Source organism: Nonomuraea sp. NPDC003214 (genome assembly GCF_053590035.1).
In genome coordinates, this window is sequence record NZ_JBSFSX010000005.1 from 656,711 (window position 1) to 707,629 (window position 50,919).

50 protein-coding genes are annotated in these 50,919 nt (G+C 71.6%); 25 read left to right on the forward strand and 25 right to left on the reverse strand.

All coding sequences use genetic code 11. The features are described from left to right. Positions 1 to 91 precede the first annotated feature (91 nt). Positions 92 to 703, reverse strand: a complete 612-nt coding sequence (locus tag ACWDXC_RS18765) for a PadR family transcriptional regulator (protein WP_449983314.1) — start codon at positions 701 to 703, stop codon at positions 92 to 94. Positions 704 to 787: 84 nt separating this feature from the next. Here ACWDXC_RS18765 and ACWDXC_RS18770 point away from each other — a divergent pair, with 84 nt between their 5' ends. Beyond that, the gene (locus ACWDXC_RS18770; RefSeq protein ID WP_449983317.1) at positions 788 to 1,399 is read left to right on the forward strand and encodes an NAD(P)-dependent oxidoreductase; all 612 of its coding nucleotides are present in this window, start codon (positions 788 to 790) and stop codon (positions 1,397 to 1,399) included. On the opposite strand, the gene ilvA is transcribed toward ACWDXC_RS18770, so the two are convergent. Together ilvA and ACWDXC_RS18780 are read right to left on the reverse strand one after the other, a co-directional pair. Continuing rightward, entirely contained in the window at positions 1,383 to 2,633 is a 1,251-nt protein-coding gene (gene ilvA / locus ACWDXC_RS18775) for a threonine ammonia-lyase IlvA (RefSeq protein WP_364182678.1), read from the reverse strand. The genes ACWDXC_RS18770 and ilvA overlap by 17 nt on opposite strands. A gap of 78 nt (positions 2,634 to 2,711) precedes the next feature. After that, positions 2,712 to 3,731 carry a hypothetical protein gene (locus ACWDXC_RS18780; RefSeq protein WP_449983320.1) on the reverse strand — a complete coding sequence of 340 codons (1,020 nt, stop codon included), beginning with the start codon at positions 3,729 to 3,731 and terminating at the stop codon, positions 2,712 to 2,714. Positions 3,732 to 3,865: 134 nt separating this feature from the next. Between ACWDXC_RS18780 and ACWDXC_RS18785 the strand changes: the two genes are divergently transcribed. Beyond that, the gene (locus ACWDXC_RS18785; RefSeq protein WP_449983323.1) at positions 3,866 to 5,554 is read left to right on the forward strand and encodes a protein kinase domain-containing protein; all 1,689 of its coding nucleotides are present in this window, start codon (positions 3,866 to 3,868) and stop codon (positions 5,552 to 5,554) included. Here ACWDXC_RS18785 and ACWDXC_RS18790 read toward each other — a convergent pair. Then, a complete protein-coding gene (locus ACWDXC_RS18790) occupies positions 5,511 to 6,443 on the reverse strand; it encodes an AraC family transcriptional regulator (RefSeq protein ID WP_449983326.1) in 933 nt (310 codons plus the stop codon). The two genes, ACWDXC_RS18785 and ACWDXC_RS18790, sit on opposite strands and share 44 nt — an antisense overlap. Positions 6,444 to 6,517: 74 nt before the next feature. Here ACWDXC_RS18790 and ACWDXC_RS18795 point away from each other — a divergent pair, with 74 nt between their 5' ends. Next, a complete protein-coding gene (locus ACWDXC_RS18795; RefSeq protein WP_449983329.1) occupies positions 6,518 to 7,348 on the forward strand; it encodes an NmrA family NAD(P)-binding protein in 831 nt (276 codons plus the stop codon). Positions 7,349 to 7,403: 55 nt separating this feature from the next. Here the strand turns inward: ACWDXC_RS18795 and ACWDXC_RS18800 are convergent, their stop codons facing one another. From ACWDXC_RS18800 to ACWDXC_RS18810, 3 genes are all read right to left on the reverse strand, one after another. Continuing rightward, complete coding sequence (locus tag ACWDXC_RS18800) at positions 7,404 to 9,653, reverse strand: bifunctional SulP family inorganic anion transporter/carbonic anhydrase (RefSeq protein ID WP_449983332.1); 2,250 nt, start codon at positions 9,651 to 9,653, stop codon at positions 7,404 to 7,406. Positions 9,654 to 9,709: 56 nt separating this feature from the next. Beyond that, positions 9,710 to 9,847 carry a hypothetical protein gene (locus ACWDXC_RS18805; protein ID WP_219510134.1) on the reverse strand — a complete coding sequence of 46 codons (138 nt, stop codon included), beginning with the start codon at positions 9,845 to 9,847 and terminating at the stop codon, positions 9,710 to 9,712. Positions 9,848 to 9,916: 69 nt separating this feature from the next. After that, a complete protein-coding gene (locus tag ACWDXC_RS18810; protein WP_357591103.1) occupies positions 9,917 to 10,288 on the reverse strand; it encodes a winged helix-turn-helix transcriptional regulator in 372 nt (123 codons plus the stop codon). Positions 10,289 to 10,388: 100 nt separating this feature from the next. Between ACWDXC_RS18810 and ACWDXC_RS18815 the strand changes: the two genes are divergently transcribed. Further along, positions 10,389 to 11,015, forward strand: a complete 627-nt coding sequence (locus ACWDXC_RS18815) for an NAD(P)-dependent oxidoreductase (protein WP_449983336.1) — start codon at positions 10,389 to 10,391, stop codon at positions 11,013 to 11,015. Between the two features lie 78 nt (positions 11,016 to 11,093). Here ACWDXC_RS18815 and ACWDXC_RS18820 read toward each other — a convergent pair whose 3' ends face one another. The 4 genes from ACWDXC_RS18820 to ACWDXC_RS18835 all read right to left on the reverse strand — a co-directional run bounded on the left by ACWDXC_RS18820 (position 11,094) and on the right by ACWDXC_RS18835 (position 19,104). After that, the gene (locus ACWDXC_RS18820; protein ID WP_449983455.1) at positions 11,094 to 12,506 is read right to left on the reverse strand and encodes a non-reducing end alpha-L-arabinofuranosidase family hydrolase; all 1,413 of its coding nucleotides are present in this window, start codon (positions 12,504 to 12,506) and stop codon (positions 11,094 to 11,096) included. Positions 12,507 to 12,562: 56 nt separating this feature from the next. Further along, positions 12,563 to 14,572 (reverse strand): RICIN domain-containing protein, encoded by a 2,010-nt coding sequence (locus tag ACWDXC_RS18825; RefSeq protein WP_449983339.1) that lies wholly within the window; start codon positions 14,570 to 14,572, stop codon positions 12,563 to 12,565. Beyond that, entirely contained in the window at positions 14,569 to 17,298 is a 2,730-nt protein-coding gene (locus tag ACWDXC_RS18830; RefSeq protein WP_449983341.1) for a beta-L-arabinofuranosidase domain-containing protein, read from the reverse strand. The genes ACWDXC_RS18825 and ACWDXC_RS18830 overlap by 4 nt, the downstream gene beginning before the upstream one ends. Positions 17,299 to 17,637: 339 nt before the next feature. Then, on the reverse strand, positions 17,638 to 19,104 hold the full coding sequence (locus ACWDXC_RS18835) for an endo-1,4-beta-xylanase (RefSeq protein ID WP_449983344.1): 1,467 nt from the start codon (positions 19,102 to 19,104) through the stop codon (positions 17,638 to 17,640). A gap of 410 nt (positions 19,105 to 19,514) precedes the next feature. Between ACWDXC_RS18835 and ACWDXC_RS18840 the strand changes: the two genes are divergently transcribed. Next, positions 19,515 to 20,744 carry an extracellular catalytic domain type 1 short-chain-length polyhydroxyalkanoate depolymerase gene (locus tag ACWDXC_RS18840; protein ID WP_449983347.1) on the forward strand — a complete coding sequence of 410 codons (1,230 nt, stop codon included), beginning with the start codon at positions 19,515 to 19,517 and terminating at the stop codon, positions 20,742 to 20,744. Between the two features lie 31 nt (positions 20,745 to 20,775). On the opposite strand, the gene ACWDXC_RS18845 is transcribed toward ACWDXC_RS18840, so the two are convergent. Next, positions 20,776 to 21,315, reverse strand: coding sequence for a hypothetical protein (locus tag ACWDXC_RS18845; protein WP_449983350.1), 540 nt, complete (start codon positions 21,313 to 21,315; stop codon positions 20,776 to 20,778). 191 nt (positions 21,316 to 21,506) lie between these two features. Here ACWDXC_RS18845 and ACWDXC_RS18850 point away from each other — a divergent pair, with 191 nt between their 5' ends. Beyond that, on the forward strand, positions 21,507 to 22,061 hold the full coding sequence (locus ACWDXC_RS18850; protein WP_449983353.1) for a hypothetical protein: 555 nt from the start codon (positions 21,507 to 21,509) through the stop codon (positions 22,059 to 22,061). A gap of 9 nt (positions 22,062 to 22,070) precedes the next feature. On the opposite strand, the gene ACWDXC_RS18855 is transcribed toward ACWDXC_RS18850, so the two are convergent. Beyond that, positions 22,071 to 22,907: an SDR family NAD(P)-dependent oxidoreductase gene (locus tag ACWDXC_RS18855; RefSeq protein WP_449983356.1), complete on the reverse strand. Its 837-nt coding sequence runs from the start codon at positions 22,905 to 22,907 to the stop codon at positions 22,071 to 22,073. A 48-nt stretch (positions 22,908 to 22,955) separates the two neighbouring features. Then, positions 22,956 to 23,138, reverse strand: a complete 183-nt coding sequence (locus ACWDXC_RS18860; protein ID WP_449983359.1) for a hypothetical protein — start codon at positions 23,136 to 23,138, stop codon at positions 22,956 to 22,958. Positions 23,139 to 23,320: 182 nt separating this feature from the next. Between ACWDXC_RS18860 and ACWDXC_RS18865 the strand changes: the two genes are divergently transcribed. Beyond that, a complete protein-coding gene (locus tag ACWDXC_RS18865; protein ID WP_449983362.1) occupies positions 23,321 to 24,220 on the forward strand; it encodes a LysR family transcriptional regulator in 900 nt (299 codons plus the stop codon). Here the strand turns inward: ACWDXC_RS18865 and ACWDXC_RS18870 are convergent. After that, positions 24,215 to 24,718, reverse strand: a complete 504-nt coding sequence (locus tag ACWDXC_RS18870; RefSeq protein WP_449983364.1) for an Lrp/AsnC family transcriptional regulator — start codon at positions 24,716 to 24,718, stop codon at positions 24,215 to 24,217. The genes ACWDXC_RS18865 and ACWDXC_RS18870 overlap by 6 nt on opposite strands. Positions 24,719 to 24,820: 102 nt before the next feature. Here ACWDXC_RS18870 and ACWDXC_RS18875 point away from each other — a divergent pair, with 102 nt between their 5' ends. Further along, positions 24,821 to 25,804, forward strand: coding sequence for a threonine ammonia-lyase (locus ACWDXC_RS18875; RefSeq protein ID WP_449983367.1), 984 nt, complete (start codon positions 24,821 to 24,823; stop codon positions 25,802 to 25,804). 10 nt (positions 25,805 to 25,814) lie between these two features. Here the strand turns inward: ACWDXC_RS18875 and ACWDXC_RS18880 are convergent, their stop codons facing one another. Continuing rightward, on the reverse strand, positions 25,815 to 26,687 hold the full coding sequence (locus tag ACWDXC_RS18880) for an aldo/keto reductase family oxidoreductase (RefSeq protein ID WP_449983370.1): 873 nt from the start codon (positions 26,685 to 26,687) through the stop codon (positions 25,815 to 25,817). Positions 26,688 to 26,829: 142 nt separating this feature from the next. On the opposite strand from ACWDXC_RS18880, the gene ACWDXC_RS18885 reads away from it, so the two are divergent. Next, the gene (locus ACWDXC_RS18885) at positions 26,830 to 27,258 is read left to right on the forward strand and encodes a winged helix-turn-helix transcriptional regulator (RefSeq protein WP_449983458.1); all 429 of its coding nucleotides are present in this window, start codon (positions 26,830 to 26,832) and stop codon (positions 27,256 to 27,258) included. On the opposite strand, the gene ACWDXC_RS18890 is transcribed toward ACWDXC_RS18885, so the two are convergent. The 5 genes from ACWDXC_RS18890 to ACWDXC_RS18910 all read right to left on the reverse strand — a co-directional run bounded on the left by ACWDXC_RS18890 (position 27,234) and on the right by ACWDXC_RS18910 (position 31,513). Then, entirely contained in the window at positions 27,234 to 28,745 is a 1,512-nt protein-coding gene (locus ACWDXC_RS18890; protein WP_449983373.1) for a serine hydrolase domain-containing protein, read from the reverse strand. The two genes, ACWDXC_RS18885 and ACWDXC_RS18890, sit on opposite strands and share 25 nt — an antisense overlap. 178 nt (positions 28,746 to 28,923) lie before the next feature. Next, entirely contained in the window at positions 28,924 to 29,568 is a 645-nt protein-coding gene (locus ACWDXC_RS18895) for a response regulator transcription factor (protein ID WP_449983376.1), read from the reverse strand. After that, positions 29,559 to 30,674 (reverse strand): sensor histidine kinase, encoded by a 1,116-nt coding sequence (locus ACWDXC_RS18900; RefSeq protein ID WP_449983379.1) that lies wholly within the window; start codon positions 30,672 to 30,674, stop codon positions 29,559 to 29,561. Before ACWDXC_RS18900 ends, ACWDXC_RS18895 begins: the two co-directional genes overlap by 10 nt. 75 nt (positions 30,675 to 30,749) lie before the next feature. Then, positions 30,750 to 31,178 (reverse strand): SRPBCC family protein, encoded by a 429-nt coding sequence (locus ACWDXC_RS18905; protein WP_449983381.1) that lies wholly within the window; start codon positions 31,176 to 31,178, stop codon positions 30,750 to 30,752. Continuing rightward, a complete protein-coding gene (locus ACWDXC_RS18910; RefSeq protein ID WP_449983384.1) occupies positions 31,175 to 31,513 on the reverse strand; it encodes an ArsR/SmtB family transcription factor in 339 nt (112 codons plus the stop codon). Before ACWDXC_RS18910 ends, ACWDXC_RS18905 begins: the two co-directional genes overlap by 4 nt. 78 nt (positions 31,514 to 31,591) lie before the next feature. Between ACWDXC_RS18910 and ACWDXC_RS18915 the strand changes: the two genes are divergently transcribed. Further along, on the forward strand, positions 31,592 to 32,062 hold the full coding sequence (locus tag ACWDXC_RS18915; RefSeq protein WP_449983387.1) for a DUF1579 family protein: 471 nt from the start codon (positions 31,592 to 31,594) through the stop codon (positions 32,060 to 32,062). A gap of 13 nt (positions 32,063 to 32,075) precedes the next feature. Here the strand turns inward: ACWDXC_RS18915 and ACWDXC_RS18920 are convergent, their stop codons facing one another. Together ACWDXC_RS18920 and ACWDXC_RS18925 are read right to left on the reverse strand one after the other, a co-directional pair. Beyond that, positions 32,076 to 33,467 (reverse strand): hypothetical protein, encoded by a 1,392-nt coding sequence (locus tag ACWDXC_RS18920; RefSeq protein WP_449983389.1) that lies wholly within the window; start codon positions 33,465 to 33,467, stop codon positions 32,076 to 32,078. 5 nt (positions 33,468 to 33,472) lie between these two features. Beyond that, positions 33,473 to 33,988 carry a peptidase inhibitor family I36 protein gene (locus ACWDXC_RS18925; RefSeq protein ID WP_449983392.1) on the reverse strand — a complete coding sequence of 172 codons (516 nt, stop codon included), beginning with the start codon at positions 33,986 to 33,988 and terminating at the stop codon, positions 33,473 to 33,475. Between the two features lie 308 nt (positions 33,989 to 34,296). On the opposite strand from ACWDXC_RS18925, the gene ACWDXC_RS18930 reads away from it, so the two are divergent. Next, a complete protein-coding gene (locus tag ACWDXC_RS18930) occupies positions 34,297 to 35,343 on the forward strand; it encodes a beta family protein (protein WP_449983395.1) in 1,047 nt (348 codons plus the stop codon). Positions 35,344 to 35,473: 130 nt separating this feature from the next. Here ACWDXC_RS18930 and ACWDXC_RS18935 read toward each other — a convergent pair whose 3' ends face one another. Next, the gene (locus tag ACWDXC_RS18935) at positions 35,474 to 36,727 is read right to left on the reverse strand and encodes a glycoside hydrolase family 18 protein (RefSeq protein ID WP_449983398.1); all 1,254 of its coding nucleotides are present in this window, start codon (positions 36,725 to 36,727) and stop codon (positions 35,474 to 35,476) included. A 336-nt stretch (positions 36,728 to 37,063) separates the two neighbouring features. On the opposite strand from ACWDXC_RS18935, the gene ACWDXC_RS18940 reads away from it, so the two are divergent. The 14 genes from ACWDXC_RS18940 (at position 37,064) to ACWDXC_RS19005 (ending at position 49,740) form a co-directional block, all read left to right on the forward strand. Beyond that, complete coding sequence (locus ACWDXC_RS18940) at positions 37,064 to 38,506, forward strand: aspartate aminotransferase family protein (RefSeq protein ID WP_449983401.1); 1,443 nt, start codon at positions 37,064 to 37,066, stop codon at positions 38,504 to 38,506. Next, positions 38,488 to 39,528, forward strand: coding sequence for an NAD-dependent epimerase/dehydratase family protein (locus ACWDXC_RS18945; RefSeq protein ID WP_449983404.1), 1,041 nt, complete (start codon positions 38,488 to 38,490; stop codon positions 39,526 to 39,528). Before ACWDXC_RS18940 ends, ACWDXC_RS18945 begins: the two co-directional genes overlap by 19 nt. 20 nt (positions 39,529 to 39,548) lie before the next feature. Next, a complete protein-coding gene (locus tag ACWDXC_RS18950; RefSeq protein ID WP_449983406.1) occupies positions 39,549 to 40,517 on the forward strand; it encodes a UbiA prenyltransferase family protein in 969 nt (322 codons plus the stop codon). Continuing rightward, positions 40,514 to 41,749 (forward strand): glycosyltransferase family 4 protein, encoded by a 1,236-nt coding sequence (locus tag ACWDXC_RS18955; RefSeq protein WP_449983409.1) that lies wholly within the window; start codon positions 40,514 to 40,516, stop codon positions 41,747 to 41,749. Before ACWDXC_RS18950 ends, ACWDXC_RS18955 begins: the two co-directional genes overlap by 4 nt. A gap of 38 nt (positions 41,750 to 41,787) precedes the next feature. Further along, positions 41,788 to 42,696: a lysylphosphatidylglycerol synthase domain-containing protein gene (locus tag ACWDXC_RS18960; RefSeq protein WP_449983413.1), complete on the forward strand. Its 909-nt coding sequence runs from the start codon at positions 41,788 to 41,790 to the stop codon at positions 42,694 to 42,696. Between the two features lie 136 nt (positions 42,697 to 42,832). Next, the gene (locus tag ACWDXC_RS18965) at positions 42,833 to 43,705 is read left to right on the forward strand and encodes an endonuclease/exonuclease/phosphatase family protein (RefSeq protein WP_449983416.1); all 873 of its coding nucleotides are present in this window, start codon (positions 42,833 to 42,835) and stop codon (positions 43,703 to 43,705) included. Positions 43,706 to 44,513: 808 nt separating this feature from the next. Further along, entirely contained in the window at positions 44,514 to 45,671 is a 1,158-nt protein-coding gene (locus ACWDXC_RS18970) for a hypothetical protein (RefSeq protein ID WP_449983419.1), read from the forward strand. 267 nt (positions 45,672 to 45,938) lie between these two features. Beyond that, positions 45,939 to 46,943 (forward strand): DUF932 domain-containing protein, encoded by a 1,005-nt coding sequence (locus tag ACWDXC_RS18975; RefSeq protein WP_219501812.1) that lies wholly within the window; start codon positions 45,939 to 45,941, stop codon positions 46,941 to 46,943. A 239-nt stretch (positions 46,944 to 47,182) separates the two neighbouring features. Beyond that, positions 47,183 to 47,452 (forward strand): 14-3-3 family protein, encoded by a 270-nt coding sequence (locus ACWDXC_RS18980; protein WP_219501810.1) that lies wholly within the window; start codon positions 47,183 to 47,185, stop codon positions 47,450 to 47,452. 11 nt (positions 47,453 to 47,463) lie between these two features. Then, positions 47,464 to 47,655, forward strand: a complete 192-nt coding sequence (locus ACWDXC_RS18985; RefSeq protein WP_219501808.1) for a hypothetical protein — start codon at positions 47,464 to 47,466, stop codon at positions 47,653 to 47,655. Between the two features lie 140 nt (positions 47,656 to 47,795). Beyond that, positions 47,796 to 48,311 carry a hypothetical protein gene (locus ACWDXC_RS18990; RefSeq protein WP_219501806.1) on the forward strand — a complete coding sequence of 172 codons (516 nt, stop codon included), beginning with the start codon at positions 47,796 to 47,798 and terminating at the stop codon, positions 48,309 to 48,311. Positions 48,312 to 48,443: 132 nt separating this feature from the next. Further along, entirely contained in the window at positions 48,444 to 48,992 is a 549-nt protein-coding gene (locus ACWDXC_RS18995) for a hypothetical protein (protein ID WP_219501804.1), read from the forward strand. Then, positions 48,989 to 49,330, forward strand: a complete 342-nt coding sequence (locus tag ACWDXC_RS19000; protein ID WP_219501802.1) for a hypothetical protein — start codon at positions 48,989 to 48,991, stop codon at positions 49,328 to 49,330. The genes ACWDXC_RS18995 and ACWDXC_RS19000 overlap by 4 nt, the downstream gene beginning before the upstream one ends. Beyond that, positions 49,327 to 49,740, forward strand: a complete 414-nt coding sequence (locus ACWDXC_RS19005; protein ID WP_219501800.1) for a tyrosine-type recombinase/integrase — start codon at positions 49,327 to 49,329, stop codon at positions 49,738 to 49,740. The genes ACWDXC_RS19000 and ACWDXC_RS19005 overlap by 4 nt, the downstream gene beginning before the upstream one ends. 546 nt (positions 49,741 to 50,286) lie before the next feature. On the opposite strand, the gene ACWDXC_RS19010 is transcribed toward ACWDXC_RS19005, so the two are convergent. Then, positions 50,287 to 50,736: a hypothetical protein gene (locus tag ACWDXC_RS19010; protein WP_449983425.1), complete on the reverse strand. Its 450-nt coding sequence runs from the start codon at positions 50,734 to 50,736 to the stop codon at positions 50,287 to 50,289. Between the last annotated feature and the right edge of the window lie 183 nt (positions 50,737 to 50,919).

Consider the following 50,919-nt stretch of genomic DNA (forward strand, 5'->3'; position numbering starts at 1 on the left):
CGCCTATCCTGGGGATGCGACTCCAGGCAGGGCAGGCGCCTTGTCGGTGGTCCGGCTGCCGGGGTGTTGGCGCACCCTGGCAGCCATCTGGTCATGGCTGGTCGAGCACCTTGTCGAGCTGGTCGAGCTGGTCGCGCCGGGAGGCGTCGGACCAGCCGAGCTCGCCCGACTCCAGGCGGCCGATGAGCTGCCTGACCCAGGCCAGCTCGGTCTCGGTCAGCGCCCGCTCGTAGTCCAGCTCGAGCGCCAGCACGTCGGGCAGGCCGCTGTCGCGCAGCGCCTTCAGGTGGCCGTTGAGCGCGGTGACGCTCCCTTCGAGCGCCGCCGCCCGGGTGCGCAGCGACTGCAGCGCCTCGGGCACCGGCAGGACGCCGATGAGCGAGACGGCCGCGGTGAAGACGCGGCGCTCGCCGCCCGGGTTCTCCAGCAGCGCCCGGAGCCGGGTCGCCAGCTCCTGGCGGCCCTCGCCGGTGATCTCGTAGATGGTCCGCTCGGGCCGGCGGCCCTCGCGGCTGGTCTCCACGGGAACGATCAGCTCCTCGCCGGCCAGCTTGTCGACCGCGTGGTAGAGGCTGCGCGGCAGCCCCGTCACGTAGTCCTTGTGCGTGTCGAGGATGAACCGGTGCAGCTCGTACGGGTGGGCGGGACGTACCGACAGCATGGCCAGCACGGTCAGGCCGACCAGGTCGGGACGTCGTGCCATGACTCTCCTTTTCTTAGTGCAGTTTGCACTATAGCCCATGAGTATCGCTATAGTGCAAACTGCCATATAGAAGGAGGCATCATCATGAAGATCATGGTCATCGGCGCGACGGGCCGGACCGGCAAGCACGTGCTGACCCAGGGCGTCCGGCGCGGACACGAGATCACCGCCTTCGCCCGCCGCCCCGAACTCCTCACCGGCACCGCCGAGCTGGCCGGCGTGCACCAGGGCGACGCGCACGACCTCGACGCCGTACGCCGGGCCGTACAGGGACAGGACGCCGTCATCGCCGCGGTCGGCGGCAGCCGGATCGCCGCCACCCTCATCACCGCCATGCACGAGCACGGCGTCCGGCGGGTGGTCATGACGAGCAGCCGCTCCATCCCCGCCACCAGGCCCCGCCTCGCGGTCACGCTCGCCTGGCTGATCTTCCGCGAGGCGTACGCCGACCTCGCCCGCGCCGAGGGCATGCTGCAGGTCAGCGGCCTCGACTGGAGCATCGCCCGCGCCACCATGCTCAACGACAAGCCGCCCGCCGGGCGCGTGCACGTCGACTTCGAGGCCAACGCCACGGGCGGCGCGGCGCAGCTCTCCCGCGCCGACTACGCGATGGCGCTGCTCGACACCGCCGAGGATCCCGCCCTGATCGGCAGGGCCCTCGGCATCTGCGGCCCCCGGCTCACAGGAGGAAGGTGAACAACGGCGAGCCCGGCGGGATGCGCTCGACCGTGAGCGGACCGGCCTTCATCCGGGCCAGCAGGCTGTCCAGGTCGCCCGCCCGCTCCAGCTCGATGCCGACGAGAGCCGGGCCGGTCTCGCGGTTGTTCTTCTTGACGTACTCGAAGGCGATGATGTCCTCGCCCTCGCCCAGGACCTCGTCCAGGAAGTGGCGCAGGGCCCCGGGCCGCTGCGGGAACGTCACCAGGAAGTAGTGGCGCAGCCCGATGTGGACGAGCGAGCGCTCCAGCACCTCGTTGTAGCGGCTGACGTCGTTGTTGCCGCCCGACACCACGCACACGACGGGGCCTTCGGGCGCGTACGGCAGCACCTCGCGCGCCGCCGCGCCCGCGAGCGCCCCGGCGGGCTCGGCGATGATGCCGTCGGACTGGTAGAGGTCCAGCATCTCCGTGCACACCGCGCCCTCGTCGACCGCGACGACCTCGTCCACCAGCTCTTTCACCAGCGGGAACGTGGCCTCGCCGACCCTGCCGACGGCGGCGCCGTCCACGAACGTGTCGAGCTCCGGCAGCGCGATCGGCCCGCCGTGCCGCAGCGCGGCCCGCATGCTGGCCGCGCCCGCGGGCTCGGCGCCGACGATGCGGGTGGCGGGCGCGTGCTCGCGCAGCCAGACGGCGATGCCGCTGATCAGGCCGCCGCCGCCGACCGGGACCACCACGGTGCCCGGCGGCTCGCCGCACTGCTCCAGGATCTCCAGGCCGACCGTGCCCTGCCCCGCCATCGTCCGCACGTCGTCGAACGGGTGCACGTAGACGGCCCCGCCACGGCCGCTGTCGGCGTGCGCGGCGTCGCTCGCCTCGTCGTACGTGCCGCCGCCCACCACGACCTCCACCCGGTCGCCGCCGAGCGCCGCGATGCGCTCGCGCTTCTGCCTCGGCGTGGTCGACGGGACGTACACGCGGCCGTGGATGCCCAGCCGCGCGCAGGCGAACGCGACGCCCTGCCCGTGGTTGCCCGCGCTCGCGCAGACGACGCCACGCCGCCGCTCCTCCTCCGTGAGCGAGGCGATCAGGTTGAACGCGCCGCGCACCTTGTAGGAGCGGCAGACCTGCGCGTCCTCGCGCTTGAGCAGCACCCGGCCGCCCACCAGGCCGGACAGCCGCTCGTTGGGCTCCAGCGCCGTGCGGCTGGTCACGGGGCGCAACCGCTCGGCCGCCCGGCTGATCATCGAGGCGGTGAGACGGTCGCTCATGCACACTCCAGGGACGACGGCGGACCCAGGTACGTTAGCACCCGCTACGGCCACGACCAGCACGTTCCAGCGCGACGGCTACCCGAACGGGGGCTCGAAGGGGGCGTCCCTCACCCGGTCGTGGATCCGGCGCAGCCACGGCTCCCGGGTCGCCCCCAGCCGCTCCAGCGTCCCGGCGAACACCCTCCCGTCCGGCCGGAAGGGCAGGTGCGGGAGCGGCGGGGGCGGGTCGTCACGCCGGACGCCGTCGGGCATCCGGGGCGAGGCGAGCAGGAGCCGCCGGTCGTCGGCGAACGCCAGGCGCGCCCACACCCCGGCCGCCAGCGGCACCGCCGCCGCCGTCGCGCCCGGCCACACCGCGCCGGTCTGCGGATGCCGGGGCACCAGGGCCAGGTCCGCGACCGGTTCGGGCACGCCGGGCCCGGCCAGGGCGAGACGCCGTTCCGGCAGGCCCCGGGGGAGCAGGCCGTCGATCGCCGGCCGGAACGCCCAGGCGACCGGCCCGTCGGGCACGGTCACCCGCCGCCCTTCCGAAGCCACCACGAGGTGGGCCAGTGACGCCGCGATCGCCGCCTCCCACACCGGGCTCCAGCACCCGGCCGGCTCGACGGGCGGCGGGCCCGGTAGCTCCGTCCAGTCCATCACCCGCTGGACGGGCCCCTCGACGGCGACCGGACGCACGGCGTCCGGCTCCAGCCACACCACCTGCCAGTGGCCGCAGTCGTCGACCCGGGTCGCCACCGCGCCGCCGCAGCCCGCGCACGCCAGGTTCGGGCCGTACCGGCCGTCCCAGCCGCAGCAGCAGCCGCCCAGCCGGTCGGTCAGCACGACCGTGCCGCGGACGTCGCCCGGCGCGAGCCCGATCCTGCCCGGCGGGCCGTCGAGGTGGAGGGTCAGCAGCCGGACGCCGCCTTCCTCTTCGGGCGTCTCCGGCCGCCACGGCCGCCCGTTCCCGGGATCGACCGTGTACGTGCCCGGCTCCAGGAGGGCGGGCACCAGGTCGTGGCCGTACTTCTGCCCGGCGTGGTCGGGAAGCTCCACCCGCGACACCTTCGCGGTCAGCACGGCCCCGCACCCGGCGCAGGCGAAAGCGAGCAAGCGGCCTCCTTCACGGCGACGTGATCATCTTGCCGCACATCCCTCTTGCGCCGATCCGGTTTCGCCTGCCCGGAGTCCGGCGTTTTGGCATCATGACACCGACCCGGCGACGATCTCTACGCGGAAGCGGTGTCATGCCTCATCCCCTGCACGACGGCGACCCGATCCAGATCGGCCCCTACCGGCTGCGCGCGCGGCTCGGCGGGGGCGGGATGGGCCAGGTGTTCCTGGGCCGCTCTCCCGGCGGGCGGCTGGTGGCGGTCAAGGCGGTGCGCCCGGAGCTGGCTGACAACGCGCACTTCCGGCGCCGTTTCGCCGCCGAGGTGGAGGCCGCCCGCAAGGTCGGCGGCTTCTACACCGCCCAGGTCGTCGACGCGGGCGCCGACGCCGACCCGCCGTGGCTGGCCACCGCCTACATCCCCGGCCCCTCGTTGCACCAGGCGGTCGACGAGCACGGGCCGCTCCCGCTGGAGTCGGTCGCGGTGCTGGGGGCCGGGCTGGCCGAAGGGCTCGCCGCCGTGCACGCCTGCGAGGTCGTGCACCGCGACCTCAAACCGGCCAACGTCATCCTCGCCGAGGACGGGCCCCGACTGATCGACTTCGGGATCGCCCGCGCGCTGGACGCCACCAGCCAGACGCAGACGGCCGCCGTGCTGGGCACCGCCGCGTTCATGTCGCCCGAGCAGGCCACGGCCCAGCCGGTCGGGCCGGCCTCGGACGTGTTCTCGCTCGGCTGCGTGCTGGCCTACGCCGCCACCGGCCGGGGCCCGTTCGGCGACGGCCCCGTCCACGCGATCGTCTACCGGGTGGTGCACGGCGACCCCGACCTGACCGGGGTGCCCGCCCCGCTGGCCGGGCTGGTCGCGGCCTGCCTGGCCAAGGACCCCGCCGCCCGGCCGGGCCTGGAGCAGGTGCTGGCGCAGCTGTCCGGCCTCGCCTCCGCCGGTGACGGCCCCGGCCCGGTGCGCTGGCTGCCCGAGACGCTCACCCAGGTCATCGCCGATCGCCGGACCCTGGCGCTGACCGCGCTCGAACAGCCGGCGCCCCCGCCGCCGCCCGGCCCGGCGGCCGGGCCGCCGTTGCTCGTCAACGAACGGCGGCACCTGCGCGGCGGTCGCCCGCTGTATCCGGCCACCGGGTACGAGATCGCCGTGTACGTCCTGCTGGCCCTGTTCGCGCTGGGCTCGGGGGTCGCGGCGATCCACCAGCTCACGGTTGCCGAGCACGCCGAGCAGATCGGCCTGCTGGAGGCGTACGAGGAGATCCGCGACCCCGTCGAGGAGGTCGCCATCCCGCTGATGGTCGTCCAGGCCCTCCTCGGCCCGCTGCTCGTGGTGTGCTGGCTGCTCTGGTTCGCGCGGGTGCGGGCGGTCGCCGAACGGCTGGCGCCCGGCCGGCTGCGTTACCGCCCGGCCATGGCCGTGTACGGCTGGTTCGTCCCGCTGGCCGGCCTGGTGCTGCCCAAGCAGATCGCCGACGACGTCTGGCACGCCTCCAGCCCGCCCCGGCACGACCGGGCGATGGCCCCCGCCGGGCTCCTGCACGCCTGGTGGGCCGTGTGGCTGGCCACCTTCCTGACCTGGCCCGTCTTCTGGCTGCCGTGGACGGAGTTCTTCCGCCAGGGGGACGTGGAGTACGAGCTGGACGACGAGTCGTACCACCTGTACGACCTGGAGCCGATCGGCTGGGCCATCCTCGTCACGCACCTGCTGGCGGTGCCGGCGGCGGTCGTCACCGCGCTGTACGTGCGGCGGCTGAGCGCCATGCAGGCGGCCAGGCTCAGCGGGTCAGCGCACTCGGGGGCACGCCGCGTACCCGCTTGAAGGCGGTGCTGAACGCGAACCCGTCGGCGTAACCGACCCGCCTGGCCACGGCGGTCACGGTGGCGCCGGGCACGCGCAGCAGGTCGGCGGCGGCGGTCATGCGCCACTCCCGCAGGTAGACCAGCGGCGGCTGCCCGACCAGCTCGGCGAAGCGCCGGGCGAACACCGCCCGCGACATCCCCACCTCCGCGCCCAGGGCCGCCACCGTCCACGGGCGGGCGGGCTGCTCGTGCATCAGCCGCAGCGCCCGCCCGATCCGGGGGTCGGACAGGGCCCGGTAGCCGGGCGGGGCGTCGACGCCGGGCTGGGCGAACCACGCCCGCAGCGCCCGCACCAGCATCAGGTCGAGCAGCCGGTCCAGGATGACCTGCTGGCCGGGCTCCTGGCCGCCGATCTCGCCGGCCAGCAGGTCGAGCAGCGGCGCGAACTGCGGCTCCGCCGGGATCACGGCCACCTCGGGCAGCGCCTTGAGCAGGCGCTCGGACACGTCGCCGCGCAGGGGATACTCGGCGGTGACGAACAGGTCGGACCCGTCGGCGCTGAGCCCGTACGTGCGCGGCCCGAGCAGCAGCTCGGCCCCGGCCGCCTGCGGGCCGCCGGCCGTGGTCCAGCACCGGTCGGCGCCGTCGATCACCACCTGGGGCTCGGTGTCCGGCCGGTCGGCCACGGTGAACGGCCGCAGGCCGCGCACCAGCACCACGCCGCGCTCGCGGACCCGGACGGGCGGCAGGCCGGCGCGCACGATCCAGGACTCGCCGCGCAGCATCGCGCCCAGCGCCAGCGGCGCCGGATCGGTGAACCGCACCGCCCACGGCGGCTCGGCGACCGACTGGCAGAAGACCGCGCCCTGCGCCCGGACGCCCGCGAGATAGTCCTCCAGCAGATCCATGCTGAGACGATCTCACATATGACGGAGACAGATGGCCATGGATCGTCTCCCTGAGCCTCTGATGTGCTGGCCGCATGTCCGTTTCACCCATTCTCGTGATCGGCGCCCGGGGCAAGACCGGCCGCCGTGTCGCCGCCCGGCTCGACCGGCTCGGCCTTCCCGTCCGCGCGGCCTCCCGCTCCGGCAGTCCCGCCTTCGACCTCGCCGACCGTGACACCTGGCGGCCCGCGCTGGCCGGGGCGGGCGCGGTCTATCTCGTCCCGATGCACGAGTCCGTCCCGGTCGCCACCGTGGCGGAGTTCGCCGGCGCGGCGGCGGAGAGCGGCGTCCGCCGGGTCGTGCTGCTGTCGGCGCGCGGCCCGGCCGGCGCGGCCGAGTCGTACCAGGAGCCGGTCGAGCGCGCCGTGCGCGCGACGGGCCTGGAGTGGACGATCCTGCGCCCGGCCTGGTTCGCGCAGAACTTCAGCGAGGACCTGTTCCTGGAGCCGATCCTGGCCGGGGAGCTGGCGCTGCCGACCGGCGAGGGGCGCGAGGCGTTCGTCGACGCCGGCGACATCGCCGACGTCGCGGCCGCCGCGCTCACCGGCGACGGCCACGCGGGCGAGGTCTACGAGCTGTCCGGGCCGGAGGCGCTGTCGTTCCGCACCGCCGTCGAGCTGATCGCCGAGGCCACCGGGCGGGAGATCCGCTACACGCCCCTGGAGCCGGCCGGGTTCACCGCCGCGCTGACCGGCCAGGGGCTGCCGGCCGAGGCCGCCGACCTGGTGACCGAACTCCTCGTCCGGATCCGCGACGGCGCCGGTGAGCACGTCAGCGACGGCGTGCGGCGCGCGCTCGGCCGCGAACCGCGCTCCTTCGCCGCGTACGTCAAGGAGGCCGCCCAAGCGGGAGCCTGGAGCGCCTGACCCCGCCGCGACCGGAAGGTCACCGCGCCGGGCGCGGCACGGTGACCTCCTGCGGTCAGCCCTGGCTGGGCTCGGGCACCGAGGGCGCCGAGGGCGCCGGGGGCGCCGGGGGCGGCGCGGGAGCCGAGGGGTCGCACGGCGCGGGCGGCACCACGTGCACCCGCGCCGAGGCGATGTCGAAGTAGAGCCCCACCAGCTCCAGCTGCCCCGCCTCGACCCGCTCGGCGATGCCGCGGTAGGTCCGCAGGTTCTCCAGCTGCTGCTGGATGTTCAGCCGGCAGAGCCTGTCGAGCGTGTCGCCGGGCGGCGACTCGCCGTCGCCCGGCGGGCCGAGTCTGGCCAGGCTCGGATCGCCGTGCCGCAGCCAGCGGTCCAGCTCCGGCAGGTCGGGCCGGTCGCGCTGGCCGGTGAGCAGCGCCACCATCGCCGCGCAGCCGGAGTGCCCGCACACCGTGATCGTCCGCACGTCCAGGACGCGGGTGGCGTACTCGATGGCCGCCGCCACCGAGTTGTCGCCCAGGTCCGAGCCCGCGCGCGGCACCAGGTTGCCCAGGTTGCGCACCGTGAACAGGTCGCCGGGGCCGCTGGAGGTGATCAGGCTGGGCACCACCCGCGAGTCGGCGCAGGTGATGAACAGGTGCGTAGGCTGCTGGGCGCGGGCCAGCTCGGTGAAGATGGACCGCATCAGCGGCGCCCGGTGCTGGTGGAACTCGTCGGCCCCCTGCGTGAGCCGGCACTGCCCGGCCGCCGCGACGGCCGGGAGGCGGCGGTGGTGCGCCCACGGCAGCCACCAGTGGTGGGCCGCCCGGGGCGGGCTCTTGGCCGGGAACATGCGGGCCCCGCTGGCCGCCATCGTGTACCACTCGTCGTGCAGCTCGTCGATGGTGATCGTGCCGCCGAGCCGTTCGTGGTCCAGCCGCCAGGAGTGCAGCGCCTCGAAGGCGGCGTAGTCCATGAAGTCGATGTTCAGGTCCAGCTCCACGGCGGTGCCGGCGGGGATGGCGCGCAGCTCCTGCGTCAGGCGCGGCACGCCGAGGAAGGTGAGCGAGCCGGAGATCGTCGCGTGCAGGCGGCCGTCCGGCGCGGGCCGCTTGTCCACGGTCACGCGGGTGAGCCGCCGCAGCGCCAGCAGCGCCGCCAGGCCGAGCCCGGCGACGACGCCCTCGGCCAGCCCGACGCCGACCACGACGAGCATGGTCACCAGATAGACGGGCACCTCGTTGTGGCCGTGCACCTTCCTGATATGACCCAGGCTGATCGTCCGGATGCCGATGAAGACGAGCAGCGCCGCCAGCGCCTCCATGGGGATGAGCTTGATGGTCCAGCCCAGGCAGAGCGCGAAGAGCAGCACCCAGACGCCGTGCAGGACGGCGGACCAGCGGCTGCGCGCGCCCGCGCGCACGTTCGTCGTGCTGCGCACGATCACCCCGGCCACCGGGAGGCCGCCGAGCAGGCCGCTGACGACGTTCGCCGCGCCCTGGCCGGACAGCTCCCTGTCGAGGTCGGCGCGCGGGCCGGTGTGCGTGGCGTCGGTGGCCACGCAGCACAGCAGCGACTCGGCCCCGGCCAGCAGGGCGACCAGGAGCACCCCGACCGCGACGAGCTGCCACTCGCCCTGCGGGATCTGCGGCGGCTGCCACGAGGTGACGGCGCCGGTGAGGTCGATGCGGGTGACGTCCCAGCCGAACGCCCACGCCGTGCCCGCGGCCACGAGCAGCGCCGCCAGCGGCGCCGGGACCGCCCGGACGTGCTTGGGCGCGCGGCCCCAGACCAGCAGCACGGTGATGGTGAGCACGCCCACCATGACCTTGTGGCCGTGCGCGTCGATGATCTGCCCGGGCAGCTCGACCAGGTTGGCCCAGGTGGAGTGCTGCGGGTCGCCGCCCAGCACGACGCGGAGCTGCGCCACGGCGATGATGATGCCGACGCCGGTCAGCATGCCGTGCACGACGGCGGGGGAGACGGCCAGCGCGGCACGCGCCGCCTTGAACGCCCCCAGGACGAGCTGGAGCAGCCCGGCGAGGATGGTGATGAAGCAGGTGGCGCGCCAGCCGTAGGTCTGCACCAGGCCGGCGATCACCAGCGTGAGGCTCGCCGTCGGCCCGCTCACCTGGACGGCCGATCCGCCGAGCCAGCCGGCGACGATCCCGCCCGCCGCGGCGGCGATCAGGCCGGAGGCGAGCGGCGCCCCGGCCGCCATGGCGACGCCGAGCGAAAGGGGCACGGCGACGAGGAACACCACCAGTGATGCCGGAACATCATGTCTGAGAGTAGTTATCCAACTACTCAGAGTAATGGTTTTCATGCCGCAAACCTTAGGGGAGCGACACCTCCGCACGACAGGGGCGAATCCGGCGACGTTCAGTCGAGCCCGGCGGTCTGGAGCAGGATCGCGATCGCGGCGATGGACAGGACGACGGCGATCAGCAGGACGACGGCCGCGGCGGTCATCGCGCGCCGCCATCCGTCGCCGCCGGGCAAGCCCTTGAACCGAGCCACGGCAGCGACGCTACCAGCCGGTCCGGTCACGCTCGGTGATAATCACGACCGGCGAGCCGCCGGCGGGGGTCACGGGGCCGGGTGCCGCTCCCGGGCGTCGAGCAGCTCGTCCCAGTGCTCGGCCGCCCACGCGCACGCGGCGTACAGCGGCTCCAGCATGCTGCGCCCCAGCGGCGTCAGCGCGTACTCCACCGCCGGCCTCGGCCCCTCGTGCACGGTGCGCGAGACGAACCCGTCCCGCTCCAGCCCGCGCAGCGACTGCGTGAGCACCTTCGGGGTGACGCGGTGCAGCGGCACGCGCAGCTCCGAGAAGCGGCGCGGGCCGTCCTCCAGGCAGCGCATGACCAGGGCCGCCCACTTGTCGCCGAACCGGAACGGCAGCAGCGAGGACGGGCACAGCTCGTCGAACATGTCCCGGGGCAGCGGTCGGCGATGCGTCACGGTCTCTCCCGCCTGTCGGCCGGTCGCGCGGTATCCAGAAGGTAACCGCGGCTGCGGCTACCTTTCCCGGAGCATCCACGCAACGGGAGGTATTCCGGCCATGAGCAAGTATGTGATCTTCGGGGCGGGCGGCAGGGCGGGCAGGCAGGCGGTCGCCGAGGCGCGCGGGCGCGGCCACCAGGTCACCGCGGTCGTCCGCGACCCGTCCCGCTACACCGGCCCGGCGGACGACGGCGTACGCGTCGCCGCCGGGGACGTCACCGACCCGGCGGCCGTCGCCGCCCTCGCGGCCGGTCACGACCACGCGGTCAACACGACCGCGGCGCTCGGCTCCGGCACGTTCTTCACCGACGCCGCGCACGCCCTGGCCGCCGGCCTGCGCGAGGCCGGGCTGGACAGGCTCGTCACGGCCGGGCTCGCCTCGCTGCTGCACGGCGCCGACGGGGTCCGGCTGCTGGACGCGCCCGCGTTCCCGGCCGAGTTCCGGCCCTTCTGCCTGGCCCACGCCGCCGGGCTGGAGGCGCTGCGGGCCGAGGCCGGCCCGCTGGACTGGGTGTACGTCAGCCCGGCCGGCGACTTCGACCACGAGGGGCGGCGCACCGGCAGCTACGAGATCCGTGACCACGGCGACCCGGCGGCGCGGATGTCGTACGCGGACTTCGCCATCGCCCTGCTGGACGAGGCCGAGAGCCCGCGCCACCACCGGGTCCACCTGGCCGTGACCTGACCCCCGATCACGGTCCGGCGGGCGGTCCGGCCAGGAGGCGAGGGCGGGCCCGGACCGTGCCGGGCCCGCCGGATCGGCTCAGCGCTGCAGGGTCAGCAGGCCGGGCCGGTAGGGCAGCAGGCCGTAGTCGCCGCCGGAGTTCGGGCTGCGCCCCTGGTAGAGGAGCTGCAGGTTGCACGGGTCGACGGTCATGGTCTGGTCGGGGCTGGTGCGGATCAGCTCGCCGTGGCTGATGTCGTTGGTCCAGGTGGCGCCGCTGTTGGCCTTGCCGGCGAACGGGTTGGCCTCGGTCGCGGCCTGCGGCGTCCACGAGCCGCCCAGGCTGGTGGCCGTGAACGAGCGGAAGTAGCGCCCCTGCGCGCCGATCGCCTCGACGATCATCAGGTAGCGGTTCTGGCCCTGGAGCTTGTACACCTGGACGGCCTCGAACAGGTTGTTCGTCGTGTCGCTCATGATCACGGTCGAGTTAGTGCCGAAGCTGCCCGGGAAGTTGCCGATGGGCATGCTGGCCCGGTAGATCTTGCCGTTGTCCCCGGCGAAGAACAGGTACATGTTCGTGCCGTCACCGATGAGCGTCTGGTCGATGGGGCCGGTCCCGGAGCCGCTGATGCTGCCGGAGAAGAGCACCTGCTGCGCCGACCAGCCGTTCGGGTTCGCCGGGTCGTTCGACGTCCGGTACGAGAACGCGGTCCCGCCCCACTGGTAGGCGAGCACCCACACGTTCTTCGGGGCGAAGTAGAAGAGAGTGGGCGCGACCGTCGAGGCGGACATCGCGTTCTGGCTGGCCGAGGCCATCTCGGACCAGTTGCCGAAGAGGCCGAAGTTCATCGAGCCCCACCGGGTGCCCGTGTCGTGCGTGGTCGCGTAGACGAGGTGCTTGCCGTTGTAGGGGGCGACGGTGAAGTCCTTGAGCGAGACCCAGCCGGCCTTCGGCGTCGCCAGCGGGCCGGTCGAGCTCCACCGGTACGTCGACGGAAGGTCGCACGGTCCCGGGTTGCCGCCGCCGTCGACGCGGACGAGCTGCCACTGCTGGTTGGCGCCGCCCCAGTCGTCGTACTGGACGATGTTGCCGCCGTCGGCGGTGGAGGCTCCCTGGACTTCGAGGGCTTTGCCGCTGTGGCGGGAGATGAGGCGGATGTGCCCGTCGGGGCTGTCGGCCAGGCGCCATTGCTGGTTGGCGCCGTTGTGGTCGGTCCACTGGACGATGGCCGCGCCGTTGGCGGTGGACCAGTTGTAGATGTCCAGGACCTTGCCGGAGTGGCGGGACTTGAGCCGGTAGTAGCCGCCGCCGGAGTCGACGAACTGCCACTGCTGCTGGTTCTGGTCGTTGCGCGCCCACTGGGTGATGCGGGCGCCGTCGTTGGTGGCCAGGTTGTAGACGTCCAGCGCCTTGCCGCTGTTGCGGTTGACGAGCACGTACCAGGCGTTGGTGTCGACCGTCGCCGCGTGGGCGGCCTGGGTCTGCAGGGCGGCGAACAGGCTCGCCAGCATGACGGCGACCGTCGCCAGGACGGTCAGGGATCTGCGTTTCACGGCTGTGCCTTTCGTCAGGGGGTGGTGAGGTCGAAGCGGCGCACGGTCACCGCGCCGCCGAGGGACTGCGTGGCGTAGTTGAAGATCCCGAAGCGGTAGCCCATGAAGAACTGCCAGGCGTTGTTCAGCGTGAAGGCCGGGCCGAGGCTCGTGAACGTGCTGCCGTCGGTGCTGTAGGAGAAGCGGGCCTGCCTGCCGGAGCCCGGCCGGATGTCGGCGCTGACCCGCAGCCAGATCCGGCCGCCCGCGACGGCCGCGCTGGCCGCCTCGGTGCCCGTGCCGGTGGTCTGCCACGAGCTGTTCATGGTCAGCCCGTCGGTCATCACGACCCGGCTGACGCCGTTGTCGCGTTTGACGCCGATCCACGCCGACCGGTCGCGCAGCATGGCCAGCCCGGCGCGGTCGCCGTTCGCCATCTGCGTGTGGTCGAGCTCGATCGTCGCCGTCGACGACGGGCCCTGGATGCGGTGCGTCAGCGTGTTGCGCGCGTTGTAGAGGTCGTTCGTGACGGTCGCGGTCCGCAGCCGCAGGCCGTCACCGGTGGTGAAGCGGCTGGTGTCGGGGTTGTGGTTCCACTCCCAGCGGTGCCCGAGGGCGGGCGAGGTGAAGGCGTCCGGGCCGATCATGGGGGCCACGGTGCGGCTGGTCTGGATGTTCGGCTTCGGGTACGTGACTCCCCAGCGGCCGTCGACGGTCCGCACGGACGGCCAGTCGCCGCTCCAGGTGATCGGCGCGAGCGCGGGCATGCGCCCGCCCGGGTAGGCGTCGACGAACGCCATGTAGTACCAGTCGCCGTTCTGCGTCTGGACGAGCCCGCCCTGGTGGGGGACGCCGCCGCCGGAGATAGGACCGGGCAGGTCGAGCAGGACCTGGCGCATCTCGTACGGGCCCCACGGCGAGGTGGAGCGGAGCACGTACTGGCCGTTGGCGGGCCGGGTCAACCAGATGTAGTAGTAGCCGTTGCGCTTGTAGAAGCGGGCGCCCTCCAGGGTGCCGACGCTGCTCGGGGTCTGGAACACCTGCTGTGCCCGCACCTGGCCGAGCCCGTCGGGCGTGAGCTGGGCGACGCTGATGGTCCCGTTGCCGTACGCGACGTACATGGTGTCGTCGGTGTCGACCAGCAGGCCGGCGTCGTAGTAGCAGTTGTCGATCCGCGAGCGCTTGGTCCACGTGCCGTCCACGGCGGAGGCGGTGTAGACGTAGGTGCGGCCGAACTCGACGCAGCCGATCCAGTAGAAGGTGCCGGTGCTGGGCCGGTAGTTCAGGGTCGAGGCCCAGATGCCCTTGACGTACGCCCGGCCGCCGTTGAGGTCGTAGGCGCCGGAGTCGAAGTCGAGCCTCGGGACCGAGTGGCCGGCGTACTCCCAGTCGACCAGGTTGTAGGAGCGCAGGATCGGCGCGCCCGGCGAGTAGTGCATCGTCGAGGCCGAGTAGTAGTAGGCGTCGCCGACCCGGATGATGTCGCCGTCGGCGAAGTCCTGCCAGACGACCGGGTTGGTGTAGCCGCCGCCGCCGTCGACGCGGACGAGTTGCCATTGCTGGTTGGCGCCGCCCCAGTCGTCGTACTGGACGATGTTGCCGCCGTCGGCGGTGGAGGCTCCTTGGACTTCGAGGGCTTTGCCGCTGTGGCGGGAGATGAGGCGGATGTGCCCGTCGGGGCTGTCGGCCAGGCGCCATTGCTGGTTGGCGCCGTTGTGGTCGGTCCACTGGACGATGGCCGCGCCGTTGGCGGTGGACCAGTTGTAGACGTCCAGGACCTTGCCGGAGTGGCGGGACTTGAGGCGGTAGTAGCCGCCGCCGGAGTCGACGAACTGCCACTGCTGCTGGTTCTGGTCGTTGCGCGCCCACTGGGTGATCCGGCCGCCGTCGGCCGTCGAGAGGTTGTAGACGTCCAGCGCCTTGCCGCTGTTGCGGTTGACGAGCACGTACCAGGCGTTGGTGTCGACCGTGGCGGCCGACGCCTGGGGGGTCAGGAACACGCCCACGACGAGCAGGGACGACAGGATGGAGAGCACGCGCCTCACAGGAACCTCCAGAGGATGTCGTTCGCGCCGCCGTCGTCGGCGAGCACCACCTGCGCGCCCTGCGACGCGCCGGCCAGGCCGAGGACGCGGCCGCCGTTGGCGCACTGGATCCGGAACGTGACCCCCGGCCCGTGGCGCAGCCGCCAGCGGTGGTCGGCGGTGCCGTTGTCGGCCCACTGCACGACGCGCGAACCGGCGGCGGTGCCCATGTTCTCCACGCCCAGCACCTTCTGGCTGTGGGAGTTGCGCAGCCGCAGGTAGCCGCCGCTGTCGACGACAGCCGTCCACAGGTGGTCGGCGGTGCCGGTGTCGCCCCACTGGACGACGAGCGCGCCGTCGGCCGTGGACATGCCGGTGACGCCCAGCACCATCCCGGTCCCCACGTTCTGGATGCGCCGCGCGCCGTTCGGCACGAACCGCCACAGGTTGTCCGGGCTGCCGTTGTCGGAGTCCTGCACCACCTGCGCGCCGTTGGCCGTCGAGCCGTTCCGTACGCCGAGCAGCTTGCCGCTGTGCACGTTGCGGATCTTGACGGAGCCGTCGCCCGTGTCGCCGACCGTCCAGCGGTGGTCGGCGGTGCCGGTGTCGCCCCACTGGAGCACCCGCGCGTCGTCGGCCGTCGACATGTTCTCGACGCCGAGCACCTTGCCGCTGTGCGCGTTGCGGAAGCGCACCGCGTTGCCGTCGGCGATCGGGACCCAGTCGTGGTCGGCGGTGCCGTTGTCCGTCCACTGGAGGGCCAGGCCGCCGTCGGCGGTGGACATGTTCTGGATGCCGAGGGCCAGCCCGCTGGCCGCGTTGATCAGCCGGAAGCTCGCCGCGCCGCTCCCGCCCGGGCCGCCGGTGTTCCAGTACACGACGTAGTTGTGGCCGTGCGCGTCGTGGAAGGGCCCCAGCCGCACCTGCGCCCCGTCGGCCGTGGCCGTGAAGGCCAGGGAGGAGGCGCTGGTCCGGGTGACCGACGACGGGGTGAGCGTGGGGGCCGACGACAGGGCGGTGTTGCCGTAGTCGCCCGACAGCACGACCGGGCCGTAGGTGACGGCCTGCACGCGGGGGTCGTCGGCGGCGGCCCTCATGATCACGCGCATCGGCAGCCGCACGGTCACGGTGTCGCCCGGGGCCCACGACCGGGTGAGGGCGGCGTAGCTGCCCGGCGTGGTGGCGATGTCCTGCCGGACGCCGTTGACGCTGACCGTCGCGCCCTGCGTCCAGCCCGGGATGCGCACGCGCATCGTCCACGATCCGCTCACGTTGCCGGTGACCTGCAAGGTCGTGGTGTCGCCGACCGGGTAGGAGGTCGTCTGGGTGACCGTGATGCCGCGCCGGGCCCAGTCGAGCGTGGAGGGCACGAACAGGTTCACGAACAGCGTGGTGCCGTCGTGGAAGTAGATCGAGTCCATCAGCTTGGTGTTGGTCTCGATCCCGGTGCCCTGGCAGCACCAGAACGAGTTGTAGTCCGTGCTCCAGGTGCCTCCGCCCCAGGCCGGGCCGACACCCCGCCGCCCGCCGGGGTTCAGCGGGGTGAAGTAGGTGACGTGCCCGTGCGGGTTCGCCGGGTCCTGCTGCCCGATCAGATGGTTGAGCAGGGCGTTCTCGTAGTAGTCGAAGTAGTCGGCCCGCGTCGGCGACAGCAGCCACAGCTCCCGGGTGAGCTTGAGCATGTTGTACGTGTTGCACGCCTCCCCGGTGTCCCTGGTCAGGTGCGCGGCGATCGCGCCGGGGGCGCGGAAGTGCTCGGCCTGGCTGTTGGAGCCGTTCACGTACGTGTGCGCGCCGACGGTGATGGACCAGGCGTTGGCGGCGATGTCGCGGTAGCGGGTCGTGCCCGTCGCCTTGTACTCCCGGGCCGCGCCGATCCACTTGGGCACCTGCGTGTTGGCGTGCAGCCCGTTGAGCCGGTCCTGGCCCGAGGCCAGCGGGTCGAACACCGCCGCGTGGTCGAAGCGCCGGGCCGTGGTCAGCCAGCGGGCGTCGCCGGTCATCTGGTACAGGTCCGTGAGCACGGCGTTCATGCCGCCGAACTCGGTGCCGAGCATCGCCTGCATCTGGCTCTGGCTCAGCCGCGACGTGCGGGCGTCCACCCATCCGGCCAGCGCCAGCAGCACGGTCCTGGCCTGGGTGTTGCCGATCAGCCGCCAGGCGTCCAGCAGCCCGGCCAGCGTCTTGTGGATGCAGTAGTACGGCACGTTGCCGTTGTTCAGCGTGCGGTTCTCCACGGCCGTGATGTCCGACTCGGGGAAGCCGGACAGATAGCCGGCGGTGAACCCGGCGGCGGCGTTGTTCGCCTGGCATCGGGCCAGCTCGGCCACCATGTGGTTGGCCTTGTCCCGGCAGGTGGTGTCGCCGAGCACGGCGTAGGCCTGCGCCCAGGCCGTCAGGAAGTGGCCCTGCATGTGGGAGCGGAACGGGAAGCCGGGCGCGTCCCAGCCGCCGTTGGCCGCCGCGCCGCCGGTGGACAGCCGATGGTTGGCCCGGAAGACGTACAGGAGCCGGTTGACGTCGACGAAGCGCAGGTAGGCCAGGGTGCGGTTCTGGTTGTCCAGCCAGCGGCCGGAGGTCAGCCGGACCTGGCCGAGGTCGAACTCGTAGGCCGAGACGCCGATGTCGGGCCTGGCCCGGGGGAGGGCGGCGGCGAGCGCGGGGGAGGGTCCGGCCGCCTGGCCGGCGACCGTGAACGCGGCGGTCGCGCCCGCGGCCTGGAGGAGCTGACGACGGCTCAAGGACATGCGGTGCTCCTTGGGGGGGTGGGGGAGTGTTAGCGTTAACATTTCGCCGGCCGGATCTGCGTCGTTCTCTTCCTCGGGGTGTTGCCGGGGAGTACATACGACAGTCCGGCCCGCCGTCAACGGCGGGCCTCCCCCGGTGGCGCGGCCGATGCCGCCTGGACGGCTTCCCTGCTGCGCTTTCGCGCTCGAGGGAGATCACGCGGCCCCGCGCGCCGCCGTGAAAGTTTCACGGCGGCGGCCTGGAGCCGGCCCGTCAACGTGCGGGAGATCGCGCGTTGACGGGCCGCCCCGGGTTCCCCTTCCCCTCCACCCCGAGGGAGGGGGAACCCGGAGGGGCGATCAGGGCGAGACGGAGCCCGCGTTGTACGTCCACTTCTGGTTGCTGCCGCCCCAGCAGGTGTAGAGCTGCAGCCCGGTCCCGTTCGCGGTGCCGTTGCCGACGGCGTCGAGGCACAGCCCGGACTGCACGCCCACGATCGAGCCGTCGGAGTTGACGCGCCACTTCTGGTTGTCGCCACCCCAGCAGGAGTAGATCTGGATCCTGGCGCCGTTGCCCGAGCCCCCGGCGTCCAGGCACTTGTTGCCGTAGACCCGCAGCTCCCCGGCCGAGGTCCGCGTCCACTGCTGGTTGGTCTGCCCGTTGCAGTCCCACAGCTGCACCGCGGTGCCGTCGGCGGTCGAGGCGTTGGGCACGTCCACGCAGCGGCCGGAGGCGACGCCCTTGAGCTGGCCCTCGTCCCCGCCCGGCGGCGGCGTCGTCGTGCTGCCGCCGTTCAGCGCGTTGAGCACCGCGGTGTAGGCGGGCTTCTTGTTGCCGTTGCCGTCGAACAGCAGCGGGGTGTCGCCCGAGCGCCAGGAGTCGATGTCGCGCACGCCCCACACCGTGATGCCGACGCAGCGCGGCACGGCCAGGCAGTCCTGGGTCACGGCGGCGTACGTGCCGGCCGAGGCGCCCTGGATGTCCAGCTCGGTGATGGCCACGTCGACGCCGAGCGCGGCGAAGCTCTGCAGCGTGGTGCGGAAGTTGCTGTTGTACGGGCTGCCGCTGTTGAAGTGCGCCTGGAAGCCGACGCAGTCGATGGGCACGCCCCGCGCCTTGAAGTCCCTGACCATGTTGTAGACGCCCTGCGTCTTGGCCCAGGTCCAGTTCTCGATGTTGTAGTCGTTGTAGCAGAGCTTGGCCGCCGGGTCGGCGGTGCGCGCGGTGCGGAAGGCGACCTCGATCCAGTCGTTGCCGGTGCGCTGGAGGTTGGAGTCGCGCCGGCCGCCGGAGTTGCCGTCGGCGTAGGCCTCGTTGACCACGTCCCAGGAGTAGATCTTGCCCTTGTAGTGGGCCATGACGCCGTTGATGTGGTTGATCATCGCCTGGCGCAGCGTGCTGCCGGACAGGTTCTGCATCCACTGCGGCTGCTGCGAGTGCCAGGCCAGGGTGTGCCCGCGGACCCGCTTGCCGTTCTGGACGGCCCAGTTGTAGACGCGGTCGCCCTGGGTGAAGTTGAACTGCCCCCGCTGCGGCTCGGTGGCGTCGATCTTCATCTCGTTCTCGGCCGTCACCATGTCGAACTCGCGCGCCGCGATCGAGGTGTAGGCGGCCTCGCCGAGCTTGCTCGAGGTGATGGCGGTGCCGAAATAGCGGCCGCTCTGGGCGGCGGCGGCGCCCAGCGTGCTCTCCGCGGCGCTCGCGGGCAGCGCCGACGTCAGCGCGGCGACCAGGCCGACGGCGCCGATCGCGCCGGTGATCAGCGCCCGGCGGCGCCCGCTTCGCGGTGGCCGGGCGGTGGGTGGGGAAACGGCGTTGACGCTCATTGCCTGAACCTCCATGAAGCGGATCACGAGCTGGAGATCGTCCTGGGGGCTCAGTGTGGGAAGCGCTCCGAAACTTGTCAAGATATGACTGAAAACTTTCGGCGGGGTGCTGCTGTTCCTGCCCAGGTCGTCCTGCGTTCGCGCGCCTAAAAGTTTCGCCCGGCGATACGGCGGCGGGGCGTCGGCATGAAAGTTTCATCGTGACGCGCGGCCCTGTGGCCCGATATCGCGAGGTCGGCGCGGGGGAGGGGGTCCCGCGCCGATGCGGGCCCGCTTGACAGCGCCCGCGACTCCGTGTCTGTTAGCGCTAACACCCCCCTGAGAGAGGCGGAAGCATGGGACCAGCACCCCCCGCGAGAGCCCGTACCAGGACGTACGCCGCTCTGGCGGCTCTGATCACCCTCCTGTCCGTGTTCCTCACGGCCCCGCCGCAGGCGGCGGCGGCCTCCCTGACCGAGGTGACCGATTTCGGCCCCAACCCGGGCGGCCTGCGGATGTACGTCTACGTCCCCGACCGGCTGGCGCCCAGGCCGGGCGTCCTGGTGGCGATGCACGGCTGCAACGGCTGGGCCCCCGCCTTCCACCAGGGGACCGAGTTCGCCTCGCTCGCGGACCGGCACGGCTTCGTCGTCATCTACCCGCAGGCCAACAAGAGCGCCAACGGCCTGTCGAACTGCTTCGACGTGTGGTCGGACGCCGCCCTGCGCCACGGCGGCGGCAGCGACCCGGTGTCGATCGTCTCCATGACGAACCACGTCCTGCAACGCTACGACGGCGACCCGCAGCGGGTGTTCGCCACCGGCTTCTCCTCCGGGGCGATGGAGACCGTCAACCTGCTCGCCACCTACCCGGACGTCTTCAAGGCGGGCGCGCCGTTCGCGGGCGTCCCGTACGGGTGCCTCGGCCCCGCCGGATGCGCCGACAGGACGCCGCAGCAGTGGAGCGACATGGTGAGGAACGCCTACCCCGGCTACACCGGGCCCCGGCCGCGCTTGATGACCTGGCACGGCACGCAGGACTCCGTCCTGCCCTACACGATGCTGCAGGAGCAGGTCGACCAGTGGACCGGAGTGCACGGGATCAGCACCACCCCCGTCACCACCGACAGCCCGCAGCCCGGCTGGACCCGGCGGGTCTTCGGCTCCGGGCAGGTCGAGGCGTACACCGTCACCGGCGCCGGCCACGACCTGCCGCACGCCGGGATGGCCGCGCACGCCGTCCGCTTCTTCGGCCTGGACGGCGGCGCGCCCGGCGACGGCTCCGGGCAGATCAGGGGGACGGGCTCCGGACGCTGCGTGGACGTGCCCGGCGCCGCCACCGCCGACGGCACCGCCGTGCAGCTGTGGGACTGCAACGGCCGCGCCAACCAGCAGTGGGCCGCCACCGCCGCCGGCGAGATCAAGGTCTACGGCGCCAAGTGCCTCGACGCGGCAGGCACCGGCAACGGCGCCGCCGTCCAGATCTACGCGTGCTGGGGCGGCGACAACCAGAAGTGGCGCGTCAACGCCGACGGCTCGATCGTGGGCGTGCAGTCCGGGCTGTGCCTGGACGCCGTCGGCCGGGGCACCGCCAACGGCACCCGCCTCCAGCTCTACGCCTGCCACGGCGGCGACAACCAGAAGTGGACCTGGACGAGGTGACGGGCTCAGGTGACGGGCTCAGGTGACCGGCTCAGGTGATGGTGAGCGTCGTCACCCCGTTCGCCCCGGTGAGCCCGGTGGTGAGGCACTTCAGCAGGTCCGGCTGGACGAGCGTCACGGTCTGCACGGCTGACCGGCCCTGGAACCGGCCCTGGACGACAGGGCCGGTGAACGTGGTGATCACCTGACCGGCCACGGCGGTGCTGCTCCCGGCGCCGTCGATGGCGCTGCTGTCGCCGGTGTTCCACTCGACGACCCGTACCGCCTCGAAGCCGTCGAGGAGGTCGTTGCACCCGGCGAAGATCGTGAACCGCTCCCCGTACGTCCCGCTCGTGACCTGGCCCGCGCCGTCGAGGCAGGAGCTGAAGTTCCCGCTCACCGTCACCTCGATGTCCCGCGGCGTGAAGGTCACCCCCGGGCTGTACGTGACGGTCTCGGTGCCCTGGCACTGCGCGGGCGCCGCCGCCTGGGCGGGACCCGCGGCCGGGACGGCCACGCTGAAGGCGGCGACGGCCGCGACGGCGATCAGGACGCGCACGCCTCGGCGCGGCCGAGAGGAACGAGGGGTCACCAGGCACTCCCAAGGACGGAATCATCGGACGTACCAAGACATGACAGCTTCATCCTCGGTACGCCGCTATGCCCGCGATGGTGGCAGAATCGTACCTTGTCGACACACTCCGTGACCTCTACTGTCCTGGGTGGGGGTCCGGAGAACCGGCTCCCAGCGCCTGTTCCGCCTCGTCGCGAAAGGGACGCCCCATGCGCACCGGAGCCACCTCAGCCAGGACCGCGGTCTGCGGCGCCGTCCTCGCGCTGCTCTGCCCCCTGGGCCTGGCGTACGCCGCACCGGCGCACGCCATCGGCCAGGACGTCCTCTGCTCGATCGACGGCACCAACACCCTGGCCTTCTCGCCCAAGCTGCGCCTGACCGAGCAGAACGTGACCATGACCGGCACCGGCACCTACCCGACCTGCGTGTCCAGCGACCCGGACATCACCTCGGGCACGTCGACGATCTCCGGGCAGGGCAGCCTCGGCTGCCTGTCCGGCTCCATGCCCGCGACCGAGGTCGTCACCTGGAACACCGGCGAGACCTCGACCATCAGCTACACCGTCACGCTCAACGTGGTCGCGGGCCAGTCGGTCTTCGCCGTCGTCGGCGCCGTCACCGCGGGCAAGTTCGCCGGCGACACCGTGACCTCCGAGGGCGTCACCCTGGAGGACCCCATCACGCCGCTCCTCGACTGCCTGGCTCCCGGCTACGGCGGCAGCACCGGCGCGACCATCCTCACCCTCACCGACCTCCAGCCCTGAGCGCCGGCGTCACGTCCCGCCGTGGGACGCGGCCGAGAGCTCCTGCCACTCGTCCCAGGTCCTGAGCCGGTCGGCGTAGACCTGCTGGACCATCGGGTGGATGCCCACGCCGAAGATCACCCGCAGCGGCGGATTGTCCAGGTCGACGAGAGTGAGCAGCGCCTGGGCCGCGGCGGCCGGGTCACCGGCGGGCAGCCTCCCGGTCATCGCGCCGAGACGCCTGCGGACGTCGTCGTAGGCCGGATCCGTCCGGGCCAGGTGGCCGTTGGCCAGCGGGTCCGGGTTCTTGCCGTCGCGGGTGGCGAACGTGCCGGGCTCGACGACGGTCACCTTGACGCCGAACCCGGCGACCTCGGCGGCCAGGGCCTCGTTGAGCCCTTCGAGCGCCCACTTGGAGGCGTGGTAGGCGCCGCCGAGCGGCATCGTGATGATCCCCGCGGCCGACGAGAGCTGGACGATGTGCCCGGAGCGCTGCTCGCGCAGGTACGGCAGCGCGGCCTGGATCACCCAGACCGCGCCGAACAGGTTCGTCTCCATCTGGTCGCGCAGCTCCCGCTCGGTCAGCTCCTCGACCGCGCCGAACTGGGCGTACCCGGCGTTGTTCACGACGACGTCCAGGCGGCCGAAGTGCTTCGCGGCCCGCTCGACCGTCGCGAACACGGCCGTCCTGTCGGTCACGTCCAGGACCAGCGGGAGCACCGCGTCGCCGTGGCGGGCGACCAGGTCGTCCAGGCCGGCGACGGTCCTGGCGGTGGCGGCCACCCTGTCACCCCTGGCCAGGGCGGCCTCGACGAACCGGCGGCCGAGACCGCGCGACGAACCGGTGACGAACCAGACCTTGCTCATGATGTCTTCCTCCTCTTCGTTCCGGATGGCCGGGCTGCGTGCCCGAGGTCAGGCGGCCGGCCGGCGGGCGGCGCGGGCCGGCGCGAGCCCGCCCGCGACCGCGCCGGCCAGGCTCAGCAGCGCGCCCGCCAGGGACCAGAGCCGGTCGGCGGTCAGAACGCCGGGACCAGCGTGGGCGTGCGTGCGCCCGATGCTCTTGCGGAGCTCTTCGACGGCGATCGCGACGTTCATGGGAGGCTCCAGTGGGGGGAGTGTTGTTACGCTGTGCACCAGGGCCGGTCCGCGCGCTCTATGGGGCCGGACCTCACTGTGCAGAGCCGCTGGACCCCGATCAACGCCGTTCTCGGCGCACCCGCGATAACACCCCGGTTATCACCGCTGGACAGAGCCTGGATCAACCTGAAATCGGGCCAATGGAGATACGTGACATAACGATCTTTCTGGTGCTCGCCGAGGAGTTGCACTTCGGCCGGGCCGCCGCGCGGCTGCACGTCTCCCAGGCCCGGGTCAGCCAGGCCATCGCCGAGCAGGAACGCCGCCTGGGCGGCGCGCTGTTCGACCGCTCCAACCGGCGCAGGATCGAGCTCACCCCGCTCGGCCGGCAGCTCCACGGCGAGCTCGGGCCGGCCTACGCCGCCCTGTGCGAGGCCATCGAACGCGCCCGCCTCGCGGCCCGGGGCATCACCTCCGTGCTCCGCGTCGGCATGCTGCCGATGAACGTCCACGACCTGCGCCCCTACTGGGCCACCTTCCGCGCCCGCCACCCCACCTGGGAGCTGCGCTTCAGCCACCCGCCCTTCACCGACATGTTCGGCAACCTGCGCCGCGGCGAGCTCGACGTCCTGGTCGCCTGGTTACCGGTCGAGGAGCCCGACCTCACCGTCGGCCCGGTGCTCTTCTCCGAGCCGCGGGTGCTCGCGGTGTCCGCCGGGCACGAGCTCGCCCGGCACACGTCCGTCTCCCTGGAGATGGTCAGCGACTACCAGCACCCGGACACCGACATCGGGCCGGCGTACTGGTTCGAGAGCTACCTGCCCGCCCGGACCCGCAAGGGCCGCCGCATCGAGCGCGGCCCCCTGGTCCACAATCCCAACGACGTGCTCACCCTGACCGGCCTGGGCGAGGTCGTGACCGTCTTCCCCGCGCACATGGCCCGCTACGGCGCCCGCCCCGACCTCACCTACCTGGCCGTACGCGACATGGGCGCCCTGCCGTACGCCCTGGTGTGGCGCACCAAGGCGGAGAGCGGCCCCATCCGCGCCCTCGCCAGGACCGTCCGCGACCTCGGCCCGCTGCGGACAGGCGACCTATGACCGCCCGTCCTGGGGCAGGGCGGGCAGGGGGAGGGTCAGGCCGGTCTTGACGGTGTCGAAGACGACCAGCGTCTCGTAGCGCTGGACGTTGTCGTCCGCCTTGAACAGGCGGTCGCCGAGCCGGCCGCAGTCGCGGGTGCTCCGCGCGGCCAGGACGACCACGTAGTCCCACGGCCCCGCGACCCGGTAGCACTGCTGGACCTGCGGGTCGGCGCGCATCCGGCCGGCGAAGGCGCGGTGGTGCTCGAACGACTCCCTGGCCAGGGTCACCAGGACCGTGGCCAGGACGGTGGGGCCGAAGAGGTGCGGGTCGAGGACGGCGACCTGCCGGGTGATGAGGCCGTCCCTGCGGTAGCGGGCGATCCGCCGCTGGACGGCGCTGGGCGAGAGCCCGACCTGCTCGCCGAGCTCGTGCAGGGTGCGCCCGGAGTCCTGCTGGAGCAGGTCCAGCAGGTGGGCGTCGATCTCGTCCAGGCGGGGCGGCGGCGGTTCGGGCATGCAAGATTATTGCGTCGCGGGGCGAAGATCCTCAATCGGTTCGATCAGGGGTTCGGCTAACGTCGGCCGGGTTCCCGAAGCTACCGAGGAAGGGCGGCGCGCGTGGATCTGGACGTGGCGCGGATCGAGAAGGCCGTGCGGGTGATCGATCCGGTGTTCCTGGACACGCCGCAGTATCTCGACGAGCAGCTGTGCCGGGCGCTGGGCGGCCGGGCGGTGACCGTCAAGGTGGAGACGGCCAACCCGGTGCGCAGCTTCAAGGGCCGGGGCGCCGATCTGATGCTGAGCACCCTCGCCCCCGGCACGCCGGTGGTGTGCGCCAGCTCGGGCAACTTCGGGCAGGCCGTCGCCTACGCCGGGCGGGCCCGGGGGATGCCGGTCGAGGTGTTCGTGCCTGAGACGGTCAACCCCGGCAAGCGTGAACGGATGGAAGCGTTCGGCGCCCGCGTCATCGCGGCCGGGCCCGACGGGTCGGCCGCGCGGGAGGCCGCGGCCGCCTACGCCGCGGACCACCCTGACCGCTTCTACGCGCAGGACGGCTCGCAGGCGGCGATCGCCGAGGGCGCCGGGACGATCGGGGTCGAGCTGACCCGGCCCCGGCCGGGTGGCGCGGGGCGCCCGGCGTACGACGCCGTCGTGCTCCCGGTCGGCGACGGCGCGCTGATCAACGGCGTGGGGCGGTGGATGAAGGAGCACGCTCCCGGCACCCGGATCGTCGGCGTCAACGCCGAGGGCGCGCCCTCGATGCTGCAGAGCCTGCGCGCCGGCCGCCCGGTCCGCGTCGAACGCGCCCGCACCTTCGCCGACGGGATCGCGGTGAGCCTCCCGCTGGAAGCCTCGGTGCGGCGGGCCCGCGCCCTGGTGGACGAGATCGTCCTGGTGAGCGACGAGGCCATCGCCGCGGCCGTGGAGCTGGCGGCGCGCACGCTGGGCATCCTCCTGGAACCGGCGGGCGCGGCCGGCCTGGCCGCGATCGCCCAGGGCCTGGTCCCCGGCGACCGGCCGGCGACCGTGCTGACCGGCGCCAACCCCCGCCCCGAGCAGATCCGGGAGCTCGCGGCCCGGCTGGCGCGCTCCTCCTGCTGAAGGGGGCCGGTCAGCGGCTGATGCCGTCCAGCTCGGCCAGGTCCTCCTCCGAGAGGGACAGGCCCGCGCCGGCGACGTTCTCGCGCAGGTGGGCCGTCGACGAGGTGCCGGGGATGAGCAGGATGTTCGGTGACCGCCGCAGCAGCCAGGCCAGCGCGACGGACATCGGCGCTGCCCCCGCACGGGCGGCGACCGCCGAGAGCGCCGACGACTGGAGCGGGGTGAAGCCCCCGAGCGGGAAGAAGGGCACGTACGCGATGCCGTCGGCGGCGAGCCGGTCGATGAGCGCGTCGTCGCCGCGGTGGGCGAGGTTGTACATGTTCTGCACGCACACGATCGGCGCGATGCTCCGCGCCTCCGCGACCTGCTCCGCCGTGGCGTTGCTGACGCCGAGGTGACGGATCAGGCCCTGCCGCTGAAGGTCGGCCAGCGTCCCGAACGCCTCGGCGAGCGAGCCTGGCCGCGGGCCCTCGGCGTCGCCGAGCCGGAGGTTGACCAGGTCGAGAACGTCGAGCCCTAGGGACTCCAGGTTCTCGTGGACCTGGCGGCGCAGGTCCTCCGGCCGCCGGGCCGGAGGCCAGCCGCCCTGCTCGTCGCGGGTCGCGCCCACCTTGGTGGCGATGCGCAGCGACTCGGGGTAGGGGTGCAGCGCCTCGCGGATCAGCTCGTTGGTGACGCGCGGCCCGTACGCGTCGCTGGTGTCGATGTGGGTGATGCCGAGGTCGACCGCCTCGCGCAGCACGGCCAGGGCGCCGTCGCGGTCGGCGGGCGGCCCCATGACCCACGGGCCGGCCAGTTGCATGGCGCCGTACCCGAAGCGGGTGACGGTCAGGTCGCCCAGGGTCCAGGTGCCGCCGGGAAGAGTGCGAGCCGGGGTGCTCATGTCATCGCCTTTCGTCATGCCATCAGGAGGTGGCGTCCGCCGCCTCCTTGCATCAGCATTGGAGAGAAGCTTCCTTTCCGGAAGTAGGCACTCTGAAGTGCGTAACTCGCCCAGCGGTGAGAGGTGCGAAGCGGTGACGACGATGAAGGCGGCCCAGAAGAGGGCCCAGGCCAAGGTGGAGTACAACGCGTTCCTGGCGGAATGCCCCAGCCGGCGGCTGCTCGACCGGATCTCGGACAAGTGGGTCGTCCTGATCCTGTGCGCGCTGGGCGGCGACAGCGGCGCCGACGAGGGCGGTGCGGCTCCGCAGGCGATGCGTTACTCCGAGATCTCCCGTCTGCTGGCCGGGGTCAGCCAGAAGATGCTGACCCAGACGCTGCGGGCGCTGGAGCGCGACGGGCTGCTCGTCCGCACCGTGACGCCGACCGTCCCCGTCACCGTCACCTACGAGCTGACCGACCTCGGCCTCTCGCTCCACCGCATGGCGCGCGGGCTCAGGGGCTGGGCGCAGTCGCACATGGGGGAGGTCCTCGCCAACCGCGAGACCTACGACACCCGCGCCTCCGGCTGAGCACGGCCGGGCGGCGAGCCTCGGTGGCCCGCGCCGCCCTGCCGCAGGAGTGCGCGGATGCGGGCGGCCAGGACCAGGAGCCCGGTCGCGGCGGTCAGACCGGCCGTGGCGAGAAGGGCCGGCCAGAGGTGCGATAGCGGGACGAAGGTGACGTCACGGCCGCCGGTGACCAGCTCCAGGAGGCGCGGCAGGAAGACGAACCCCGGCAACGGCAGCAGATAGGGCACCAGCCGGAGCGCCGTCCGCCAGCGTGCGGCGCCGGCGCGGCGCCGCGCCCAGAGCCGCGCCCGGCGGGCCTTGACCGCCCCGGCCGCCACGATCGACAGCGCCGCGGCGAGGGCGGTCAGGTCGGCGACGAAGGCCAGCGGGAGCGGGGCGCCCGCGCCGGACGATCCCCGGGTCAGGGCGATCAGGTCCTCCATGACGGCCTCGACATCGGCCTCCAGCGGCATCCGGCTGTTGGACATCAGCGCGATGCCGTACCCGGTGTCGGGCAGCAGCACCATGGTCGCCGTCGAGGTGAACGACGATCCGGGGTGCGTGATCTGCCGGGGGCCGCCGTAGGTGTCGGGATTGTCCCAGCCGAGGGCGTAGCGCCCGTCGGGCGCGCTGGGCCGGCGCAGCTCCCGCAGCCCGCGCCGGGACAGGACCGCGCTCGTCGCGTCCCGGGTGTGCAGGGCCAGCCACCGGGCGAGGTCGTCGGCCGTGGTGACGACGCCGGCCGAGCCGGCCACGAACCGGTCGGGCTCGGTGCGCGGCCAGGTGAGGCCGAGGAAACGGTTGTGCCCGTCCACGAGCCCCGGCACCGGGTCCCGCCAGTTGCCGACGGTCACGGTCGAGGTCATCCGCAACGGGGTGAACACCCGCCGGTCGAGCTGGTCGGCGAAGGGCACCCCGCTCACCACCTCCACCAGCCGCGCGGCCACCCAGTAGTTGGCGTTGTGGTAGTCGTGCCGCACGCCCGGCGCGGCGGCCAGCCGGGCGTGGCGCAGGTCCGCCACCGCCTGGCGGAGCGAGTCCGGCTGGGGGAGCGTGGCCTCCGGGTACGTGGTGTCCGACATGCCGGAGCTGTGGTCGAGCAGGTGACGGACGGTGATCCGCCCGGCCCTCGGGTCGGCCGGGGCGAACTCCGGCAGATGGCGCACCACGGGATCGTCGAGGCCGAGGCGACCGGCCTCGACCAGCTGCATCACCGCCAGGGCGGTGAACGACTTCGACAGCGACGCGATCCGCATCGGCGTACGGCTCGTGACCGGCTCGCCTCGCGCGTCGTGCCCGTACCCGCCGGTGTGCAGGACGCGGCCGTCCTTGACGAGCGCCACCGCGACGCCGGGCAGGCGGGCCGGGCCGAGGTTGGCCCGCACCACGCCGGCGATCGCGGCCGGGTCCGGTCGCGGGGGCGCCGCCGAGGCGGGGGAGGCCGCCGGGCCGAGACAGAACACGGCCGCGGCCGCACCGCTCACGAGCCGCCTGGTCAACACGTTCATACGCACTCCATCGGAAAGGGGCAGGCTTCATCGGAAAAAGGGAGGCTCCGCCGGAAGGGAGCAGGCTTCATCGGGGAGGGGCAGGCTCCTTCGGAAAGGGGCAGGCTCCATCGGAAAGGGCAGGACGAGGGGACCGGCCGCGGCTCGCAGGGCCGCCCGGTCGTCGGGTCAGGAGGGGTTACTCGTTCAGGAAGAGCACGATGGCCAGGACCCGCCGGTTGTAGCCGTCGGCGTGCGCGAGGCCGAGCTTGTCGAAGATGGCGTTGGCGTGCTTCTCCACCGCGCTGCGCGAGACGTGCAGGCGGGCGGCGATCGACTCGTTGGTGTGCCCCTGCGCCATCCGGGCCAGCACCTCGTGCTCGCGCGGGGTGAGCCGGGCCAGGGCCACGGTGTCGCGGGCGCGGTTGAGCAGCCGCCGGACGACCTCCGGGTCGAACGCCGTGCCGCCGTCCGCCACCCGCCGCAGCGCCTCCAGGAAGTCGCCGACCTCGGCCACCCGGTCCTTCAGCAGGTAGCCGGCCCCGCGCGCGTCGCCGTCGAGAAGCTGGGCGGCGTAGCGGGTGTCGACGTACTGCGACAGCATCAGCACGCCGATCCCCGGATGCCGCCGCCGGACGGCGAGCGCGGCCCGCAGGCCCTCGCTGGTGTACGTGGGCGGCATGCGGACGTCGGCGATGACCACCTCCGGCCGATGCTCGTCACACGCGGCGACCAGCGCCTCGCCGTCGCCGACGGCCGCCACGACCTCGTGGCCGTCCTCGCCCAGCAGCCGGGTCAGCCCCTCACGCAGCAGCGTGTTGTCCTCGGCCAGCACTACGCGCACGGCAGCTCCGCCCGCAGCGTCGTCGGCCCGCCTGCGGGGCTGTCCAGCTCGAACCGGCCGTCGTGGGCCGCCACCCGCCGGGCCAGGCCCGACAGGCCGCGCCCGTCGGCCCGCGCGCCGCCGACACCGTCGTCGGCGACCCGGACCAGCAGGACGCCGCCGGACCGGCTGATCCCGACCTCGACGCGCCCGGCCCGGCTGTGCTTGAGCGCGTTCGTCACCGCCTCGCTGACCACGAAGTAGGCGGCCGTCTCCACGGCCGGGCCGGGCCGTACCGGCAGGTCGAGGTCGAGGACGATCGGCACGCTCGACCCTTCGGCCAGCGACTCCAGCGCCGCCGGCAGGCCGCCGTCGTCCAGTGCCACCGGGTAGATCCGCCAGGCCACCTCCCGCAGCTCCTCCAGCGCGCGGCGGGACTCCTCCCGCGCCTGGCGGAACAGCGGGGCCGCGGCGCCCGGGTCGCCGAGGCGCTCGGCGCGGCCGAGCAGCATGCCCAGAGCCACCAGCCGCTGCTGCACGCCGTCGTGCAGGTCCCGTTCGATCCGCCGCCGCTCGTCGTCGACGGCCTCCAGGACCTCCGTCCGCGTCCGCGACAACTGCTGGACGCGGCTGCGCAGCATCTCCCTGTCGCTGGGCGCCAGGCCCCACTCCGCCAGCCGCCGCTCCAGCGCCGCCAGGCCGATCAGCGCCTGCGCCGCCAGGAACAGGACGAGGAGCCCGAACGCCGTCCAGGTGATCGGGTCGTACCAGCTCATCGCGGCCCGCGTGCCCGAGCCGCCGGACAGCGCCCGCCGGCTCACCACCACCCACACCCCGACCAGCACCAGCACCGCGCCGCCGAGCCCGCCCACCACGGCGTGCGCCGCCACGTACGCTAGCGAGCGTCCCCCGGCCGGCCCCGGCGGTATCGCGCCGCCCAGGCAGCGGTTGACCCGGACCCGATCGGTCTCGGCCAGCCACCGGGTGCCGCGGACCGACCACGGCCGGGTCGCCGGTAGGGCCAGCATGGGCACCGCGACGACGACCCACGCCAGCTCGACCACGGCCGTCACCGCCCCGAGCACCAGCCCGGCCGTGCCGCGCGCCGCCCCCCGTACCACGTCCATACTCATGACTCTAGGGAGCCGACCGGCGATGCCGCATTGAAGGTTTCCGCACAGCCGGCCCTCCGCCACCAGCCGTCAGTCCGTGGCCGTGGCCGTGGCCGCGGCCTCGCCGAGGCGGGGCAGCAGGTGCGCCCAGCCGCCGCCGGTCTCCTCCTCCAGCGGGGCGGGCAGGCCGCTGTGGCGCAGGGTGAGCGTGGTGCCGTCACCGTCGGGGGTCAGGGTGACCTCGACCCGGGAGGCGCCGGGGCCGAGGCCGGGCGCTCCCGGCGTGGGCTCCCAGCCGAAGGTGAAGACCAGCCGTTCGTACGGGACGAGCTCCACGAACTGGCCGCGCATCACCGGGCGCGGGCCTTCGTGCATCGCCACCCGCAGCGTGCCGCCGGGGCGGGCGTCGAGCTCGGCCGTCCCCCACCAGCGCGCCAGGCGGGCCGGGTCCGTGAAGAACCGCCACACCGTCTCGGGACGCGCCCGGATGTGCAACGTCTGCTCGATCGTCCTGCTCACGGTGATCCCTTCGCGTCGTGCTCGCCGGTGTCCGCGCGCTCTTCCCGCTCGGCCTCGCGCTGGAGGCGGCCGAGCGAGGCAGACCACATCGACTCCAGGAACGTCACCGCCTCGGCCAGCCCTTCGGGGCGCAGCCGGTAGAAGCGGCGGTTGCCGGCGCGGCGCACGTCGACCAGACCGGCCGCCACCAGCGTCCGCAGGTGCTGGGAGACCGCCGGGCGGCTGATCTCCGGGAAGCGCCCGGCGATCTCGCCCGCCGACACCTCGCGGTCCCGTACGAGGACGAGGATGGCGCGGCGCGTCGGGTCCGCCACCGCCCGCAGGGCATCGTCCATGCGTTTGCGCACCCTCCGGGAGCTGTGTAAGTGTTTAAGCAACCGCTTACATACTAGTGCAGTGAGAGGGACACGCCCATGACGGAAGCCGGCAACACCCATGCCCCGCCCCCGGAGAACCGCCGCCTGAACGCCCTGGCCGGCCGTTGGCGCTCCCAGGGGCGGACCGTCGCCACGCCGTCCGAACCGGCGATCCACATCACCGGTTCGGACACCTACGAGTGGCTGGCGGGCGAACACTTCCTCGTCCACCGCGTGGACGTGCGCGTGAACGGCGAGCCCGTCGAGGTCATCGAGATGATCGGCCCCTACGACCCGGCGACCCGCACCTATCCCGCGCGCTCCTTCGACAACCACGGCGCCTTCGCCACCATGCGGGCGAGCGTCGACGACGACGGCGTCTGGACGTTCGCGGGGGAGACGGAGCGGGCGACGCTGACGATGGCCGAGGACGGCGCCTCCATGGCCGCCACCTGGGAGCGCACCGACGACGGCTCGGCCTGGCGGCACTGGATGGACATGACCTTCACCAAGGACCCCGCCGCCTGACGGGGTCCCGGAGCTATCGGACCCTGATGAAGAACGCGTCCTTGTGGGCGATGCGGTCCCAGTTGTACCAGGCCAGCAGCACTTCGCCCGCCTTCTTGTTGTCCCGCCAGAAGACCGGCCTGGCGGAGAACATGTTCTGGTAGCGGGCGCCGCCGTACTCGTCGGCGGGATACTTCCAGCGGCCGGCGCCCTCGAAGGTGGAGGCGAAGGGATACTCGTCGCATTCGAAGGCGGGACGGCTGTCAGGGCCGTCGGGGTCGTCCGGCGGCCACCTCGGCTCGTTCCACCGGGGGAAGTACGGATCGCATCCCCACGCCTTGGCCTCGTACCGGTTGGCGGCGACGCGCTTCTCGGAGTAGCCGCCGTCGCCGTCGTACTTCTCCACCAGCCGGTGCAGCGGGTTGCTCATCGACTTGCCGGGAAGCTGCTTGTCGGAGAACGGCGGCTTGGTCTCCTTCGGGCGGTTCAGTGCCTGGTCCAGATGGTCGGCGACCTCCTTGTACCCGCTGTTGGCCGCCGAGCTGAACGTCAGGAACGGATGCGGCCTGGCCTCTCCCGGAGGATCGGGCACGTAGAAGATGGAGCCCCGCTTGGCCGTGCCGTTGTACCAGGAGGAGTCGAAGCGGATGCTGGTGGCCGGGTGCTCGGCCTGCTCGGCGCCCAGGTAGCCGGGCACCTGGCCGAGGGAGAGCACGGTCACCTCGCCGTGGACGAACTGGTCGCCGTGCTGCCGGGCGGGCGGCTGAGCCTGTGAGATGAACTCGACGCTCGCGGTCCAGTCCCGCTGCCAGTGCGACACCGGCCTCAGCGCCCCGTTGGCGGTCGGCGCCGAACAGTCGGCCGGCGGGCCGTTGGTGTAGCACCGCATGCTGAGGCTGTAGGTGGCCTCCGGGTTGAGGAAGACCCCGGTGGGGACCATCGAGGTCACGTGGAAGCCGAAGCCCAGGTAGCGCTCGGACCTGCTCGGGCGGTCGGGGTCCTGAGTGTGCTCACCGTAGCCGATGACGGTGAAGGTGGTTCTCAGCTTGCCGTGGATGACGCAGACGTCGGGCCGCTGCGGGTCGCAGGCCTTGGCCGTCGACTCGGTCTTGTAGTCGCGCTTGCACCACGCGAAGCGGTTCTTGATCCAGCCGCCCGGCTCGTCGGCCTCGTCGCTGGCGGCGCAGTCGGACGGGCTGATGTAGTCGTAGTCACCCGCCGCGACCTTGCGCAGGACGTCGTCGGCATCGGTCCCGGCCGTGGCGTGCTCGGGGCCGCTCCGGGCCTGATCGGCGGTCTCGTCCAGGGTGAACGTCGTGGTGGTGGACCTGATCCAGTCACGGTCGGCCGCGGGGTCGGCCGCCGCCGGTGTCATCGACGCCAGGAGCGTGAGCGTCGCGGCGATGGCCACGCTGACAGAGCGCATGGCCATCAGCTCCCGCAGTAGGTGTGGAAGAAGTCGGCCCGGTTGTCCTTGCCGGCCTCCACGTAGGAGGCACGCGCGTTCGCGGCCTCCCGCCAGAGGGTGTCGAAGGGGTCGACGTCCCTGTCGTAGACCTCGACCAGGTGCCGGGTGTTGTTCACCCAGGAGGTGGCCTGGTTCCCGAAGCCGTAGTCGGTCAGGGACTGGTTGCCGCCGCAGTCGCGGAACTGCAGCATGCGCCCGATCCAGTTCCTGTCCTGGAAGAAGCAGTACCAGCCGCTCGGGCAGGTGGCGGCGGCGCCGGCGCGCGGGATGACGACCTTGACCGACCCTCCGGCGTAGGTGATCACGCCCGGCGCGCTCTGCACGCCGCCCGGGTAGTCGTGCAGTTGACTGTCCACCTGTTCCTGGACCGACGGATCCACCCGATCCGCCTGCGCTGCGCCCATCGGCATGGCCGTGAAGCCCGACAGCGTGATCAGCGTGACTGCCGCCACGCGCAGTGGTGTGAGCCTGGGTAACACGTCGCCTCCTCGCAGTTGTGTCAGGTTCGCCGGAAACAGTAGTCGAGGCTTTTGTCAAGAAACTCGGCTCCGGCGAGCAGTCGATATCGAATCGAAACGGTTGATGCACACGGGGAATGGGGAACGTCGCCCTCCGGTGATGTGCCGGCCCTGTCCTGGCGGGTTTCGGGCGACCTGAAACGCGATCCCGTAATGGCCCGGAGCCCGGGAATGGTGAAGGCGTGCGGACCTGACTGTGCGGATATTGACGCCCTCACCGGCGAAGTGCACCGTCAGGGCAGGGACGGCAACCGCACGGAGAACCCGCCATGACGGCGTACACGGTCATCGTCAACAGCCGTCGGCCGAGCCTGCAGGCGCTCGGCCATGCGAGCAAGGAGGTCAAGGACAGCGTCAGGCCACTGATCGAGGTCGTGGCCCGGCCGGGCGACGGATCCCCGAAGGTGGCCGTGGACCGGGTGACAGGGCAGCTCCGGCAGAATCGGCTGGACAGCGGCGTCGACCTCGCCCTGGACACGAGGCCGCTCGTCGGCCGCTTCGGAAAACCGGGCGCCCGGGAAGCCTTGCAGTTTCTCGCCGTGGAGCTCGACTTCTATTCTTTCCGCCCCGTAGCGCATCTCGGCGACACCCTGGACGATCTCAACGAGGTGCGTGACGCCATTCAGAAACAACAGAGCGGAGTATGTCTCCGGGTGGACGGCGAATTCCTCCCGAGTTTGCGCGGCCCCGAGATGCTTTTCGAGCAACTGCGCTCCATAGGGGAACCGGCATGGCGTACCGACCTGGTGATCGACTGCGGCTACATCACCTCGCCCGCCACCGCCTTCACCCGCGTGGCGGACTGCCTGGGGCCGCTCGTCGACGAGGCCGGCCGCTGGCAGTCGGTCACCGTCGTGGCCGGATCGTTCCCGCCGCCCGAGACCTTCGTCACGCCTGCCACCGCGCAGGTCACATGCATTCCCCGGCGTGAAGCCGACCTCTGGCGCCGCATCGCCGGCTCCTGGGACGAGGTCGGCTACGGAGATTACGGGGTCGACCATCCCGGCCTGCTGCTCGACGAGCCCGGCTGGCCCGCGCCCAACCTGCGCTACACGGTCGGGCGCCGATGGTTCCTGTACTACTGGCCCGTCGGTGAGGACCGGAAGCACACGCCCTTCTACGACCTCTGCCAGGAACTGGTCGAGTCGCCGGACTGGCCGCACGAGGGCGCGGACTTCTCCTGGGGCGACGAGCGGATCGCCAGGGCCGCCCGCAGGGACGGCGGCGCCGGTGGCGCCGGTGAGTGGAAGGCCTACTCGCTGTCCCACCATCTGGCCACCGTCGTCGGCATGCTCCGGCGGGAGGGGCGGCCGTGACGCCGTCGTGGACGCGCTCCAGCCTTCGGGCGATCGCGCAGCCGGGGGAACGCATGGGCCGTGGCGACTCTCCCTGACCGCGGCCGGAAGGCGCGATCAGGGAGAGTCACAAGATCTTGGCCAAGCGCATCTAGCGCAGGACCCTGTACAAGGCGGAGGTGAGGGAGGCCTTGGCGTCGTCGCCGTCGATGGACCACATCATGTAGCCGCCCAGCTTCTTGTGCCGGATGTAGGCGGCCTTCTGCAGCATCACCGTCGGGTCGTCGTACGTCCAGAACTCGTTGCCGTCGTACAGCCACACGGCGCCGGTCCTGAGGTCGCGGTAGCGCTTGCCGGGCTTGGCGAGGATGTCCTTGTAGTCCTCGGAGCCGGCTTCCCACTTGCCGGGGGCCGCGCCGGTGGCGGGCTGGTACACGCCGTCCCGGGCGGGTCCGGCGGGGACTCCGGTCCAGCCCTTGCCGTAGGCGGGGACGCCGGCGACGAGCTTGCGGGCGGGGGCGCCGCGCTCGCGGTAGTAGGTGATGGTCTGGTCGAGGCTCTCGCGGATCTCGTTGGGGTCGCGGCGGTCGTTGAAGAGGTTGGAGTGGTGGCCGGTGATCTTGTCCCACGGGCCGTGCAGGTCGTAGCCCTGGATGGTGGCGTAGTCGAGGTTGCGGAAGATCTTCGGCACTTCGAGGCCGGCGTCGATGACGCGGGTGGCGGCGGGCAGGAACGCCGTCAGCAGGGCGTTGCGCCGGTACTCGTCGAGCTGCGACCTGAGCTCGGCGACGAAGGCGGTGAAGTTCTGCTTGTCCTCGGGGCGGACGACGTTACCGGGGGCGCCGGGGAAGCCCGGCCACTCCCAGTCGAGGTCGATGCCGTCGAAGATGCCGGCGCCCGCGCCCTCGGGCAGGCCGGGCAGGTTGCCGCGCAGCCACAGGTCGATGCAGGACTTGGCGAGCTTGCTGCGCGACTCGGGGGTGAGGACGGCGTCGGAGAAGTGCGCGGAGCCGGTCCAGCCGCCCAGCGAGATCAGGATCTTGAGCTTGGGGTACTTGGCCTTGAGCTTCTTGAACTGGTTGAGGTTGCCGTTCAGCGCCTGGCCCTCCGCGTCGGCGACGCCGTCGACGCTCTGCTCGGCGGGCACGGGCCGCTGCCAGTCGGCCCAGGGGTCGGAGGAGTAGCACTCGGCCTGCTGGTTCACGAGCCCGAAGGCGTAGTTGATGTGCGTGAGCTTGCGGGCCGCTCCGCTGGCTTCCATGTCCTTGACGTGGTAGTTGCGGCCGTAGACGCCCCACTGGATGAAGTAGGCGACTCTCTTGAAGCCGTCGCGGTGGGCTTCGGCGGGGGCTGACACCACCGTCATGCCGAGTAAGAGGGTGAGGGCGAGCAGGACCTTCTTCACGTGACGTCTCCCGAATTTATAGGAAACTTTCCTTTAAGTGGCACTGACGGTAGGACGTCGCGATCGGCCAGTCAACGGGCGGACGGCAGGCTGCTGCATGCCGGTACCGGCGGGCGCGTAAGAGGCGCCCGGCCGCTGGAGCCGGCGCCCCCCGGTGCCGGGCCCGGGCGGGCCGTCAGCGCGGGCCCGAATGAATGCCGTGCCACCCGTCTTGGGCGGAAGTTGGGCGGGATTTGAGCGCCCTCACTGTCATCCTACGAATGCCGGTCAGGCAATAAAAGGGCGGGCCGTCACCGACGGAAACGCGGTCTTCACGCCTGCGAAAGGAATGCCCACGTGTCCAAACTGATCACAGTCGACGAGTGTGAGCGTCTTACCGCAAAACAGGTTCACGACCTTTACCGCAAATATGTCAGCCGCAGCCAGGTGTCCCTGATGACCTCCTTCGGATTCGGCCGCGAACTGGTCGACCGGGCGGAAGGCGCGTGGATCTGGACGCGTGACGGCCGCCGCATCCTCGACGTCACGGGCGGGGTCGGAGTTCTCAACCACGGGCACAATCATCCGCGCATCCTGGCCGCCCGCCGCCGCTTCGCCGACCGGCGGCGCATGGAGGTGCACAAGACCTATTTCTCGCCCTACGTCGCCGCCCTCAGCCACAACCTCGCCCAGCTGCTGCCCGGCGACCTGAACATGTCGTTCTTCCCGAATTCCGGCGCCGAGGCCGTCGAAGGCGCGGTCAAGATGGCGTACAAATACCATGAGGGCCGAAGAGGGCAGATCCTCCACGCCGACATCAGCTTTCACGGCAAACTGCTCGGATCCGCCGGTCTCACCGGCGGGGCGCAGAAGAATTTCGCCTTTCCCACGATCCCCGGCATCGGCAGCTTTCGCTACGACGACCTCGATTCCGTACGGGACGCGGTCCGCCGGGCCCGCCGGCCGGACGGCGGCTGCGATGTGTACGCGATTCTCATCGAGCCGTTCAGCGCGTCGACCATGCGGTTGTGCTCGGAGGAGTTCCTGCGCGGGCTGCGGGATCTCTGCACCGACGAAGGCATCATCCTGATCTTCGACGAGATCTACACCGGATGGGGGAAGTCCGGGAGCCTGTTCTATTTCATGCGTTACCCCGATCTCGTCCCGGACATCCTCACGACGTCGAAATCGTTCGGCGGCGGAAAATCCTCGGTCTCGGCGTACATCGCGAGAGAGCCGGTGTTCCGCAAGGCGTACGACAACCTCACCGATTCCCTCCTGCTCAGCACGAGCACGACGTATTACGGGTTCGGCGAGGAGAGCGTCACCGCCATCGAGGCCGTCAACATCGCCGTCGAGGACGACTATCCGAAACGGGCGAGGGACATCGAGCAGGTGTTGGCGCCAGGTCTGGACCGGATCCGCAAGGAGCACGGCCATGCGGTGGCCGACGTGCGCGGCGCCGGTGCGCTGTACGGCGTCTTCCTGGACGGCGGGCCGCGCATCCTCGATCTCGTCGCCAAATTGGCGCCCAGCGGCCTGGCTCGCGACCCGAATTTCCGCGTCAAACTGATCACCTGCTCGGTCATCGACGCCTTATATCATGATCACGACGTCTACGCGTATTACACCTTGAACGGCCGGAATCCGCTCGTCGTGGCACCCCCTTTGGTGGCGGAGCCCGCGGACGTCGAATATTTCCTGGACGCCCTGGACCAGACCTTGGCCAAGGGCCTGTCGCGGCTCCTCGTCCGATTCGTACGGGAGAAGGTGGCGCCGCGATGGCCGAGCGGATCGTAGTCACCGGAAGCGCGGGAATGCTCGGCGGCGCACTGGCCCGGCATCTCGTCGGGCAGGGCCGTGACGTCGTCGGCGTGGACCTGCGCCTGTCGCCCGACCCCGGCTACGGCTGGCGGCAGCGGATCGGCGACATCCGCGACACCGCGATGCTGACCGACGCGATGGCGGGGGCCGACGCCGTCGTGCACTGCGCCGGTGCGCTGCCGAGCTACCCGGCTGCCCAGATCCACGACGTGATCGTCCACGGCACCCGCAGCGTGCTCGAGGCCGGACGCCGCGCCGGCGTCGAGCGGGTCGTCCACATCTCGTCCACCGCCGTCTACGGGCTGCCCAAGCTGGTGCCGACCCCGGAGGATCATCCGCGCGAGCCGGTCGACCCGTACACGCGGGCCAAGAGCGCGGCGGAGGAAGTGGCCGAAGAATACCGGGCGGACGGCATGTGCGTTCCGATCCTGCGTCCCAAGACTTTCGTCGGCCCCGGCCGGATGGGCCTGTTCGCGATGCTCTTCGAGTGGGCCGAGGAAGGGCGCAACTTCCCCGTCCTGGGCGACGGCAATACCCGCAACCAGATGCTGGCCATCGAGGACCTGGTGGAGGCCGTCGTCGGCGTCCTTTCCGCTCCGGCGGACGTGGCGGGCGACACGTACAACATCGCGGCCGCGGAGTTCGGCACGGTCCGGGAGAACTTCCAGGCGGTGCTCGACGCCGCGGGCCACGGCAAGCGGGTGGTCTCGCTCCCGGCTCGGCCGGCCCTGGCCGGACTCCGGATCCTGGAGCGGATGCGGCTCTCCCCGGTGTACGGGCGGCTGGCCCACAAACTGCTCGACGACTCCTACGTCAGCATCGACAAGGCCCGTGACCGGCTCGGCTTCCGGCCCCGGCTGTCCAACCGGGAAGCGATCCTCCGCACGTACGAGTGGTGGCAGGAGCAACGTCAGGCCAGGTCGTCCGGGAAGGCGGGCCGGACCAGCCGCGATGCCTGGCGGCAGGGCGCACTGTCACTCGCGAAGGTCTTCTTCTGAGCCTGGCCGGAGGTTGCGACATGCACGTCATGGGATCCACCGGTGTGCCGAGGAACTCCGAGCGCCCGGACCTACCGGCAGAGCAGGCCGAGGGCGGCCGGCTGCGGTGGGTCCTGGACCTCGTCCGGCTGGCGCGGCCGCTGCACTCCGTCAAGGCGGTCTTCTTCGTCCCGCTCGCGCTCATCGACGCCTGGCCCTGGAACGTCGCGATGGCCGGCAGGATCGCGTGGGCTGTGGGCGCGTTCATGCTGGCCTCCGCCGCGGTCTACGTCGGCAACGACATCGCCGACCGGCACCGGGACGGCCGCCATGAGGTCAAATGCCACCGCCCCATCGCCTCCGGCCGGATTCCGGTGCCGGTGGGATACCTCTACTGCGCCGGACTGCTCGCCTCGCTCGGCGCGGTGCTGGCCTTCGCCCCTGTCCCGAGCTGGCCGGTGCTGGTGTACCTGGGGCTCAACGTGGCCTACAGCCTGGTTCTCAAGCACGTTCCGCTCGTGGACCTGAGCGCGGTGGGGCTGGGCTTCGTCCTCCGGGTCGTCCAGGGTTATCTGGCGGTGGGCGAACCCGTCGCCCACTGGCTCCTGGTCACGGTGCTGGCGGTGTCCGTGCTGTTCCTCCTCGGCAAGCGACGCCAGGAACTCCTGGGCGCGGGAGCCGCGCACCGGCCGGCGCTCCGCGGCTACACGGTGGAGCTGACCGGCTGGCTCATGCAGGTCACGTCGGTGTTCGCCCTCATCTCCGGCCTCATGTACCTGGGGACCGGGGCTTCGCTGAGCCGCGACCACGGCCAGACGGCGATGGCGCTGTCCGCCCCGTTCGCGCTCTTCATCGTCTTCCGCTACCTGCAGATCCAGCTGACGAGCCGGAACGACGGCGACCCGGTGCGGCACCTGCTGCGCGACCGCACCCTGCAGTGCGCCTGTGTTCTGTGGGCGGTCGCGTTCAGCGTCCTGTTGATGCTCGACAACCATCCCGCCATGCCGTGAACGCATGCCATGAACTCACGCCCTGGTCGCGTCCGGGTGAGGAACCGATGCCTGCCATGAGTGCTCATGAATTCGACGTTGCGATCATCATCAACTATTACGCTCCGTACGTCAGCGGGCTGACGATCTATGCCCAGACGCTGGCGGAGGGACTGGCCAAGCGGGGGAGCCGGGTGGCGGTCGTGGCCGTCCAGCACGACGAGTCGCTGCCCCTGCGGGAGCTCCGCGCCGGCGTCTCGATCTTCCGCAGCCCCGTCCGCACCAGAATCGGGCGGGGGCCGGTGAGCCCGCAGTTCGTGCCCCTTGTCCGGCGTGTCGCTCGCCGGTCGGCGATCGTCAACCTGCATGTGCCGATGCTCGAAGTGGCGCCGATCGCGCTGAGCGTGCGGGACCGGCCCTTGGTGATCACGCACCACACCGACCTGTGGCTGCCACCGGGAATGGTCAACTCGGTCGCCACGAACGCGGTCAGCCGTTCCACGTGGATGGCGATGCGGTTCGCCGACGCCGTCGTACTGAACAGCTCCGATCAGGCGCGTGGCTCCAAGCTGTGGCCCATGATCAGGCGCAGGCACTGGCGCGGGATCGCGCCGCCGTGCCTGGATCGCCGGGGCGCCGAGCCGAACCATCGTGACGGCCCCGGGCTGCACATCGGATTCCTCGGCCGGATCGTGGAAGAGAAGGGGATCGAATACCTGATCCGGGCATTCCAGCTGCTCGACGACCCGGACGCCCGGCTGCTGATCGGCGGCGACTGGATCGAGGTGGCCGGCGGCGGAATCGAGGATCGGCTTCGCCCGCTCATCGGCGACGACAGCCGGGTGCGGATGCTCGGCATGCTGCGAGGAGGCCAGATCGACGACTTCTATGCGTCGATCGACGTCTTCGCCCTGCCGTCCATCTGGGAATCCTTCGGCATCGTGCAGGCCGAGGCGATGATGGCCGGCGTCCCTTCGGTCACCACGGACTTTCCTGGAGGACGCTCGCCCGTCATGGAAACGGGGTTCGGCCGCCGGGTCCCGATGCGTGATCCGGCCGCGCTGGCCCGCGCGATCACCGAGCTCGCGGCCCTGACCCCGGATGAGCGCGCGGAGGGCGGGCGCAGGGCCCGGGAGCTCTACGACAAGGAGAACTGCTTCAAGGCGTACGAGGAGCTGTTCGATCAGCTCGTTCCGCTCCGGGACCGCCCCTCCGTCATCGGCTCGCATCGCCGGACCACGATGGTGCGATAGCGGTGCGTTCGCCGAAGAGCGTTCTCAAGGTTCTGAGAGTGGCCGTCTACGCGGCCGTCGCCGTCTTCCTGGGCTGGCAGGTCTGGCGTGTACGACATGGACTCGCGGACAGCCTGAGCTCCGTGGGCTGGGGGGCCGCCGCTGCCGCGGTGGGGGTCACCGTGATGGCGAACTTCCCCGGATTCTTCGGGTGGCGGCTCCTGGTGACGCGCACCTGCGGACGCCTCGCCGTTACCGACGCGGCCTGGCTGTACTTCCTCTCCGGGGTGACGATCTACCTGCCCGGGGCGATGTGGCCCACCGTCACCCAGGCCACGCTCGCCCGGCGGGTCGGAGTGCCGGCGACCAGGCTTCTCGGGGCGGGCCTGGTGATGATGATCATGACGGCGATCGGCGGGACCCTGGTCGGGCTGCTCGCCCTCCCGCGACTGGTGGCGGACAGTCCCCGATGGTGGCTGATGGTGCCGCTCGTGCTCTGCGCCTGTGTGGTCATGCTGGCGCCGCCCCTGCTGAGGCGGCTGATCCGCCTGGGTCAGCGGCTACTGCGACGGGGCGAGCGTGAGATCACGCTTCCCACCGGCAGGGTCTCCCTGGCGGTGATCGCCCTGGGCGTCCTCGGATGGTGGTGCACGGGCCTGCACGCGGCGATCATCGGCATCGCCCTCGGGGTGCCCGCGGCGTCCGCCATGACGCTGGGCATCGGAGGGTTCGCGCTGAGCGCCGTCGCCGGAGGGCTGTCGTTCGCGCCCGCCGGCCTGGGAGTGCGCGAGGCCGTGCTCAGCCTCACCTTCGGCGTTCTGCTCGGCGGGCCGGACCTGGTCACCCTGCTGTTGCTCAGCCGGGCCATCACGACCCTGGGGCACGTGGTCGCGACCCTCGGCGTGCTGGGGCTGCTGGCCGGAATCCGCCGCGTGAAACCGTCAGACACCCATCGACAGGTCAGTTAGGACGCACGCTCCGATGGAACACGCACAGGCGCAAGAAGGCAATCCGTCCCTGTCCCCGCCCGAAGGAGACGACACCGGGGAGCCGCGGGACACCCCGGGCGCGCGACGCCGCTGGTGCAAGGGGACACGGCTCCTCGTGGCCGCCACGGCGGCGTGGATCACGTACCTCGTCCTGCTCATTCTGTTCGCCGGGCGGTGGTGGGTGTGGTCCGTCTTCGAGGCCACTCCTCCGGTGACGGCGGTGGTGGTGCCGCTGCTGCTGCTCGCGTTCGTGTGGTTCGCGCGCCCGGTCCGCCGTTGGCTCTCGGTCGTCCTGGTTCTCCTGCTGCTGGCCGGGGCCTATCTGGCCGGTTACGGCCGTGGATGGTCAGGCGCCACCAGTGCCTCCGGCGGGATCAAGGTGTTCGCCTGGAACACCGGATACTGGGAGATGTGGGACGACAGGGATGACTTCTACGCCTTCCTGCGCCGCCAGGATGCCGACGTCTATCTCCTGCAGGAATATCTGCACGCGAAAGAGGCCGCGCCGTACAACCACGTGTTCCGCATCGACGAGTCGGCCCGGCTGCGGGCGGAATTCCCCGGCTACCACCTGTCCGTCGACAGCACGTTCGTCACTCTTTCCCGGCTGCCCATCGTCGCGACGCACCATGAGCACGTGCCCGGCACCGGCTCCCAGTGGTTCTGGAAGGCGGCGAAGAACCAGCGCACCGACATCCGGATCGACGGGCGCACGGTCTCCTTCTACAACGTCCATCTGCCGACGCCCTTCCGGCTGGGGGACAACCCCTTCCGCGGCAGCCTCTCCGGCGTCTTCACCTCGCAGACCGCCCGGCTCATCGAGAAACAGGCCACCTGGCGGCTCAAGGAACTGGACAGGCTGCGCGCGGACCTCGCCGGCAACCCCAACCCGGCGGTGGTGGCGGGCGACTTCAACACGCCCTGGATGGAGCTCTACCCCCTCGGATCCGGTACGGAGGGCACATTGTCGAGGTACATGTCCCGCTGACGCCCGCCACCGATCCCGCCCACGGGGACGCGCCCGCGCCGCCGCTCACGATCCGATGGATCTACCTCGGCCGTATCGCCCCTGGCGGCATGTACCCCGTCACGGATCTTCGCGCCGACACCCCGCCCGCTGACGTGGCCGAGCTGATCGCCGCCCACGTGAACACCCATCCGCCCACCGCCGCCCCGGACGCCACCACAGGCGGCGCGGGCGGGGTTCCGATCCCGGTGTGTTCCATGCGGCTCCTTCCGTTTACCCCGGCGCGTTGACCAGGGTGCGTTTGTCGGCGGTGTTCCCGCCTAATTCCATGGACGCTCGCTTCCGTAGTGATGTCAATCGGAATTCGCATTCACCTCGCAGAATCTTTCCCACGGGAATTCAGGCAATCCGGCATCGTCCACCGTCGTATTCTTGTTAGGCGAAGAGTCGGGCCTGCCCGGGATGTCAAGCCGAACCGGCGACCTTCTCGCGAGATATTTCCGTAGATCAGCGATTGTTTTGTTAGGGCAGCCTCTCTAGCCGCCGGGGTGACACTATTTGATGCCGGATCGACTTGCCGCCCGCGTTGCCGGCGAGGGGTGGTCGTGACGCAAACGAAAAACACCGGCCCGCACCGGGGCCGGGAAATCAACCGAAAAGGGCGTCACGCAATGGCTATTCACACCCCGGAAATGACCGCTACCGAAACCATCCCCGCTGATGCGGAAAGCGCCGTTACCGCAACGGCCGCCACCGCGCCCCTCACGGCCCCTGACAGCGCCGCAACCGCGGCCTCCGGCGCTGACCCGCCCCGGATGCCGACGGGCCTGTGGCGGCGGTGTGGGCGGCGCTGAACGCCGAGCCGGGCGGGTCGGCCGCGGCGATCGGGGCGGCGGCGGGCCTGAGCCGGATGGCGGCGGGGAAGATCCTCAACGACTTCGAGGCGAACGGCCGGGCGCAGCGGGAGCCGGGCGTGAGCGAGGGCGGGCGCGGGCGGGCGGCTGACCGATGGTTCCCGATCACCCCCGAACCCGTCACCAACACCGTCACCAACACCGTCACCGACGCCGTCACCAACACCGTCACCGACGCCGTCACCGACGCCGTCACCGACGCCGTCACCGACGCCGACGCCGACGCGGAGCCGACCGGTACCGCTGACGCGCCCGTCCCGGCCCCCGAGATGCCGGATGCCGCGCCCGAGGGGATCATCGCGCCCGGTACGGACGCCGACACCCCGGAGGTTGACGCGGTGCCCGCGCCGGGGACGGACACGGCTCCGGCCGCGATCGGTTCGGCCGATTCGGCCTCGGCGGATGAGCCGATCGGCGAGGAGGACCTGATCGCCAGTGAGGCATCCGGTCAGGATTCGGGCGGGGCGGACGGTGACCTCGACGTGGTCACCGAGGCAGACCAGTCCGGGCCGGTGTCTGTGCCGGTGGCGGACGACCCGGCATGGGCACGGGCGCACGCCGAACTGGCAGAGTTGGTCGACCTGTTCGGCGGAGTGATTTCGGCGAAGGACGAGGGGAACGCCGTGATGGCGTTGGGGTGCCTGGAAATGGCGATGACCAAGGTCGCCTCAGCACACCGCAATGCGCGGGCGGCGCTGACTGGCAACGCCGCCCCGGCCCGTGCGGTGTCGGCGGCCCGTCCGGGTGCCGGTAGCGGCGCGGGCGCGGGGGATGCGGTTCGGCCGGGTGCGTTGCGGGACATGGTGTACGCGCACCTGGTCGAGTTCCCGGGCAAGGACTTCACCCCGTACGAGATCGGGAAGGTCATCAACCGATCGTCCGGTGCGGTGGCCAATGCCCTGGACCGGCTGGTCAGCCTCGGCGAGGCGGTGCTGACGTGTGAGCGGCCCCGCCGGTTCGGCCTCGCCCCCACTGCCAAGCCCACCCTCGCCGCCCCCGCCGCCAAGCCCACCCCCGCCGCGCCCGCCGACACCCACGACCCGGACGTCGACGAGGACGCCGACGCGGCCTGAACCCCGAGGTGGGGCGGGCCGCCCTTACCGGCCCGCCCGCCCCAGCCCGGGTAGTGGGCGGGACACCCCTACCGCCCCGCCCGCACCGGCCCGCAACACGTCCGCGCACGGCTCCCGGCCCCGCGCCGGACGAACGCCCAGCACCCACTGATCACCGGCACAGCGGCCCGCACGGGGCCGGGGGCCGACCCCCCTGACACCCATCGCGGCATCGCGTCTGTGCCACGTCCCCACACACCGAAAACCCCACATCAGAAAGGCACTGCCATGGCTCACGAGATCGAGATCTTCGCCAACGGTTCGGCCGTATTCGCCGCCGCCGGGAAGCCCGGCTGGCACGGACTCGGCTACACCGCGCCCGGCCCGATGACCGCCGAGGAGCTCCTGTCCAACGCGCAGCTGGCCGGGTGGAACGTGCGCAAGGTGCCGGTCGGTCAGGTCACCGACCCGGTCACCGGCCAGCCGGTGGTCACGGACGAGGACTTCCTGGTGGTGCGCACCAACCCGGTCACTGGCCAGCCGCAGCGCCTCGGCCGCGTCGGTAAGGAGTATCAGGTCCTGCAGAACGAGGACGTCACCGACTTCCTACAGACGCTGGTGGACGAGTCCGGGGCGATCTTCGACACGGGCGGGTCGCTGAACGGCGGGCGGCGGGTGTTCGTCACGATGCGGCTGCCTGAGCCGCTCATGGTGGGCGGGCTCGATCAGATCGACCTGTACTTGGCGGCGTTCTCCCGGCATGACGGGTGGGGCGCGTTCACGACGGTCGCGACCCCGGTCCGGGTGGTGTGCGCCAACACCGAACGGGCCGCGCTGGCCAACCACGCCTCCAAGTTCACCGTCCGGCACACCGGCAACGTGGCCGGGCGCATCGCCGAGGCGCGCGAGGCGCTCAAGCTCACGTGGAAGCACGGGGAAGCCTTCGCGGCCGAGGCCGAGAAGCTCCTGGCGGCACCGATGAACTTCGCCGAGTTCCGCAAGTTCAGCCAGGTCCTGTACCCGATCCCGCCGGGCGCTAAGGACCTGGCGCGCAAGAACCGTGAGCTGACTCTGCGTCAGCTTGAGCACCTGTTCGCCTACGCCCCTACGCAAGAGCCGATCCGTAACACGCGGTGGGCGGCCTACAACGCGGTGACCGAGCGGCTGGACCACCAGAGCCCAGTGTTCGGTAGCCGCGATGTGGCCACCGTCCGCGCCGAGCGCGCCCTGCTCGATGACCACGACAACGCCAAGATCAAGGCCCGCGCCTTCCGGATGCTCTCCACGGTCTGACCGGACCGCCCCGGCGCGGCCCCCTCACGGAGCCGCGCCGGGCATCTCAGCCGGACGGCGTAACCCTGCGCGCAGCCACGCCGCTCGCGCCGAATCCACGCCCACACGCGGCGTGCGCGCTGGAGCGGCCCCCACCGACGATCCCCTCGGTCCCGCCCATGCCCTCGGCCGACAATGCCCGCGCCCGGCCGGGCGACCCCATCGAACGACCCCATCACCTGATCGCGAAGGAGTTCATCATGGGACGACTCGAAGACCTGGCCCTGCACAACGCCACCCTCGCCCGGCATGAGCTCGGCGAGGCACTCAACCGCATCGCCTCCCTCGACGACGAAGGCACGTTGCGCGACAAGGACCTGGGCCGCATCGCCTACGCCTACCAGCGGATGTCATGGTGGCAGCAGGTCACCGACCTCACCCACGGCCGCGAGGAGACCGTCGACGGTGCGACCGCGCTGGAGATCGTCCGGCAACGGGCCCAGGACCTCCTGATCAACGCCGCCCGCTGACCAATGGCGGCTTGTTCGCCCTGGCGATGGCCGAGTCCCGCCGGGGCGGCGCGCGTGCCTTCCTGGACGCCACCCAGAATCTCGCCGACGCGCTCACCCCGCCGCCCGTACGAGATGCCTGCTCGGACGACGGCCTTGCCACTCACGCCGCCTCGCTCGCCGCTGCCGAGCCTGCAGGTTCGGCCAGCGAGTACCGGCTGTGACAGTCGGGCTGGCACGCGCTGCCCGCATGGTTTCGCCCGCCCTCTGCTTGTAGTGGCGAGGGCGGAGCGCCGGACCGGCGGTCACCCCATGACCCTCACCTCTCACCTGCCCATGTCACCCGACGAAAGGAACGCATGCGATGAATGACCGCTACCAGCCCGGGCCCCCGCTCCTGGATGACGGGCCGCCCACCGCCGCCCCAGCCTCCGACATCACCAACTCCTCGACCGGGCAGACGCGGCGCTCGTTGGATGAGCTGATATCCGAGAAGATCAGCGCCGCGCGTCACGCGCATTACGCTGCGGCGGCTGAGGCGGTCGCCGCCCTGCAGAACGGACGCTGGCTATCAGGCGAGCAGTTGTTCGCCACCGAGTACACCCGGTCCTCGCGCGCCTGGTGGGATCTGGTGGACGTGCAGATCACGGCCAACAGGCCGGCCTGTGATCACGCGGTGCGGTGGGTGCGCTCCTGGACCCGCCACTACCTCACGAACGAGGCCCCGGCCGGGCGGCCGGGGACGCTGTTCGAGCATGCGGTCGCCCACGCCTCGCGCATCGCCGCCCGCGACTTCCTCAACGCCAGCGGCCAGCTCCTGACCCACCACCTCGCCGGGTCCGTCGCCAAGCCGACATCCCGGATCCGAACGCGCCGGTGAACCACCGCCACGCGGACGACCCAGCAGCATCCCCGGTGATGCCACCGGCGTCGGCGGACGCGCCATGAACGACCAACACCCCGCGCCAGCGCGCCCCGGTGCTGGCTTCACCACGCGACGAAGGACAGTCCCATGCGGAACCCACAACACCCGGATGCCCCGGCTCCTGCACCCGACACCGGCACTGCCGTCACCTCCGACCTCAACCCACGCGAGCCGCTGTCGGTGGAGGTGGTGATCGCCCAGGCCCGCCAGATGCGGCAGCACAACGCCGACATCATCGGACGGCGGCTGGGCCGGGGCGAGCGGTTGAGCGCCGAGGTGCTCTACGACACTCTGCACGCCCAGATACTCGCCGGGTGGTGGCTGCTCGTTGACCGGCACATTCGGCACGCCCGAGGTGGCCGGGGCCTGCCTTCGGAGCAGACGGTGGCCAGGTTCGTCGCCTGGATCAGCCCGTATCTGGACGACGACGCCAGCGCGCTCGACACCGCTACGAACTTCCGCATGCTCGGGCTGCGCTGCGAGCACGAACTCGCCCTGGCCCACTTCGAGCGGGCCTTGGCCCTCATCCGGCAAGACGCGGCTCGAACGTTCCTGACCCAGGCGAAGGCACTCCCGCCGGCCTCCCCGGCAGAGGCCCCGAGCAGCAGTTCGGCGGGGCGGGAGGCGAAGGCATGAGCAACAGCACCGCCACGGGCAACCCCTCCGGCACGCCTGAGCCACCAGCCATGAGCAGGCCCAGCACGCGCCGCGCCGACAGCTCGCGGCTGGAGTTCTTCCAGATGATGGCCTGGAGGTGGGGCATCACCACCGCCAAGAAGCTCACCCGTGCCCGCATCCCTCAGGGCCGGATCGATCCCAGCCGCGAGATCGTCGTCGACGCCGAGAGCATGGGCTTGCTGAAGGAACACCACACGCGACAGGCGAAAGAACGGCTGGCCGCAGGCGAGGACTGGGTCGAGTCGGGGTTCGTCTTCACCGACGAGCTCGGCCGGCCCCTACACCCCAGCACGTGACCGACCGCTTCTACCAGATCTGCTACCAGGCCGGGCTGCCGCCGATCCGGCTGCACGACCCGCGCCATCTGGCGGCCACCGCGATGCTGGCAGCCGGAGTGGACATCAAGCTCGTGCACGAGGTTCTGGGGCACAAGACCGCGTCCTTCACCCGCTACCTACACCAGCGTCTACCTCGAAGCAGCCGCACCCGCGGCCGAGGCGACCGCCGCGTTCCTGACCGGATCGCCGGTGCCCGCGCCCCGGCCGGTCCCACCTCGGCCGAGCACAACCGGAACCCGGTCCAACGCCGAGGTGGGACAGGCCGGTGGGTCGGTAGTGCCCCTGCCGACCAGGCCAACCAGTCCGACGCCACCCGCCAGGCAGGAAGGACGAGGTGTATGCGGAGGCCGGTCAGCCGCACAGGATGACCGGCCTCCGCTCTCTTCCGCCGGGTCCAGCGGCAGCACCCTTTGGGGAGGGGAGGTGCTTGCCGTCGGACGATTTCGGGGGTGGGCGGCCCGTCGCGTCACGCCTCCGCTGCCGCGACACTCCCCTCCCCGACAGGGGCCGCCCTGGCGACGATCAGGCGGACGGGGGGCACCCGCCGTGATCGTCTTCGGGAGGTGGCTGGCCGTTGTCCTCTTCCGGCCGGCCACCTTGAGGCGACCGCGTCCGCGCTAGTGCATGAGGCGTTTGCGGTCACTGCTATCTCGGGAGCGCACCAGCCCGCCTGGGCTCGGTCCGGCATGCTCAAGAAAGTTCGGGGTGCCCTCACCCGGCTTCCCGGACATGGCCGAGTGAGGGCGCTGTCAGCCACAGGGATCCGCCCGCTCAGCGGCTGTGGCTGACAGGGGTCGGGAACCCGTCCGGCGTCGGCCGGTCGGGTCGGGGGTGCGTGCCCTGACGCCGTACGGCGGCGGCGAGGGACGCTTCCCGGTTCACTGCCCGGGGTGGGCCACGCGCCCTGGGGTGGTCTACGCCTGTGGGGTCAGGCGGGCCGACGGTGCTGCCGGGGTCAGCACGTGGCCGATCCGTTCGGCAGCGGTGGCCATGTCACCGACACCGGTGATCTGTTCGGCCCAGGACCACCACAAGCTCCACTCGCCATCGAGCGGCGCGGCGGTGACCACCTCACACAGCGAGGCGCAGTCAGGGTTGATGACCCGTAGGCGCGGCATCAGCCCGGCAGGGGTAAGAAGGCGGGCGTGCAAGCCTCGTTCTTCCAGCAAGACTCGCAGCTCGGCGAGGTAGGTGGCGGCCTGCTCGGCCACGTCGGCGGGGATGGGTACGGGCATGACGATCTCCCACGAGGATGGGCTGGAACGGTCAGGATTTCGGGGGGCTGGTTGCGGCTGGTCGAACGCCGCGAGGTAGACCTTCCGCGCGATCACTGCAACGACGCCGAAGAGGATGACGCTGAGCACCGTCTGAGGCACCGTCCGCGCCAGGCGGGCGGGCGTCAAAAGAACGAATGCAACGAACCCGCCTGTCAGGAGCAGCGCCAGCGCGGAGTGAATCGCCCCGGCTTTGGTGGAGACCTCAGCGGTTGATTGCTAGGGCTTCGTGGGGATGGTGGTGAGCGTAGTAGATGGCCTCGAACTCGTCGG

Bases quoted from the DNA above. Each gene is read 5' to 3' on its own strand.
- ACWDXC_RS18890 (WP_449983373.1), bottom strand. From the start codon at position 28,745: ATGAACGTGTTGACCAGGCGGCTCGTGAGCGGTGCGGCCGCGGCCGTG.
- ACWDXC_RS18830 (WP_449983341.1), bottom strand. From the start codon at position 17,298: ATGTCCTTGAGCCGTCGTCAGCTCCTCCAGGCCGCGGGCGCGACCGCC.
- ACWDXC_RS18765 (WP_449983314.1), bottom strand. From the start codon at position 703: ATGGCACGACGTCCCGACCTGGTCGGCCTGACCGTGCTGGCCATGCTG.
- ACWDXC_RS18945 (WP_449983404.1), top strand. From the start codon at position 38,488: ATGGCCGAGCGGATCGTAGTCACCGGAAGCGCGGGAATGCTCGGCGGC.
- ACWDXC_RS18885 (WP_449983458.1), top strand. From the start codon at position 26,830: ATGAAGGCGGCCCAGAAGAGGGCCCAGGCCAAGGTGGAGTACAACGCG.
- ACWDXC_RS18860 (WP_449983359.1), bottom strand. From the start codon at position 23,138: ATGAACGTCGCGATCGCCGTCGAAGAGCTCCGCAAGAGCATCGGGCGC.
- ACWDXC_RS18910 (WP_449983384.1), bottom strand. From the start codon at position 31,513: ATGGACGATGCCCTGCGGGCGGTGGCGGACCCGACGCGCCGCGCCATC.
- ACWDXC_RS18820 (WP_449983455.1), bottom strand. From the start codon at position 12,506: ATGCTGGCGAGCCTGTTCGCCGCCCTGCAGACCCAGGCCGCCCACGCG.
- ACWDXC_RS18785 (WP_449983323.1), top strand. From the start codon at position 3,866: ATGCCTCATCCCCTGCACGACGGCGACCCGATCCAGATCGGCCCCTAC.
- ACWDXC_RS18795 (WP_449983329.1), top strand. From the start codon at position 6,518: ATGTCCGTTTCACCCATTCTCGTGATCGGCGCCCGGGGCAAGACCGGC.
- ACWDXC_RS18870 (WP_449983364.1), bottom strand. From the start codon at position 24,718: ATGCCCGAACCGCCGCCGCCCCGCCTGGACGAGATCGACGCCCACCTG.
- ilvA (WP_364182678.1), bottom strand. From the start codon at position 2,633: ATGAGCGACCGTCTCACCGCCTCGATGATCAGCCGGGCGGCCGAGCGG.
- ACWDXC_RS18990 (WP_219501806.1), top strand. From the start codon at position 47,796: ATGAATGACCGCTACCAGCCCGGGCCCCCGCTCCTGGATGACGGGCCG.
- ACWDXC_RS18920 (WP_449983389.1), bottom strand. From the start codon at position 33,467: ATGCGCTCTGTCAGCGTGGCCATCGCCGCGACGCTCACGCTCCTGGCG.
- ACWDXC_RS18850 (WP_449983353.1), top strand. From the start codon at position 21,507: ATGCGCACCGGAGCCACCTCAGCCAGGACCGCGGTCTGCGGCGCCGTC.
- ACWDXC_RS18900 (WP_449983379.1), bottom strand. From the start codon at position 30,674: ATGGACGTGGTACGGGGGGCGGCGCGCGGCACGGCCGGGCTGGTGCTC.
- ACWDXC_RS18790 (WP_449983326.1), bottom strand. From the start codon at position 6,443: ATGGATCTGCTGGAGGACTATCTCGCGGGCGTCCGGGCGCAGGGCGCG.
- ACWDXC_RS18980 (WP_219501810.1), top strand. From the start codon at position 47,183: ATGGGACGACTCGAAGACCTGGCCCTGCACAACGCCACCCTCGCCCGG.
- ACWDXC_RS18915 (WP_449983387.1), top strand. From the start codon at position 31,592: ATGACGGAAGCCGGCAACACCCATGCCCCGCCCCCGGAGAACCGCCGC.
- ACWDXC_RS18835 (WP_449983344.1), bottom strand. From the start codon at position 19,104: ATGAGCGTCAACGCCGTTTCCCCACCCACCGCCCGGCCACCGCGAAGC.
- ACWDXC_RS19000 (WP_219501802.1), top strand. From the start codon at position 48,989: ATGAGCAACAGCACCGCCACGGGCAACCCCTCCGGCACGCCTGAGCCA.
- ACWDXC_RS18950 (WP_449983406.1), top strand. From the start codon at position 39,549: ATGCACGTCATGGGATCCACCGGTGTGCCGAGGAACTCCGAGCGCCCG.
- ACWDXC_RS18855 (WP_449983356.1), bottom strand. From the start codon at position 22,907: ATGAGCAAGGTCTGGTTCGTCACCGGTTCGTCGCGCGGTCTCGGCCGC.
- ACWDXC_RS18995 (WP_219501804.1), top strand. From the start codon at position 48,444: ATGCGGAACCCACAACACCCGGATGCCCCGGCTCCTGCACCCGACACC.
- ACWDXC_RS18800 (WP_449983332.1), bottom strand. From the start codon at position 9,653: ATGAAAACCATTACTCTGAGTAGTTGGATAACTACTCTCAGACATGAT.
- ACWDXC_RS18930 (WP_449983395.1), top strand. From the start codon at position 34,297: ATGACGGCGTACACGGTCATCGTCAACAGCCGTCGGCCGAGCCTGCAG.
- ACWDXC_RS18770 (WP_449983317.1), top strand. From the start codon at position 788: ATGAAGATCATGGTCATCGGCGCGACGGGCCGGACCGGCAAGCACGTG.
- ACWDXC_RS18815 (WP_449983336.1), top strand. From the start codon at position 10,389: ATGAGCAAGTATGTGATCTTCGGGGCGGGCGGCAGGGCGGGCAGGCAG.
- ACWDXC_RS18865 (WP_449983362.1), top strand. From the start codon at position 23,321: ATGGAGATACGTGACATAACGATCTTTCTGGTGCTCGCCGAGGAGTTG.
- ACWDXC_RS18880 (WP_449983370.1), bottom strand. From the start codon at position 26,687: ATGAGCACCCCGGCTCGCACTCTTCCCGGCGGCACCTGGACCCTGGGC.
- ACWDXC_RS18975 (WP_219501812.1), top strand. From the start codon at position 45,939: ATGGCTCACGAGATCGAGATCTTCGCCAACGGTTCGGCCGTATTCGCC.